The organism is Blautia hansenii, from assembly GCF_013304445.1.
In the GTDB taxonomy this organism is placed as follows: domain Bacteria; phylum Bacillota; class Clostridia; order Lachnospirales; family Lachnospiraceae; genus Blautia.
This window is the reverse complement of sequence record NZ_JAAITA010000003.1, coordinates 1-57,671: the sequence shown is the minus strand read 5'-3', so window position 1 is coordinate 57,671 and position 57,671 is coordinate 1. Positions and strand designations below refer to the sequence as shown.

General features: G+C 44.1%; 54 protein-coding genes, 5 tRNA genes, 1 other RNA gene, 3 pseudogenes and 1 other annotated feature. Of the genes and pseudogenes, 18 read left to right on the top strand and 45 right to left on the bottom strand.

From position 1 onward, the window contains the following. Positions 1 to 29: 29 nt before the first annotated feature. The 5 genes from G5A70_RS03665 to G5A70_RS03645 form a co-directional block, all read right to left on the bottom strand. Entirely contained in the window at positions 30 to 1,034 is a 1,005-nt protein-coding gene (locus G5A70_RS03665) for a siderophore ABC transporter substrate-binding protein (RefSeq protein ID WP_173748141.1), read from the bottom strand. 37 nt (positions 1,035 to 1,071) lie between these two features. Continuing rightward, complete coding sequence (locus tag G5A70_RS03660) at positions 1,072 to 1,824, bottom strand: ABC transporter ATP-binding protein (protein WP_173748139.1); 753 nt, start codon at positions 1,822 to 1,824, stop codon at positions 1,072 to 1,074. After that, complete coding sequence (locus tag G5A70_RS03655; protein ID WP_173748132.1) at positions 1,821 to 2,804, bottom strand: iron chelate uptake ABC transporter family permease subunit; 984 nt, start codon at positions 2,802 to 2,804, stop codon at positions 1,821 to 1,823. Before G5A70_RS03655 ends, G5A70_RS03660 begins: the two co-directional genes overlap by 4 nt. After that, entirely contained in the window at positions 2,785 to 3,804 is a 1,020-nt protein-coding gene (locus tag G5A70_RS03650) for an ABC transporter permease (RefSeq protein ID WP_173748130.1), read from the bottom strand. Before G5A70_RS03650 ends, G5A70_RS03655 begins: the two co-directional genes overlap by 20 nt. 91 nt (positions 3,805 to 3,895) lie before the next feature. After that, positions 3,896 to 4,288, bottom strand: a complete 393-nt coding sequence (locus G5A70_RS03645) for a winged helix-turn-helix transcriptional regulator (RefSeq protein ID WP_173748128.1) — start codon at positions 4,286 to 4,288, stop codon at positions 3,896 to 3,898. A gap of 194 nt (positions 4,289 to 4,482) precedes the next feature. Between G5A70_RS03645 and G5A70_RS03640 the strand changes: the two genes are divergently transcribed. Beyond that, entirely contained in the window at positions 4,483 to 4,854 is a 372-nt protein-coding gene (locus G5A70_RS03640; RefSeq protein ID WP_173748126.1) for a metal-dependent transcriptional regulator, read from the top strand. 119 nt (positions 4,855 to 4,973) lie between these two features. Here the strand turns inward: G5A70_RS03640 and G5A70_RS03635 are convergent, their stop codons facing one another. Continuing rightward, complete coding sequence (locus G5A70_RS03635) at positions 4,974 to 7,925, bottom strand: YhgE/Pip domain-containing protein (RefSeq protein ID WP_173748124.1); 2,952 nt, start codon at positions 7,923 to 7,925, stop codon at positions 4,974 to 4,976. A 202-nt stretch (positions 7,926 to 8,127) separates the two neighbouring features. Here G5A70_RS03635 and G5A70_RS03630 point away from each other — a divergent pair, with 202 nt between their 5' ends. Then, positions 8,128 to 8,715 carry a TetR/AcrR family transcriptional regulator gene (locus tag G5A70_RS03630; RefSeq protein ID WP_173748122.1) on the top strand — a complete coding sequence of 196 codons (588 nt, stop codon included), beginning with the start codon at positions 8,128 to 8,130 and terminating at the stop codon, positions 8,713 to 8,715. A gap of 79 nt (positions 8,716 to 8,794) precedes the next feature. On the opposite strand, the gene G5A70_RS03625 is transcribed toward G5A70_RS03630, so the two are convergent. After that, a complete protein-coding gene (locus G5A70_RS03625; protein ID WP_173748120.1) occupies positions 8,795 to 9,397 on the bottom strand; it encodes a hypothetical protein in 603 nt (200 codons plus the stop codon). A gap of 32 nt (positions 9,398 to 9,429) precedes the next feature. Beyond that, positions 9,430 to 10,134 (bottom strand): DUF975 family protein, encoded by a 705-nt coding sequence (locus tag G5A70_RS03620; protein ID WP_173748118.1) that lies wholly within the window; start codon positions 10,132 to 10,134, stop codon positions 9,430 to 9,432. A gap of 228 nt (positions 10,135 to 10,362) precedes the next feature. Between G5A70_RS03620 and G5A70_RS03615 the strand changes: the two genes are divergently transcribed. After that, positions 10,363 to 10,436: transfer RNA gene (locus G5A70_RS03615), tRNA-Arg, on the top strand. A gap of 74 nt (positions 10,437 to 10,510) precedes the next feature. Next, positions 10,511 to 12,202, top strand: coding sequence for an ABC-ATPase domain-containing protein (locus tag G5A70_RS03610; RefSeq protein WP_173748116.1), 1,692 nt, complete (start codon positions 10,511 to 10,513; stop codon positions 12,200 to 12,202). 88 nt (positions 12,203 to 12,290) lie between these two features. Here G5A70_RS03610 and G5A70_RS03605 read toward each other — a convergent pair whose 3' ends face one another. Further along, complete coding sequence (locus G5A70_RS03605) at positions 12,291 to 13,193, bottom strand: DegV family protein (protein ID WP_173748114.1); 903 nt, start codon at positions 13,191 to 13,193, stop codon at positions 12,291 to 12,293. A 133-nt stretch (positions 13,194 to 13,326) separates the two neighbouring features. Here G5A70_RS03605 and G5A70_RS03600 point away from each other — a divergent pair, with 133 nt between their 5' ends. From G5A70_RS03600 to G5A70_RS03590, 3 genes are all read left to right on the top strand, one after another. Further along, on the top strand, positions 13,327 to 13,878 hold the full coding sequence (locus tag G5A70_RS03600; protein WP_173748112.1) for a TetR/AcrR family transcriptional regulator: 552 nt from the start codon (positions 13,327 to 13,329) through the stop codon (positions 13,876 to 13,878). A 62-nt stretch (positions 13,879 to 13,940) separates the two neighbouring features. Continuing rightward, positions 13,941 to 14,022: transfer RNA gene (locus G5A70_RS03595), tRNA-Tyr, on the top strand. 24 nt (positions 14,023 to 14,046) lie between these two features. Then, positions 14,047 to 14,133 (top strand) — tRNA-Leu (locus G5A70_RS03590). Positions 14,134 to 14,191: 58 nt separating this feature from the next. On the opposite strand, the gene G5A70_RS03585 is transcribed toward G5A70_RS03590, so the two are convergent. From G5A70_RS03585 to proS, 15 genes are all read right to left on the bottom strand, one after another. Next, entirely contained in the window at positions 14,192 to 14,935 is a 744-nt protein-coding gene (locus G5A70_RS03585) for a helix-turn-helix transcriptional regulator (protein WP_173748110.1), read from the bottom strand. A 142-nt stretch (positions 14,936 to 15,077) separates the two neighbouring features. Beyond that, positions 15,078 to 17,186 (bottom strand): glycoside hydrolase family 13 protein, encoded by a 2,109-nt coding sequence (locus tag G5A70_RS03580; protein WP_173748108.1) that lies wholly within the window; start codon positions 17,184 to 17,186, stop codon positions 15,078 to 15,080. A 376-nt stretch (positions 17,187 to 17,562) separates the two neighbouring features. Then, on the bottom strand, positions 17,563 to 19,377 hold the full coding sequence (gene ftsH / locus G5A70_RS03575) for an ATP-dependent zinc metalloprotease FtsH (RefSeq protein WP_226853501.1): 1,815 nt from the start codon (positions 19,375 to 19,377) through the stop codon (positions 17,563 to 17,565). A 24-nt stretch (positions 19,378 to 19,401) separates the two neighbouring features. After that, on the bottom strand, positions 19,402 to 19,923 hold the full coding sequence (gene hpt, locus G5A70_RS03570) for a hypoxanthine phosphoribosyltransferase (protein ID WP_173748106.1): 522 nt from the start codon (positions 19,921 to 19,923) through the stop codon (positions 19,402 to 19,404). Beyond that, positions 19,916 to 21,304: a tRNA lysidine(34) synthetase TilS gene (gene tilS / locus G5A70_RS03565; RefSeq protein ID WP_173748104.1), complete on the bottom strand. Its 1,389-nt coding sequence runs from the start codon at positions 21,302 to 21,304 to the stop codon at positions 19,916 to 19,918. The genes hpt and tilS overlap by 8 nt, the downstream gene beginning before the upstream one ends. 7 nt (positions 21,305 to 21,311) lie before the next feature. Next, positions 21,312 to 22,796, bottom strand: coding sequence for a SpoIIE family protein phosphatase (locus G5A70_RS03560; RefSeq protein ID WP_173748089.1), 1,485 nt, complete (start codon positions 22,794 to 22,796; stop codon positions 21,312 to 21,314). A 124-nt stretch (positions 22,797 to 22,920) separates the two neighbouring features. Beyond that, on the bottom strand, positions 22,921 to 23,223 hold the full coding sequence (locus G5A70_RS03555) for an FtsB family cell division protein (RefSeq protein ID WP_226853503.1): 303 nt from the start codon (positions 23,221 to 23,223) through the stop codon (positions 22,921 to 22,923). Continuing rightward, a complete protein-coding gene (gene yabQ, locus G5A70_RS03550; RefSeq protein ID WP_173748087.1) occupies positions 23,174 to 23,662 on the bottom strand; it encodes a spore cortex biosynthesis protein YabQ in 489 nt (162 codons plus the stop codon). The genes G5A70_RS03555 and yabQ overlap by 50 nt, the downstream gene beginning before the upstream one ends. A gap of 3 nt (positions 23,663 to 23,665) precedes the next feature. Next, positions 23,666 to 23,950, bottom strand: a complete 285-nt coding sequence (gene yabP, locus G5A70_RS03545; RefSeq protein WP_173748085.1) for a sporulation protein YabP — start codon at positions 23,948 to 23,950, stop codon at positions 23,666 to 23,668. Positions 23,951 to 24,022: 72 nt separating this feature from the next. Continuing rightward, positions 24,023 to 24,262, bottom strand: a complete 240-nt coding sequence (locus G5A70_RS03540; protein ID WP_173748083.1) for an RNA-binding S4 domain-containing protein — start codon at positions 24,260 to 24,262, stop codon at positions 24,023 to 24,025. Between the two features lie 110 nt (positions 24,263 to 24,372). After that, positions 24,373 to 24,648: an HU family DNA-binding protein gene (locus G5A70_RS03535; RefSeq protein WP_111920462.1), complete on the bottom strand. Its 276-nt coding sequence runs from the start codon at positions 24,646 to 24,648 to the stop codon at positions 24,373 to 24,375. A gap of 176 nt (positions 24,649 to 24,824) precedes the next feature. Further along, positions 24,825 to 26,561, bottom strand: coding sequence for a phospho-sugar mutase (locus G5A70_RS03530; RefSeq protein WP_173748081.1), 1,737 nt, complete (start codon positions 26,559 to 26,561; stop codon positions 24,825 to 24,827). A 106-nt stretch (positions 26,562 to 26,667) separates the two neighbouring features. Continuing rightward, entirely contained in the window at positions 26,668 to 27,648 is a 981-nt protein-coding gene (locus G5A70_RS03525; RefSeq protein WP_173748079.1) for a CotS family spore coat protein, read from the bottom strand. A gap of 75 nt (positions 27,649 to 27,723) precedes the next feature. Next, complete coding sequence (locus tag G5A70_RS03520) at positions 27,724 to 29,052, bottom strand: CCA tRNA nucleotidyltransferase (RefSeq protein WP_173748077.1); 1,329 nt, start codon at positions 29,050 to 29,052, stop codon at positions 27,724 to 27,726. 2 nt (positions 29,053 to 29,054) lie between these two features. Further along, positions 29,055 to 30,494: a proline--tRNA ligase gene (gene proS, locus G5A70_RS03515; RefSeq protein WP_173748075.1), complete on the bottom strand. Its 1,440-nt coding sequence runs from the start codon at positions 30,492 to 30,494 to the stop codon at positions 29,055 to 29,057. Between the two features lie 101 nt (positions 30,495 to 30,595). Continuing rightward, positions 30,596 to 30,836 (bottom strand) — a binding site (T-box leader). A gap of 150 nt (positions 30,837 to 30,986) precedes the next feature. Here proS and ffs point away from each other — a divergent pair. Together ffs and G5A70_RS03505 are read left to right on the top strand one after the other, a co-directional pair. Further along, an RNA gene (ffs, locus tag G5A70_RS03510) (signal recognition particle sRNA large type) lies at positions 30,987 to 31,249 on the top strand. Between the two features lie 108 nt (positions 31,250 to 31,357). Next, on the top strand, positions 31,358 to 31,981 hold the full coding sequence (locus tag G5A70_RS03505) for a DedA family protein (protein ID WP_173748073.1): 624 nt from the start codon (positions 31,358 to 31,360) through the stop codon (positions 31,979 to 31,981). Here the strand turns inward: G5A70_RS03505 and G5A70_RS03500 are convergent. The 4 genes from G5A70_RS03500 to G5A70_RS03485 form a co-directional block, all read right to left on the bottom strand. After that, a complete protein-coding gene (locus G5A70_RS03500) occupies positions 31,978 to 32,838 on the bottom strand; it encodes a homocysteine S-methyltransferase family protein (RefSeq protein ID WP_173748071.1) in 861 nt (286 codons plus the stop codon). The two genes, G5A70_RS03505 and G5A70_RS03500, sit on opposite strands and share 4 nt — an antisense overlap. Then, a complete protein-coding gene (tadA, locus tag G5A70_RS03495) occupies positions 32,835 to 33,329 on the bottom strand; it encodes a tRNA adenosine(34) deaminase TadA (RefSeq protein ID WP_173748069.1) in 495 nt (164 codons plus the stop codon). The genes G5A70_RS03500 and tadA overlap by 4 nt, the downstream gene beginning before the upstream one ends. An 87-nt stretch (positions 33,330 to 33,416) precedes the next feature. Next, a tRNA-Ser gene (locus G5A70_RS03490) sits at positions 33,417 to 33,502 on the bottom strand. Positions 33,503 to 33,610: 108 nt separating this feature from the next. Then, a complete protein-coding gene (locus G5A70_RS03485; RefSeq protein WP_173748067.1) occupies positions 33,611 to 34,660 on the bottom strand; it encodes a DUF6128 domain-containing protein in 1,050 nt (349 codons plus the stop codon). Between the two features lie 150 nt (positions 34,661 to 34,810). Between G5A70_RS03485 and G5A70_RS03480 the strand changes: the two genes are divergently transcribed. The 3 genes from G5A70_RS03480 to G5A70_RS03470 all read left to right on the top strand — a co-directional run bounded on the left by G5A70_RS03480 (position 34,811) and on the right by G5A70_RS03470 (position 36,959). Further along, positions 34,811 to 34,884, top strand: a tRNA-Pro gene (locus tag G5A70_RS03480). A 235-nt stretch (positions 34,885 to 35,119) separates the two neighbouring features. Continuing rightward, positions 35,120 to 35,542 (top strand): hypothetical protein, encoded by a 423-nt coding sequence (locus G5A70_RS03475; RefSeq protein WP_173748065.1) that lies wholly within the window; start codon positions 35,120 to 35,122, stop codon positions 35,540 to 35,542. A 34-nt stretch (positions 35,543 to 35,576) separates the two neighbouring features. Then, positions 35,577 to 36,959, top strand: a complete 1,383-nt coding sequence (locus G5A70_RS03470; RefSeq protein WP_173748063.1) for an RsmF rRNA methyltransferase first C-terminal domain-containing protein — start codon at positions 35,577 to 35,579, stop codon at positions 36,957 to 36,959. 66 nt (positions 36,960 to 37,025) lie between these two features. Here G5A70_RS03470 and spoVG read toward each other — a convergent pair whose 3' ends face one another. From spoVG to G5A70_RS03455, 3 genes are read right to left on the bottom strand one after another with little or no spacing between them, the layout of a single operon-like run. Beyond that, positions 37,026 to 37,313 (bottom strand): septation regulator SpoVG, encoded by a 288-nt coding sequence (gene spoVG / locus G5A70_RS03465; protein WP_173748061.1) that lies wholly within the window; start codon positions 37,311 to 37,313, stop codon positions 37,026 to 37,028. Positions 37,314 to 37,363: 50 nt separating this feature from the next. Continuing rightward, complete coding sequence (glgD, locus tag G5A70_RS03460; RefSeq protein WP_173748059.1) at positions 37,364 to 38,479, bottom strand: glucose-1-phosphate adenylyltransferase subunit GlgD; 1,116 nt, start codon at positions 38,477 to 38,479, stop codon at positions 37,364 to 37,366. Further along, positions 38,476 to 39,750: a glucose-1-phosphate adenylyltransferase gene (locus G5A70_RS03455; RefSeq protein WP_173748057.1), complete on the bottom strand. Its 1,275-nt coding sequence runs from the start codon at positions 39,748 to 39,750 to the stop codon at positions 38,476 to 38,478. Before G5A70_RS03455 ends, glgD begins: the two co-directional genes overlap by 4 nt. 212 nt (positions 39,751 to 39,962) lie before the next feature. Here G5A70_RS03455 and murC point away from each other — a divergent pair, with 212 nt between their 5' ends. The 4 genes from murC (at position 39,963) to G5A70_RS03435 (ending at position 44,895) form a co-directional block, all read left to right on the top strand. Further along, positions 39,963 to 41,342: a UDP-N-acetylmuramate--L-alanine ligase gene (murC, locus tag G5A70_RS03450; RefSeq protein ID WP_173748055.1), complete on the top strand. Its 1,380-nt coding sequence runs from the start codon at positions 39,963 to 39,965 to the stop codon at positions 41,340 to 41,342. 318 nt (positions 41,343 to 41,660) lie between these two features. Next, complete coding sequence (locus G5A70_RS03445) at positions 41,661 to 42,692, top strand: DnaD domain protein (RefSeq protein WP_173748053.1); 1,032 nt, start codon at positions 41,661 to 41,663, stop codon at positions 42,690 to 42,692. A gap of 23 nt (positions 42,693 to 42,715) precedes the next feature. Beyond that, positions 42,716 to 43,705 (top strand): ATP-binding protein, encoded by a 990-nt coding sequence (locus G5A70_RS03440; protein ID WP_173748051.1) that lies wholly within the window; start codon positions 42,716 to 42,718, stop codon positions 43,703 to 43,705. Positions 43,706 to 43,707: 2 nt separating this feature from the next. Beyond that, positions 43,708 to 44,895 carry a ribose-phosphate pyrophosphokinase gene (locus G5A70_RS03435; protein WP_173748049.1) on the top strand — a complete coding sequence of 396 codons (1,188 nt, stop codon included), beginning with the start codon at positions 43,708 to 43,710 and terminating at the stop codon, positions 44,893 to 44,895. A gap of 498 nt (positions 44,896 to 45,393) precedes the next feature. On the opposite strand, the pseudogene G5A70_RS03430 reads toward G5A70_RS03435, so the two are convergent. From G5A70_RS03430 to G5A70_RS03370, 13 genes and pseudogenes are all read right to left on the bottom strand, one after another. Further along, positions 45,394 to 45,734: pseudogene (locus G5A70_RS03430) on the bottom strand (transposase); the annotation flags it as partial. Positions 45,735 to 45,761: 27 nt separating this feature from the next. Next, complete coding sequence (locus G5A70_RS03425) at positions 45,762 to 46,883, bottom strand: iron-containing alcohol dehydrogenase (protein ID WP_173748047.1); 1,122 nt, start codon at positions 46,881 to 46,883, stop codon at positions 45,762 to 45,764. Between the two features lie 6 nt (positions 46,884 to 46,889). Continuing rightward, positions 46,890 to 48,995, bottom strand: a complete 2,106-nt coding sequence (locus tag G5A70_RS03415) for an amino acid permease (RefSeq protein ID WP_180211089.1) — start codon at positions 48,993 to 48,995, stop codon at positions 46,890 to 46,892. Positions 48,996 to 49,091: 96 nt separating this feature from the next. Beyond that, the gene (locus G5A70_RS03410; protein WP_173748045.1) at positions 49,092 to 50,465 is read right to left on the bottom strand and encodes an aspartate aminotransferase family protein; all 1,374 of its coding nucleotides are present in this window, start codon (positions 50,463 to 50,465) and stop codon (positions 49,092 to 49,094) included. A 167-nt stretch (positions 50,466 to 50,632) separates the two neighbouring features. Next, positions 50,633 to 51,886 (bottom strand): PucR family transcriptional regulator, encoded by a 1,254-nt coding sequence (locus G5A70_RS03405; protein ID WP_173748043.1) that lies wholly within the window; start codon positions 51,884 to 51,886, stop codon positions 50,633 to 50,635. Positions 51,887 to 52,337: 451 nt separating this feature from the next. Then, positions 52,338 to 52,625, bottom strand: a complete 288-nt coding sequence (locus tag G5A70_RS03400) for a hypothetical protein (RefSeq protein ID WP_173748040.1) — start codon at positions 52,623 to 52,625, stop codon at positions 52,338 to 52,340. A 6-nt stretch (positions 52,626 to 52,631) separates the two neighbouring features. Further along, complete coding sequence (locus tag G5A70_RS03395; RefSeq protein ID WP_173748038.1) at positions 52,632 to 52,811, bottom strand: hypothetical protein; 180 nt, start codon at positions 52,809 to 52,811, stop codon at positions 52,632 to 52,634. A gap of 39 nt (positions 52,812 to 52,850) precedes the next feature. Then, positions 52,851 to 52,913, bottom strand: coding sequence for a hypothetical protein (locus tag G5A70_RS16200; RefSeq protein WP_244092024.1), 63 nt, complete (start codon positions 52,911 to 52,913; stop codon positions 52,851 to 52,853). Between the two features lie 34 nt (positions 52,914 to 52,947). Next, a pseudogene (locus G5A70_RS03390) lies at positions 52,948 to 53,400 on the bottom strand (DpnII family type II restriction endonuclease); the annotation flags it as partial. Then, positions 53,390 to 54,193, bottom strand: a complete 804-nt coding sequence (locus G5A70_RS03385) for a DNA-methyltransferase (RefSeq protein WP_173748036.1) — start codon at positions 54,191 to 54,193, stop codon at positions 53,390 to 53,392. The pseudogene G5A70_RS03390 and the gene G5A70_RS03385, both read right to left, overlap by 11 nt. A 13-nt stretch (positions 54,194 to 54,206) precedes the next feature. After that, on the bottom strand, positions 54,207 to 55,040 hold the full coding sequence (locus G5A70_RS03380; protein WP_173748034.1) for a DNA adenine methylase: 834 nt from the start codon (positions 55,038 to 55,040) through the stop codon (positions 54,207 to 54,209). 106 nt (positions 55,041 to 55,146) lie between these two features. Further along, a complete protein-coding gene (locus tag G5A70_RS03375) occupies positions 55,147 to 55,842 on the bottom strand; it encodes a TRM11 family SAM-dependent methyltransferase (protein WP_330489624.1) in 696 nt (231 codons plus the stop codon). A gap of 45 nt (positions 55,843 to 55,887) precedes the next feature. Further along, positions 55,888 to 56,082, bottom strand: coding sequence for a hypothetical protein (locus tag G5A70_RS03370; protein ID WP_173748032.1), 195 nt, complete (start codon positions 56,080 to 56,082; stop codon positions 55,888 to 55,890). A gap of 145 nt (positions 56,083 to 56,227) precedes the next feature. Here G5A70_RS03370 and G5A70_RS03365 point away from each other — a divergent pair, with 145 nt between their 5' ends. After that, positions 56,228 to 56,470 (top strand): helix-turn-helix domain-containing protein, encoded by a 243-nt coding sequence (locus G5A70_RS03365; protein ID WP_173748030.1) that lies wholly within the window; start codon positions 56,228 to 56,230, stop codon positions 56,468 to 56,470. Next, positions 56,467 to 57,126 (top strand): MutH/Sau3AI family endonuclease, encoded by a 660-nt coding sequence (locus tag G5A70_RS03360; protein ID WP_173748028.1) that lies wholly within the window; start codon positions 56,467 to 56,469, stop codon positions 57,124 to 57,126. The genes G5A70_RS03365 and G5A70_RS03360 overlap by 4 nt, the downstream gene beginning before the upstream one ends. Positions 57,127 to 57,149: 23 nt before the next feature. On the opposite strand, the pseudogene G5A70_RS03355 reads toward G5A70_RS03360, so the two are convergent. Then, a pseudogene (locus G5A70_RS03355) lies at positions 57,150 to 57,671 on the bottom strand (hypothetical protein); the annotation flags it as partial.

Below are 57,671 nucleotides of genomic sequence, written 5' to 3'. Positions count from 1 at the left end.
CATTTACCATAGTCCACATGAAAGCTGTCTTAAATACTGTCTTCCAAATCTGAAATCATAATATCCAGCGCTGTAATGCCGCCTTCTGCTGTATACCAGACAGCCGGATGCTCCAGATACACCAGATGTCCGTTTTTATAAGCGTCAGTTCCCATAATCAGTTCATTTTCCATGATTTCCTTTGCTGTCTGTGCCCCGTCTGCCCCAATAGCGCTGTCCCGGTCCATAACAAAAATGTAGTCCGGATTTTTCTCTACAACGGTTTCAAAGGAAGCCTCATTGCCATGGGTAGAAGTGCTTTCTGTGGCTGTGAGATTGTCAAAGCCCACTTCCACACCAATCACAGAGCATCTTCCGTCATTGCCCATCAGGTTAAAGCTGCCGCTTGTCGTCATACCCACCAAAGCTGTTTTTCCCTTTGCTTTTTCAGCCAGCGCCGCAATTCTTTCGTCAAATCCTTCTGTTTTGTTCTGCACTTCATCTTCCAGACCAAACATAGAAGCAATGGTTTCTGCATTCTTTTTCACGCTTTTTACCACACCCAGGTCACTGTCTGTAGAAAGATACACCAAAGGCGCAATTTCGCTTAAAGCATCATAGGAGGAAGCCAGGCGTCCGCCAATAAAGATAACATCCGGGTCACACTCCATGACCGCTTCCATATCCGCCTCTTTGATCGTTCCCAGATTTGTCACCTTGTCATTATCCACATAATCTGTCAGGTAGTCCAAAGACGTAGTCGCAGAGCCGACTACGCGGTCTCCCAGTTCCAGATTGTCCAGAATATCCAGTGACGCCATATCCAGCACAGCAATTCTTTCCGGGTCATACGGCACCTCTAAATCCACCTCTTCCTGATTGGCATTCAGAGATTTAATCGTAATACTTTCCGGTGTCTCTGTTTCTTTTTCCGTTACCCCTGACATTTCTGCTGCTGTTTCTTTCGTGTCCTTCTGTGTGTCCTCGCTCTGTCCGCAGGCTGTCAATCCCACAGCCATCACTCCTGCCAGTAATACACCTGCAAATTTTTTCATTCTTTGTCTCCTTTTCTCTGTCATTTCTCGTTGATAGTTAATAATAAATACACAATGGTTTCCCTTCGATTTCCATAATCTCAAAGTCCACCTGATAAATTTCCGAAAGCACCTCTTTTTGAATCACTTCTTTTACGGTTCCGTACTTTGCAATTTTTCCGTTTTTAAAAGCACAGATATAATCGGAATAGAAAGAGGCATAATTAATTTCATGAAGGACCAAAATCACGGTTTTTCCCAGTTCATCACTTAATTTTCGCACCATTTTCATCATGTTGGTAGCATGATAAATATCCAGATTGTTGGTGGGCTCATCTAAAAGCACATACTGGGTATCCTGGGCAATAACCATGGCAATATAGGCTCTCTGCCGCTGTCCGCCGGAAAGTTCGTCCAGAAAACGGTCTTCAAATTCTTTTAATTCCATATAATCGATAGCCTGGTCGATGATTTCCCTGTCCTTCGGGGTAAGTCTTCCGCCTGTATGAGGAAAGCGTCCGAAGGCAACCAGCTCTTTCACCGTCAGTTTCATCTGGATATGGTTGCTCTGTGTGAGAATCGCAAGATGTTTGGACAGTTCCCTGCTTTTCCAGTTCTCCAGACTTTTTTCCTCTAATTCTATCAGCCCTTCATCCTTTGCAATCAGCCGGGAAATCATACTCATAACCGTAGACTTTCCTGCCCCATTAGGTCCAATCAGGGCTGTCACCTTTCCCTTATGAATCTCAAAGGATACGGAATCCACCACGGTTTTCCCGTCATATTCTTTCTTCAGTTCCTGAATTTTCACTGTCTGACACCTCCTCTTCTCAGCAGAAGATACAGGAAATAAATTCCTCCTCCTACTGTAATAAATACGCTGACCGGAACTGCGTATACAAATACCTGTTCCACAATCATCTGCCCGCCTACCAGTACAATCATGCCAAAGAGGGCAGACCCCAGAATCAGCTGGGAATGTCGGTAAGTCCGCATAAGCTGCCGGGATAAATTGGCAATAATCAGTCCCAGGAAGGAAATCGGTCCTACCATAGCTGTGGCTACGGCAATACAAAGGGCTACTCCCAGCAGAAGTTTGCGGATGGCACGGTCATAGTCCACTCCCAGATTAATGGCCTGGTCCCGCCCCAGTGTCAGCACATCCAGAAGCGCCAGTTCCCTGCGAAGCCAGAATATAATCATTCCCAGAAGCACCAGAGAGAACAGAATAATCTCCGAATTTACATTACTGAAGCTGGCCACCAACGTTGCCAGAAGGCTGTCGTATTCATTGGGATCCATCACCCGGATAAGCGTGCTCTGAATACTTCCGAAAAAGGATGTCAGCACGGTTCCGATAAGCAGAACATACAGAATGTTGTTCTTGGTTTTCTTAAAAAGATAACTGTAAATCACCGTAGCCGCTATGCCCATCAGTGTCAAATCTACGGCAAAGGAAACATTGGCGTTTACCACCAGAAAGCTTCCTGAGCCTGCCACAAAGACCACAGCCGTATGAATCAGCGTATACAGGGAATTCATACCCAAAAGGCAGGGTGTTACAATGGTATTGTTGATAATGGACTGAAAGACAATAGACGCACCCCCGATTGCAAAGGCTGTAATCAGCATAACGATCAGCTTGGGAATCCGGATTTTCATGGCGTAGCGAAACAGCCTTTCATTGGAAAAAGAAACATCCACAGTCAGATAGGCTGCTGCCGCCACTGCAACCAACAGCAGCATAAGGAACAGCTTTCTTTTATTTGCTTTATGCACCGCACTGCCCATGTCCAGTCCCTCCTTTTCCCAGCCGAATGGCTTTTCTTCCGTTTTTCAGACGGTATAACAGCAGTAAAATAAACAATATGCTGCCCAGACTTCCCACAATCAGTTCTATAGGAAGTTCGTAAGGCATAATCACCACTCTTCCGATGATGTCGCACACCAGAACAAACAAAGCTCCGAAAAGTGCAGTATCGATTAAAGTCCCCCGAATCTTGTCCCCCTTAAACATGGCTACAATGTTTGGAACAATCAGACCGATATAGGAAATCGAACCTACCACAACCACCACAGACGCCGTAATCATAGCCGCAATGGTAATTCCCATAAAGAGCACAAGATTATAGGGAATTCCCAGGTTTTTAGAAAAATCTCTTCCCAGCCCCACAATGTTAAAATGATTGGCAAAGACAAAAGCCAGAATCACCAGAGGCACGGTCATGTACACAATTTCATACCGTCCTCTGAGCACCATGGAAAAATGCCCTACCAGCCAGGTAGATAACGCCTGGGTCATTTCATACTTGTATGCCAGAAAATTCGTAAGTCCTCCAATGACGTTTCCGAACATAATTCCCACAAGCGGAACCAGAACCACATCTTTAAATTGTATTCGCTGGATAAACCAGACAAAAATCCAGGTTCCCAGAATTGCTGCTGTAAAGGCAAAAAACGCTCTTCCCCACAATGTGGAATTGGGAAGAAACACCAGGGCCAGCAAAATTCCAAACTGCGCAGAGGAAATCGTAGCCCCCGTAGATGGGGATACAAATTTATTCATACACAGCTGCTGCATAATCAACCCTGCGGTGCTCATACCGATTCCGGTACACAAAATCGCCAAAAGCCGCGGTATTCTGGAAATCAGAAATACTTTCCATACTTCCGGTTCTCCTGTAAGCAGAGAGGATAAATCTGTATCAATGACACCGATGAACAAAGATACCACAGCCAGCACTGCCAGAACCGAAAATAAGAGAATCGTTGATAAATGTTTTCTTATCATGACACCTCCCGTTGTTTTCATCCGCGCTTTTGTTAGCTGAGGCTAACCCAGGCTCAAAAAAATTTTGCCCGGTTACGCGGTTCGTGGATAACTATACACAATCCGGCCCCTCCGTGCAATACCTTACTTTCTGGTAAGTACCTTCCTGTATCGGTTCTCCGTTTTTGTCGGCATGCCGTTTCGCCAGCTTACAGATGGCACATAAGATTTCTTTTATTTCCATATATTCTTCATTAAGATGATAAAACACAATGGCCGGCTTTTGCTCCTTCACCACCTCTTTATGCAAAATTCCCTCTTCCTCCAGTTCCCGGAGATTGGTATAAAGCACCTTTTCCGAAATTTCCGGTATACACTTTTTCAGAATTCCAAACCGGTTCTCTCCGTGAATAATATGCCACAGAATTCTCATTTTCCACTTCCCGCCTATGATACGGTTAGCAAAAATCAGAGGGCAGACAACTTCTGTTTTTCTATTTGACATGCATGTCTCCTTTCACATTTTTTGCAAAATCACTTCTGCATTTTATAGTATCACGGGAAATTTTGCAAGGAATTTCTCTTTCCATATATCCACCGGATTTTCCTCTGCTTTTCCCGATATCTGTTTTTTTGTTTGAACTCCCAAACAAAATATGCTATCCTGTTAATAGTATATTTTACGGAAGGAGCAACAACATGGAAATACATGAATCCGCCGAAAACTACCTGGAGACCATTCTGGTTATCGGAAAACGAAAACCTCAGGTGCGTTCCATAGATATTGCCAACGAGCTTTCTTTTTCTAAACCCAGCGTCAGCGTTGCTATGAAAAATCTCCGTGTAAACGGATACATCAACGTGGACCGGGAGGGCTTTATCACACTGACAGAAGCCGGACGCGCTATTGCGGAAAAAATATATGAGCGTCATGAGCTTTTAAGCGCCTGGCTGGTACATCTGGGCGTGGACCCCCAGGTTGCCGCCGAAGACGCCTGCCGTATTGAGCATGTTATCAGCACAGAAAGTTTTCAGGCTATTAAACGGCATACGGAATCCCAGAAAAAATAATACCTGGGAAATTTTAAACACCAAAATCCATGAAAGGCAGTCAGGTAAGGATGCGCACCTGACTGCCTTTCACAATTTTACTTTTTTCTATATCCCTTATTTTTCTGTTTTGAAACTCTTTATGCCAGGCCTTTCGCTTCCAGCCACTCATCCAGGGTATGCTTCTTCGCTCTGATTTTCTTTGTTCTTATCTGGAATTCCAAAATAGTCAGCGCTGTGAACACTACGAAAATCACTGCCAGGAACACTATGGCTCCCTGTATGCTCTCTCCGCCGGAAATCGTGCTTCGGAACGCTTCTACCGTATAGGTAAACGGTACCCAGTCATGGAGATACGGCACAAAGGAACCGGACAGTTCCAACGGATAGGTTCCCACCGAACCAGCCAGCTGAATGACCATAAATACCAACATCAGGAAGCTTCCCACCTTGCCAAAGGTGTTGGTAAAGAAATACATGACAGACATAAAGGCCAGGGATGCCACACATGCTACTGCAAGCGTTTTGCCCATTTCCACAGGCTCAAATCCATCACACACATGGAGCATAAAGACCATAACGATTGCCTGCAAAATGGCAATCAGATAAAGTACAGAGGCCTTGCTTGCCCACCAGGCAGTACCGGAGGTAAGTTTGCCTGAATATTTTGTCAGCGGATACATAAGGCTGAATGCGATGCAGCCAACCCACAAAGCCACAGACATCATATAAGGCGCCATAGCGTGACCGTTGTTTTCCACAGTGGTAATCTGTGTCTCGTGAATATCCACCGGAGCAGCAAACATGTCAACGGTGTCCTCTCCCATTTTGGTATCTTTCACTGTTTCAGCGCCATCTGCCAGGCTCTCTTCCAGAGTCTGACTGCCTTCTTCTATCTGTTTCATGCCATTTCCAAGAGTCTGACTGCCTTCATAAAGAAGATTTGCACCATCACTGATTTGCTTAGCACCGTCTCCCAACTGGCTGCTGCCGCTTAACAAAGTGCTGTTGTTCGCAGTCAGCTGGTCTGTGCCCTGTACCAGGGAAGCAGTGCCGTCCTTTAACTGAGAAGAACCGTCTGCAAGCTGGCTCACACCTCCGGTCAGTGTAGGAACGCTTCCTGCCAGGGTCTGTACGCCATAATCCAAATCCCGGCTTCCCTTCTGCAGCGCAGCCAATCCATCGTCTAAAGCTGCCGCACCGGACTTCAATGCCTCCGTTCCCTGAGTCTTCAACTGCTGTCCTCCTGCTGCCGCCGACTGAATACCTTCCGTCAGTTCACCCGAAGAAGCTGCCAGAGCAGAAGTCCCTGCCTTAACAGCCGAAGTACCCTGGTTTAAGCTTCCGGCTCCTGCTGTCAGCTTGGCAATACCCGGCTGAATCTGCTGGGTTACACCTTCTTTCAGCTGACCCAGACCATAGCTTACACCAGCATTCAACTGAGCCTCTGCTGCATTGGTGCCGTCAATAATCTGCTGCAGTCCTGCTGACATCTCCTGGAGCTGGCTCTGCAAAGCGCCTGTTCCTGCTGTATTGGTCTCCGCTGCCCTTCCCAGCGTTTCTCCTGCCTGCGTAAGCGCCGCGCTGCTGTTATTCAGCGCTTCGCCTGCTGCCGCAAGACGGTTTGACGCATCATCCGCTGCCTCTTTATTGCTCTGGGCTGCCGCGATGGCCTCGTTTGCAATAGCAGCCACCGCATCCATATCCTGGGCTTCTACCGCCTGATTCAGAGAATCATACAAATAAGAAACATCTGCAGCGCCTGCCCCGCCGGTATCTGCTGCTGCCTGAGCTGCTGCCGCCGCACCGGCATCTGCGCTGTCTTTTCCTCCTGCAATCTCATGCAGTTCATTCTGAATTCCGGACACATCCGCAGTCTGCACCGTACCTGTAGTCTGACCGCCGCCCATGGCTCCCAGAAATGCGTCCACCTTATCCTTCATGCTCTGTGCGCCTGCACGGATTTGAGCAAGCGCCTGTGTATTGCCTGCCTGAAGCTGGCTGCTGACTGTATCTGTACTCTGCGCCAGTTGTTCCACACCACTTTGCAGGTCCTGCAGTCCTGCCTGCAGGCTTTCCGTACCCGCCTGCACGCTTCCCACGCCCTCATCCAGCTGTGCTGTCTGCGCCGGCAGATTTGCAGTAGCAGCCTGGAGGGTAGAAAGTCCGGCATTTAAGGTTTGCAGATTGTCATCCACCTGCTCTGTACCGCTTTTCAAAGCAGCACTTCCCTGCTTTGCAGTTTCCGCTCCCTGGGCAAGCTGTGTCGTTCCGTCAGAAAGTGCGGCAACACCGCTTGTCAAAGTGGGAAGCTGGCCATTTAACTGGTCCAGGCCGTCTTTTAAGGAAGCGGCGCCGCTGTCCAGCTCTTTTGCCCCGCTGTTTACTATGCTCACGCCATCTACATAGGTTTTCAGCCCTTCTGTCAGGGTTTTGCTGCCGTCCCGGAACGTCAGGGAACTGTCTGCCAGGGTTTTCAGATTGTCCGTAATGGTCTGATTGCCTTCTGCCAGTTCTATGGCACCATCCTTTAATTTTCCGGAACCATCGGCCGCCTCCTGCATACCGTCTCCCGCTTCCGAAATCTGGTCAAAAACTGCCTCCGTATATGTCTTTGTCACTTCTTCCCGAATACTGCTTTCGATTTTTTCCATGGCTGTTGCACTCATCTTGGAAGCAATATAGTTTGTACCCGGATTGGTGTCATAACTCAATTCCATTTTCTGCGGTTTGTCGTCTGTCAGCGTTGCCGCATTGGCAGAAAAATTCTCTGGAATGGTAATAACCATATAATAAGTACCGTCTTCCAGCCCTTCTCTGGCCGTATCTGCATCTGTAAAATGGAAATCCAGGGAACCGTCTTCCTTTAAATTGTCCACCATCTGTTTTCCTACGTCCAGAGTTTCTCCTTCATAAGTCACCGGCTGGTCTTCATTCACCACCGCCACCGGCAGCTTATCCACGTTACCGTAGGGGTCCCACATAGAGCCCAGAAAAAGCGTTGTGTAAATAGTAGGAATTGCAATAATGGCAAGGACGACTATGAGCATCATCTTATTGCTTAAAAGCTTTTTCCATTCTCGCCTGAGCATTGTTTTATCTCCTTTCTCATTATAGACTCAACATAGTTTAATAGATATTGTGTTGATTATTTTTTCAAGTTGCATTATACTAAAGGAGATAGGAAGTGGCAACCGTTAATAGCCCTATACTTTGTCTATTACTAGACACTTAGTATCTTTGTGTCTATATTTTATATTTTTTTAAGATTCTACAGAAGAAGGGGGATTTACCATGGCAGAGAAAACTGACCGCCGTGTAAGAAAAACAAAAAATCAGCTGAAACTGGGGCTGGCAAAGCTCATGCAGCAAAAAAGCATCAAAGAGATTACTGTAAAAGAACTGGTAAACGAAGTGGATATTAACCGCTCTACCTTTTATCTGCACTATACAGACATCTACGATTTGCTCCATTCCATTGAAGACGAACTGACCATAGAAATCCGGGACTCCATTCACGCCCACCCGGTAAGCCCTTTTACTGAAGACAGCCTGCCCTTTGTAGAAGATATCTTTCGGATTCTGGCTGAAAACAAGGACATCTGCAATGCTCTTTTCGGCACAAACGGAGATATTGCCTTTATCCACAGAATGGAAAATCTGATTTCCGTACACAGCCTTGATGTGCTGAAGACAACTTTCCCGGATAATATCCAAACCCTGAAATATTCCTACGCCTTCTGCCTTACCGGCTGTGTTGGTTTAATCAAAGCCTGGCTCAATTCCGATACTGGTGAATCCCCTCAGGAAATGGCCCGGATTGCTTTCCAACTCATTATGCATACAATCGAAGCCTTCACTTCCCAGACTCCGGCTGAGTAAAGGCTGCTTCAAACATCATGAAAAAACAGAACTGCCGCATGAAGGTCGCCTTTGCCTTTCATGCCACAGTTCTGCTTTTTTATTTTGCTTCTTCTTTTTCTCCGGTCATCTTCGCCGCCAGTTTTTTCTTAATACTGTTCATCCCCTGATAAGTATCTGCCAGACTTTGCTGCGTTTTATTGATTGCATTCACATACTCTGCAATCTTATACTGCACTTCGGAAACTGCATTGTGAACCGCTTCATAATCTGCCTGAGAACCAATCTGGCGCTCTGCTTCCTTCCATTTTTCCCGCAGGGTCTGATTTTCACCCCGCAGACGGAGAATTTCTCTTGCCAGTTTATCCTTTAATAGGCATTTCTCATTATCCGTGCGGACATATTCTTCGTAAGCGCTCTTCCACTTGGCTTCCATCTTGTCCAGGTCTTCCTGCAGCCTCTGATTCTCCCCTTCCAGTCTCTGCAGCTTCCGGCTCTGTTCCTCTGCCAACTGAGAACTGTTGGTCTCCTCCTGCCGTAAAAGCGCCTCCAGTTCCTGGATTCTCGCCTGATAACCTGCGGCCTCCTCTTCCCTCTCTTTTTTCATGCGGAAAATTTCCTCATTTGTATTTTCCACATATTCAATCACATCATCTTTTTTGTAGCCTCCTACAGAGCTACGAAAATTCACTTCCTGTTCCATGTCGTTCTCCCCTTTATCCTTCATTCTCTAAATTATAAATTCTCCCCCTGCATTCCCTGTCCATCACCCGGATTCTGCCTTTGCAGCCATGCATTTCGCAATACTGCATAAAGTTCTGCTTCCGTTGCATAGTAATACGGAATAGACCAGAAAATCCCCACAATTCCGCAAGTGAAAACCGCCAGCAATTCCCATCCGATAAAAGAAAGGTGCAGCACAAAAGCATCAAATTTCTGACTCATCATCAACTGTCTGGAAATCGCAAAGGCGTCTGCCTGGTCAATATCCGGCTGCTCTGCCAGAATGTAGGGAACCATCATATATTCATAGGTCTTGATAATTCCCGGAATGATAAACAGCAGCGTCCAGAGAACAATCTTCAGACCCATGAGAAACATCACCCATACCACATTTCCGTAATGGCCTCCCTGGAAACCAAACAAAACCTTTGACACCGGAGCGTTATAATCCCTGTTTTCTACAAAGAAACGGCAGCCGCCCACCATGAAAACATTCAACACCAGAATTTCCACCAGCAGGGCAATCAAACCGATACTGATTACTACACCCCATTCGATATAATATTGGTCTGTCTGCCTCTTCTGTACTATACTTACAGCCCCTGAAAGCAGCGACAAAATCACACCTGCAAGAACACATGAGCCATAATTTCTCCGAAAGACTTCTTTTGCGCTTGTTTTCAACTGCACCCTGCTCCAATTCGGTCCATATTCCATGCTCGCTCCTCCTTCTCCCATTTTCTCACCTTAAATGCACTTACAAATTTGCCTTAATGTCAGAAAATTTCTGCTTTCTACTTTTTTATTATTATAGTACTACAGATTCTATAAAATTTCCACAATATTTGCCTCGAAAAAAAATAAATATTTTTCGAAAAAAGTGTTGACATTTCATTATTCTTCCCTTATAATAATTTTTGTTGCTGAGGAAAACAGTTAACAAATGTGCGTTTAGCTCAGCTGGATAGAGCGTTTGGCTACGGACCAAAAGGTCGGGGGTTCGAATCCTCTAACGCACGTAAAACCTTATGTCTTAGGACATAAGGTTTTTTTGTTATACAGCAGAGTATTCTACCGCGAAAGGAGTTTTTATATGTTTACTTCGTCTCAGTTAAAGCAGCAGCTTTCGTCTATCAACCGAAAAAGCTATCCTGCTTACAAAACCCTGAAGGGTGTTTATGATTTCAGAGATTATCAGCTTTCCATTGACCATGTGCAGGGCGATCCATTCGCTTCCCCTTCCCACATCAGTATCCGCATTCCCCAAAGCCGCGCCGGATTTCCGGACTTCTGCTTTGCCTCTGCAGAAACCCGCACTGCTCTCCAGGATTATCTTCTCCGCAAGTTCGAGGAGCAAATTGCCGGCTATAGCTTTAAAGCCAAAGGCTCGGGAAAAAGCGGTCTGATTTCCACCACCCACTGCGGACAGGAAATCTTAGACCGCACAGCCTGCCAGATTTCCCAAAAAGAACTGGTTGTCCGCTTTACAGTAGGTTTTCCTGCCAATGGAAGAACCATCAACGCCTTTGAACTGGAAAAAATCTTCTTTGAGTTTCTTCCGGTATGTGTACAGAAATCCCTGTATTACAAAAATCTGAACAAAAAAGCCGTAGAAGAAGTAATTTTTCTGGCAGAAGACCAGAGTTTTATCCGCAAGGAACTGACAAAACAGAATCTTGTGGCCTTTGTTGCCAACGGGGCCGTGCTCCCGAGACAAAGCGGCGTTTCTCAGAAACCCATGAAAAACAGCGTTCCCTTTGTCTCCCCCCTCTCTCTGCAGGTAGAAATGCACCTTCCCCATAAGGGAACTCTGTCAGGTATGGGGATTCCCAAAGGTATTACGCTCATTGCCGGAGGCGGATACCACGGGAAATCCACTTTGCTGGACGCCCTGGAAACAGGAGTCTACAATCACATTGCCGGAGATGGCAGAGAGTACGTTATCACTGATGACACAGCTCTGAAACTTCGTTCTGAAGACGGACGGTTTATCAAAGATGTGGACATTTCCCTTTTTATCAACGACCTGCCGAACAAAAAGGACACCCACTGCTTCTCCACCTTAGATGCCAGCGGCAGCACCTCCCAGGCGGCAGGTATTGTGGAAGGCATGGAAGCCGGTACAAAACTGCTGCTTCTGGATGAGGATACCTCTGCCACCAACTTTATGGTACGGGATACCTTTATGCAGCAGGTTATCAGCCGGGAAAAAGAGCCTATTACGCCGTTTCTGGAACGGGCCCGGGATTTATACGGAGAATGCGGTATCTCCACCATTCTGGTGGCCGGAAGTTCCGGGGCTTTCTTCCACATTGCGGATACCATTATCCAGATGGACAGCTACCAGGTTTTGGACATCACCAAAAAAGTCAAAGACCTGTGTGCAGACTATCCTCTTCCTCCTGCTTCCGTCCCGGTCTTTTCCATGCCGGATTTCAAAAGAGTAATGACTGCCCCTGCAGTCAAAAGAGATTCTTATAAAGAGTTGAAGCTGAAAACACATGGAAGGGATTCCTTTTCTATAGGAAAAGAAACGGTAGATTTGCGCTATATCGAGCAGCTTGCAGATTCTGAACAGACTGCTGCACTGGCACAACTGCTGAAATACGCCAGAGAACATCTCATTGACAACAAGAAAACCGTTTCCCAGGTTATCCGCCTTTTGGAGGACAAACTGAAGAAAGAAGGTCTGGCAGGAATTTGCAGCAGTTCCTATACCCCCTGCGGACTGGCCATGCCCAGACGGCAGGAAATCTTCTCCTGCTTTAACCGGTATCGGAGATAACCTTCCAATAGATGAAGCTCACAAAGAAAGCAGGCAAAAAGTGGTGGTTTCAGCACAACCTTTTGCCTGCTCAAAAAATATTTCTGACTCAATTTTCCCTCTTACATTTCTTTAAAATCCCCACGCCCAGCGGATACGGCCCCGTATGTACGCCAATGGTGGCTCCAATCTGTATTTCTTCCCAGGACTCCATTTTGCAGCCGTGTTCCCAAAGGGCTGATTTCAGTTCGTCCTTAAATATCTGGTATTCCTCAACAGCCAGCCCCTCCCCGGTTATCAGATTATAGTCCTCCAGGGAAATTTTGTTGCTTTCCACATAGGCAAGAAATTTTTCTATAATTTTATGCAGAGATTTTTTCCTCCCTCTGCAAAGCTCTGTAGAACCCAGTTCTGCATCACAGAAATGGAGAATAGGCTTAATATTCAGCATACTTCCCGCCAGACATGCCGCTTTTCCGATTCTGCCGCCATGCTCCAGATATTTCAGGTCTTTTGTCGTAAAAAAGATATGCCCTGTACTACGGATTTCCTTTAATTTCTCTAAGGCCTCGTCCAACTCCGCCTCTGCATTTCTAAGACCCACGGCCTCTTTTACCAAAAGTCCCTGAAGTCCAGTCACAAGCTGGGAATCCAATATCTCAATTCTGGCTTCCGGAAATTCCTCTTCCAACTCTGCTTTTGCATTGACTGCCGCCTGCATAGAACCGCTGAATGTCTGCGTCAGACAAATGCACAGCACAGGAAGTCCCTGCTCTGCAAACGGGCGGAAAACCTCCATATAATCTTGCACAGAAGGCATGGAGGTTTTAGGATAGCAGTCCGGATTATCGGCCATCTTCTGATAAAAATCTGTAATCTTTGCTTCTTTTCCTTCTTTCAAATAATGCTCCCCGTCAAAGGATACATAAAAAGGCACAATTGAGACCTTTTCTTCTTCTGTATAACGCTCCACCAAATCACAGGAGCTGTCGCTGACAATTCCAAATTTCATTTTCTCCAGCCTTTCTTGCTTTCTTCGCAAATTTTTGTTATTCTTTCTATAAGATAATGTTACGATTGTAACACTAAATCTCTTCTAAAACAACATGCAGCCTTTAAACTGTTACAAAAAGGAGTTTTTGTTCATGAAAACCACATCTGCCTCGAAGGAATTTACCAAAAACTGCATTATGGACGCACTGCTCCAGCTTATGCAGACCCAGGATTACAACTCTATCAGCATTACAGACCTGACCAGCCGCGCCGGGGTATCCCGCATGTCCTACTATCGCCATTACAAATGCAAGGACGACATCCTCATGGACTACATGTACCGTATTGTCAAAGAATATGCCGAGGAACTGCAGGGTCCTTCCTTTCTCTCTGATTTTCAAAGTTATGAACATATCCTATACAGCCTCAAATATCTGCAGAAATACAAGGACTATGTCCTCTGTCTGAAAAAAGCCAATCGAGCTGAGATTCTGCTGAAAGGACTGGATTTATACATGATTTCCGTTACCGCCGCCCAGCAAAGCACCTCTTTGGACAAATACCGGCTTTATTACTATTCCGGCGCACTCTATAACCTTTTTATGCATTGGATAGAAGACGGTATGGAAGAAAGGCCGGAAACCATTGCCTCCCTTGTTTATGACCAGGTGAAAAACCACCGCTTTCCTGACAAAAAATCTTAAAAAATACTTGCATTTTCATTGATGTGTGATATAATTTGAAATGGTCAAAGACAATATGACATGGGCGATTTCCCGAGTGGCCAAAGGGGACAGACTGTAAATCTGCTGGCAACGCCTTCGGTGGTTCGAATCCACCATCGCCCATTGTGTTTCAAAAAGACACAAAATGCCGCAGTGGCGGAACAGGCAGACGCACAGGACTTAAAATCCTGCGGGACTTATACTCCCGTACCAGTTCGATTCTGGTCTGCGGCACTTTGATGATGTGCTTCAAAATCTTGTACAAAGTTGTACATCCTGTCATGGAAACGTACTACTGCTTCCCATAAAAATCTTCGTACAATTCATTTCCTTTTTCAATGATTTCACTCATTTTTTCTTCTGAAACACCCAGTTCCTCTCCCAACTTCTTCGCATCCGCAAAATCACTTTCTGTAAATCCGGATGTGCTTCCTACTACTTTATTATCTTTTTTTGTAATGGCCGAAGCAGAAAACTCATGACTGTCTCTCCACATAATTTCCACATAAGTATCTTCAAGTTCCATATCGCAATACAAATTGCTCAGATGAAAGTTCAAAGTAAAATCCAACAGTCCTGGCATAGATTGATTGGGAACACTATACACCACTCCATCCGCATAATTCATAGAATAGTATCCGTCTCTGTTTTTATAGAAGTCATTTTCCTGTAACTGTTCCGCGAAATTCCCCTCCAATTTACTTTTTGTATGGAAATACACGCATGAATAAATCACAAAACTTCCAACCAGCAATGCAAAAGCACTCGCTATTATCGTCAGCGCCTTTGCATATTTTCTGGTACTCTTTACTTCGCTATCAAATGTTTTTACCATAACCAAATCCTCCTTCAATAAAATATCCAAGGAAATGTGAAAACTATCACTAATCTTTACTATGGTTTCCAAATCCGGATAACTTTTTGAATTCTCCCAATTCGAGATGGTCTGCCTTGAGACGTGAAGCATCTCTGCAAAACTTTCCTGGGACAGATGTGCCTCCTTTCTTATTTTTTGAATATTCTTTCCAAGTGTCATGATAGTTCGCCTCCCTTTACGGAAATTCTATTGAAGAAAATGAATCGTGTCTATCAAAGGCCTTTTACATTGCAAAAATTCCTGTGCAAATATTCTTTGCAGCCCCTGATTTCAAAGGTTTTTCGTCCTATTTTCCAATTTTCTACTCCAGCACACACTTCACCAGGATAGCCCCATGTGCCGGCACCTCGAGATGCAGCACACCGGCCCTGCACTCGTGAATTTTTTTCACCGAACTGTACCCAAAGTCTCCGGTTACCATAAGCTGTCGGAATTTCACCGTTCTGGTTCTCGGAATCCCCAACTCCCATACGGTCAGTTCCACCATTTTCGTCTCACTGGTGTTATTCAGCGTAACCACCATTTTTTCCTTTTCTGTAAATCTTCCGTAGCTTAACTGCTGATAATCATTTGCCAGAAACCGCAGGGATCCTGTAATCAATTCCCGGTTTTCCTTGTGAATCTTTATCATTTCTTTGTGATAAGCAATCAGTTCCTTATCCTCCCGGCCCCAGGGATACGTTCTCCTGTTATCCGGGTCTGTAAAGCCGCACAAGCCCGCCTCGTCGCCGTAATAAATGGTGGGTGCTCCCGGCCAGGTCATCTGGATGGCAACTGCTTCCCGGAAAACCGCTTTATTCACGCCTGTTTCCGCCGCCTCACTTCCCAGAGTTCCCACGCGTCCTACTTTAAAGTTGGTTCTGGTCAGAAATCTGGAATGGTCATGATTGGAAAGCTCATTCATAGCTGTCATGAGAGACGGCCCATAGAAGCTGGCCATATGATACTTCATTGCCCCGATAAAGCTGTCACTGTTTCCATACATGCCCTCATTGTATTCGTCGCTGTGCTTCTCCATTCCGGTGAGGAACCAGGTCACCGGCTCCATAAAGGCGTCATAATTCATGACGGTATCCCACTGGTCTCCTTCCAGCCAGGGCCTTGCATCTCCGTAATGCTCTGCCAGAATAATGGCATTGGGATTTGCTTCCTTTACATTTTTTCGGAAATCCCGCCAGAACTGATGATTGTACGCGTCACTGTGTCCCAAATCAGCCGCCACATCCAGACGCCAGCCGTCTGCATTATAAGGCGGGGAAACCCATTTTCTTCCTATATGCATAATGTAATCATACAATTCCTTTGATTCCTCATAATTCAGCTTAGGCAGGGTAGCATGTCCCCACCACCCGTCGTAATCCTGATTATAAGGCCAGCCATTGGGATTGTTGAAGCGGAAAAAGGAGCGGTACGGGCTGTCCGCGGACACATAGGCCCCCTTTTCATACCCCTGCTGGTTTTCGTAAATCCGCTCTCTGTCCAGCCACTTATTAAAGGAACCACAGTGATTGAACACACCGTCTAAAATTACCTTCATTCCTCTTTTATGAATTTCTTCCACCACTTCTGCGAAGAAGGCATTGCTGGCTTCCAGATTATCCTTTCCGGTCACACGGCAGATATAACGGGAAGCATGGGAATTGTCCTTATCCCAGTCTGCCAGCACCTCACCTCCATCATGGACAATTTTCCCATAATGAGGGTCAATGTAGTCATAATCCTGAATGTCATATTTGTGATTGGAGGGGGATACAAACAGCGGGTTGAAATAAATAACCTCCACGCCCAAATCCTGGAGATAGTCCAGTTTATCCATGACCCCCTGCAAATCCCCTCCATAAAAGTCCCTGACGTCCATAGCCTGGGGCGGACGGTTCCAGTCTTCTATCTTCTGTACTTTTTCATTAATATAACAATACTCTCCGGTTACCACATCATTGGACGGATCGCCGTTACAGAACCGGTCTGTAAAAATCTGATACATGACGGCTCCCTTGGCCCAGTCCGGCGTTTGAAATCCCGGCACAATCCCGAAGGAATAATGCTCATCTATCTCCCTGGTAATCCCTGCCTGGTTATAATAGCAGTGGATTTTTCCGGAAATAATCTCAAAAAAATAACGGATTGATTCATTCTGCAGTTCTACGTCTGTTCCGTAATAATCAAAACCGTCTTTTGTATTTATCAGCTTCATCTGCTGTTTTTTTTCTCCTGATACCAGATAAACGGCATCTACGTTCTTCTCTTTTGTCCGGATACGGATATTCACCGTATCTCCCGGTTCCGGTTCTGCCGGCGTCCGGTAATTTTCCGTTTCATCGCTGAACACGGCACGTTTATGAAAAGCCGAGCGCATATTTGCCACATATTCCTGAATCCTTTTTGTTTCTGCCAGATTATTGTAATCCATACTGAATCCTCTCTATTCTCGCGCAAAGCACAGAAATATTTCCTGATTTGCCGAATTTCTGTCATGCTTTTATTTTATCCCACCCAATCTGCATATACAACTACTTTTTCCCGAAAACATCATCTTTTCACAGCTTTTCCGGATAAAGTAAAAACGCCAATCTTTCGACTGGCGTTTTTGGAGAAGGTATTTCTTCTTATGGGGTGTAGCAAAAACTATATAATGTATTGGGGGGTTTTTACAGTTATTATAATACCATGGAGGCCTGAAAAAGTCTGCACAATCTTCTATTTTTTTGAAAGTTTTTTTTGACCAATTTCAACATAACCGGTTCTTTTCATTTTTTATTTTTCCCAGTATCCTGCACAAAACCCGTCTAAAACAAGGCTTCAAACTCTTCCCTGCCGATTTTTTCCTTCTCGATTAAAAGTTCTGCACACTTATGCAATACATCTTCATGCTCCTGCAGAATCTTCTTTGCCTTTGCATAAGATTCGTCAATAATACGTTTCACTTCACTGTCAATGAGAGAAGCTGTTTCCTCCGCATAATTTCTGGTGTGTGCCAAATCTCTTCCAATGAAAACTTCATCTTCATCACTTCCATAGTGGATCATGCCCACTTTCTCGGACATCCCGTACTGTGTCACCATGGCTCTGGCCATCTGGCTGGCCTGCTTAATGTCCTGTGAAGCCCCGGTTGTGATGTCACCGAAAATCAACTCTTCTGCAATTCGTCCGCCCAGAGATACCACAATATTCTCCAGCATTTTATTTTTGCTGTTAAACATTTCATCTTTTCCCGGCAGCGGCATGGTATAACCGGCAGCTCCCATGCCTGTAGGAATAATGGAAATGGTATGCACCGGCTCCATTTCCGGCAGCACATGGAATAAAATGGCATGACCTGCCTCATGGTAAGCAGTAATCTTCTTTTCTTTCTCGGAAATAACCCGGCTCTTTTTCTCCGCACCGATTCCGGTCTTGATAAAAGCCTGGCGAATATCGTTCTGATTAATAAAATATCTGCCGTCCTTTGCCGTGAGAATCGCTGCCTCATTCATCAGGTTCTCCAAATCCGCACCTGTATAACCGGCTGTGGTTCTCGCCACTTCTTCCAGGTCTACGTCTTCCCCTAAAGGTTTCTTGGCAGCATGCACCTTGAGAATTTCTTCTCTTCCCTTGATATCCGGTCTGCCTACCCCTACCTTACGGTCAAAACGGCCCGGACGCAGAATCGCAGGGTCTAAAATATCCACACGGTTGGTCGCTGACATGACAATAATACCTTCATTGACTCCAAATCCATCCATTTCTACCAAAAGCTGGTTTAAAGTCTGTTCTCTCTCGTCATGTCCGCCTCCCATACCTGTACCTCTTCGTCTGGCCACAGCGTCAATTTCGTCAATAAAAATAATACAGGGAGCATTTTTCTTGGCTTCTTCAAATAAGTCCCGGACTCTGGAAGCGCCCACACCAACGAACATTTCCACAAAGTCAGAACCGGAAATTGAGAAAAACGGTACCCCGGCTTCTCCTGCCACGGCTTTTGCCAGAAGGGTTTTACCGGTTCCCGGAGGGCCCACCAGAAGTACGCCTTTGGGAATTCTGGCTCCTACCTTCACATATTTCTGGGGTTCTTTTAAGAAATCTACGATTTCTTCCAGCTCCTCTTTTTCTTCCTGCAGTCCTGCCACGTCTTTAAAGGTTACCTTCTTATCCTCATCCGTAGACATTCTGGCACGGCTTTTTCCGAAATTCATCATCTTGGCATTGCTTCCGCCTCCGGACATCTGCCGGTTCATCATGCCAAAGAGGAAGAACAGCATCACGCCTGTAAGTCCAAGGGACAAAATAGACGTCAGAAGGGTATTGTCTCCAGGTACATCTCCCACCTTCACAGAAATATCCTCCCCGGACTTTTCCACCATTTCCTGTATTTCTTTTACATCCAGCGCCGTAAATTCTTTTTCCTCTCCTGTTTTCAGGCGCACCAGTATTTTACCTGTGGGCACCTCTCTGTTGGGCCGTATATAAACCTCTGTCACCTGATTCTTTTCCATCGCCTGGTTTAATTCCTCCAGAGAATAATCATTTCTCTGGGTAAACCGGCTGATAAGGCCTCCGCCGATACACAGGAGCAGGGTCAAAAACACCACAGGCATTATCCAGCTTCTTGACTGTCTCTCCACCTTGTTGTTCTCCTTTCTGAAAGCTTACAGTTCTACCACTCCGATGTAAGGCAGGTTTCTGTATTTCTGTGCATAATCCAGTCCATATCCTACCACAAATTCATCCGGGATATTGAAGCACACATAATCCACCTTCACATCTTTTACTCTGCGTTCCGGCTTATCCAGAAGGGTACACAGACGCAGGCTCTTGGGATTTCTCTGTTTGAGAATTTCTATGAGATGGCTAAGCGTACGTCCGGAGTCAATAATGTCCTCCACAATCAGCACATCTTTTCCTTCAATGGTTTCATCCAAATCCTTTACAATGCGGACCACACCGCTGGAACTGGTATCGTCTCCATAGCTGGACACAGACATAAAATCCATGCTTACCGGCACTGTAATTCTCTTGGCCAGTTCACATGTAAAGAATACGCCTCCCTTTAACACACAAATCAGATGTACGCATTTTCCTTCGTAATCTTTGCTGATTTGCTCTCCGATTTCACGGATTTTACGGTCTACTTCCTCTTCGCTTAATAACTGACGAATTTTTTCACTCATCTTCGTTTACTCCTTTTACCTGTACTTTTAATACTTGTTTTGTCTGACTGGTAACTTTATAATATTCGCTTATGCGGTATCCCACAATCCACAGAATATGGGAACCGTCTGCCAGAAGAGTGAGTTCTTCTCTCTTCTCTCTTGGAATCTTACAGTCAATAAAATAGTCCTTCAGCTTTTTTCTTCCCCCCTGCGCATTTACAGTAAGAAAATCACCGGTTTTCCGGTGTCTGATTTCCAGACTACTCCTTATTCTATCATAATCAAACCATTTCGTATATGTTTTTTCCTCAATTTGCCCCTTTTCCCAGGGCAGTATCTGAAATTCCATTTCACAGAGCGTTTTTTCCCTCTCGTTCCCATAAATGATATGAACATCTCCGTAAACCTGACGGGCCAAAAGCCCGCCGGGCAGAGACAGGGAAGTACCGGTGCGCCCCTTGGCCAAATCCAGCACCTCCTGAATATGTGTGGACGTAAGATTCTTTCTTCCCCCCGCAGCCCGGGACAATACTTCCCTCACCACATAAGACTGCATCAATTCTTTTTCCCCGAAAAGTTCTTTGCGGATACCATATCCGTTCTTTTCCGGTTCTACATGGGCTTTATACAGTATGTGCGCCTGGCTTTGCAGATATTCTTCTATCTGCAGCATAGTCCCGGCTGTATGCCCGATATGCTGCACCGCTGCCGGATTCATGCTCTCCAGCACCGGAATCACCTGATGGCGAAGTTTATTTCGGGTATATTCCGTTTCCAAATTGGTACTGTCTGTCATCCAGGTAATCTGCTGTGCTCTTAAAAATTCTTCAATTTCATTTCTGGAAACCTCCAGAAGAGGTCGGATATACCACAGGCTCCCCTGCTCTGTATCCGTGTCCCATACGGGGCGGATTCCCCCAAGCCCCGCTGCACCTGTGCCGCGTATCAGATTGTGAAGCACGGTTTCCGCATTGTCATTTTCATGGTGTGCCAGAGCAATCTGTACCTTTTTTCCTCCGCTCCCCCCTTGCGGCTTCCCGTATTCCCCTGCCAATTTCTCAAATGCTGTTCTTCTGGCCTCTCTTCCCGCTTCTTCTAAGGACAGCTTCTTTTCGGCAGCCATACGGGGTACATCTGCAGCATATACCCGGAAAGGTACCTGGAGTTCTTCGCAGATTTTTTCTGAGAAGTTCTGGTCCCGCAGGGCTTCCCCTCCCCGAATTCCATGATTGACATGCAGGGCACAAAGGGAAAATTCCCGTCTTTTCTGATACTTCTTTAATAAAAACAACAGGCATACCGAATCCGCACCACCGGAAATTCCGACTATGACCTGGCTGCCCGTTTCTATCATGTTGTATTTCTCTATATAGGAAAACACCTTTTCTTCCATGTTCATTTTATTCTTACTTCCTCCATAGTCCTGCCGTAAGAACCGTCATATCGTCTGTAGCTCTGTATTCGCTGTATGTAAGCACCCGTTCCAGAATCCCTCTGCCCAGTTCCTGCGCTGCACTTGCACGAGTCTGGAGAATAATTTCTTTCATCAGTTCCTCCGGTTCTTCCGGCGGCAGCGCATCCAGCACTCCGTCTGTCACCATAATCAGAAAATCCCCCTCATACAGCTTCTTGGCCGAGGATTCAAAGTCTGCCTGCTGCACCAGCCCCAGAGCCAGACTGGTAGAGGAAATGGCTTCTACCCAGTGGTCCCGCTTAATAAATGTGGTTGCCGCTCCTGCTTTGAGAAAATGGCACACACCGGAATACAAATCCACCATGGAAATATCCACAGTAGAAAATCTGCCGTTGCGGCTTTTCAGATTCAGTACTGAATTTACCATTTTTGCCGCCGTCTCTCCGGAAAATCCCGCTTCTACCAACTGCTCCAGAGTATCCACAATACTCTCACTCTCCCGGCACGCCTCAATCCCGGAACCCATACCGTCAGAAAGACACATGAAAAACTGCCCGTTCTCCTCCGTGGCACAGGTATAATTGTCTCCGGAAATGGTTTCTTTTTCCTTGGTTATCTTCACAGCCCCGTAGAGCATTTTGAAATTGACTTCCTCTGCAAATCCCATAATGGCAAAGTCCCTGTTAATGAGGGTTTTCCCCTCCGCCCTGGCAACCATGCGGCTGCCGCACATGCCGGAGAGAACGGCCGCCGCCTCTCCTGATGAAATGCAGCCGCCTTTTGTCTTTAATTCCGCATAGTACCGAACTTTTCCGTCCGGCAGGTCCAGGCTCCACACGTTCCGCACCAGAATATGTTTCTTCTTCAGTCTTCTGGCAAATTCTTCCCGAAACTGCACGTCCACCTCTGCCACATCAAATAAATCTCTGGAAAGGCTCTTCATCAGCTGCGCCATCTCAGAAAGCTGCTCTGCCACAGCCACACGGTTCTCCAGAAGCTTGTTATTCCAGATAAGATTCTGCCTCTCCCGTTCTACCATTCTCTGCAGTTCCTGCACCAGTTTTCCCTGGCTGATACAGACCTCCATCAAATCCGCCTTGGCCTTTCGGAACTCTTCCTCGTCATTTTCTTCCAGGACGCGAATCAGATGATAAACGCTCTGATAGGACTGGACAGAATGTTGAATCCAGCAAGTCTGGTGCAGATGACACCTGCGGCACAGCCCTTCCTGTACCTCTGTCACCATGGCGTCGACCTCTGAACTGGAGAGATAATCTTTCCGGTAAGGCAGACCATAGAAGCTGTCCGCCAGCTTTTGAAAAGAATCTGCATAGCGCTGCATTTTTTCTTTTTGCGGGTGCTGGTCATAAGCCAGAGTTGCCGCACTTTTCTTCATCTCTGAAAAAATAGTTTTTGCCATGTCCCGTAATATAAGCAGTACGCTGATTACGAGCATGGCAATTATCCATTCCTGCATCTCGTTCCCTCCCTGCATAAGCAACCGCTATCCATGGAGTATTATAGATGCTTTTGTTTTCAAACTTTGTCAAAAACCGTCTTCCCGTCCGGAAAACTTTCAGACAAAATCCGTCTTTTGTTTTCTACTTTTCCTCTTCTTTAAATACAATTTCGTTGTCTTTCACAAGACCCAGCTTTTCTCTGGCTACCTCTGCCACATACTCATCCGTGTCCATACGCTCTTTTGTCTCATCAATTTCCTTTGTACGCTCGTTTTCCTCGTCAATCTGGCTCTGCACTTCTTTCATTTCTGTCTTACAGTCCGAAATCTGCTGCTGCAGATTCAGGCTCATGGTCATCATGGCAATAAACAGGACACCGACTACAAAAGTAATACTAAGCATCGCGATTCCGTTCTGGTTCATTCTTTTTTTTCTTTTTTTCATTTTTCCATTTCCTGATTTTCTGCATAACTTTTGCTTCATATAGAGAGATTTTAACTCTATCCCATAAAAATTTCAACCTTTTTCTCCACTTTCTCAAGGGGTTTATAAGAACTCCCAGAAAATGAAAAATCTTTCGGAGCACTTTTGGCAGCCAGGTCACCAGAACGCTTCCGGGACCTGCATGGAAGACAAAGCCGCCAAGGAACACGGCCAGAAGGGCATACGTCCGAATCACACCGTCATTTTCCCTGTAAATCATACCAAAAAGATAAATCCCGGCACAGCACCAGTACAAAATGTCCTCCGCACCGGTCAAAAAGGGGCTGTGGGACACCAGCCTGCGAAAAATACGAAGGAGGTCATAGCCTGCAGCCAGGCAGGCTCCGGCCCAGAAAGCCCGGCAGAAGAAAAGCAGTTCCTCATGCATATAGGCGCTCACGGTTTATCCCAGAAGCCTTTTCAGCATACCTTCTCCGCCCTTCATCTTTGCAGTGCCCTGGCTGTACAGCAGACTGTCCACCCGGCCTGCAAGGTCTACCTCCTGTTTTTCCAAATCCAGCCTGGTCACATGGAGGTCTTCACCTTTCACAGTAAGTACTCCTGCCTCGGTTACCAGACTGATTTCCTTTTCGTCAAAAGAATTCACATCCTTCACCCCTGTGACACTCCCTGTATTTCTGTCTGTAAGCTGGATTTTATGAACTGCTTTTCGCTGTTTTTCTTCCAAAACCGACTTCCCCCATACACTTCTTCCTGAACCATTATATGGGAAAAGCAAGACAGATATACCTGCCCTCTCTTAGAGATATTGAAACAACTCTGCAGCAGCCTCTTTCTTCACTGTTTCCTGTACGTCCAGCACTTCTACCCGGACGTTTTTGCTTCCAAAGCGGATTTCCAGAATATCTCCTGCCTTTACCTGAGCCGACGCCTTGGCAGGTTTGTCGTTAATCAGTACCCTTCCCGCGTCGCAGGCCTCGTTGGCTACGGTTCTGCGCTTAATCAGACGGGATACTTTCAAATATTTGTCAAGTCTCATACTCTCACTCCTTTACCAAGAGCCTTCTTTTCATTTCCTGTACGCAAATGAAAAGAAGCTGTCACATCCTGAAATGCAACAGCTTTCCTTGCCTAAAATAAATAAGTTGCTTATGCGTTTACTAAATCTTTTAAAGCTTTTCCTGCTTTGAACTTTGGAGATTTAGATGCTGCAATTGTCATTGTTTCACCTGTCTGAGGATTTCTTCCTTCTCTTGCTGCTCTTTCAGAAACTTCAAAAGTACCGAATCCAACTAACTGGATTTTTTCACCTTTCTGCATTTCTTCTGATACAACATCAATGAAAGCCTTTAAAGCTGATTCTGCATCTTTTTTAGATAACTGTGATTTTTCTGCCATAGCAGCAACTAATTCTGTTCTGTTCATGAGTATTTCCTCCTAAATAATTTAGCCTTGCAGAAAAAGCCTGCCGTGGCGGCCTATCCTGCTTCTGATAATCTCTTATAGTTACCGCCTATTCGCGCGGTCTACAGATATTTATACCTTGTTTCTACAGGTTTGTCAAGCATATTACCGTGTTCTTCACAGGACATTTACGGTATTTACATCATTTTGTCAATCAGTTCTTTCACTTCGTTTCCAAGTGCTGCGGATTTTGCATCTGCATCCTCTAAAGAAGTGCCTTTGATACCGTAATAAATCTTAATTTTCGGTTCCGTACCGGAAGGACGAACGCAAACCCAGGCATCATCATTTAAGTCATAATACAGCACATTGGAGTTTGGAAGACCGGTTGCCTTCACTTCCTTTGTTTCCATATCCACAATAGTGTCTGCCTTGTAATCTCTTGCGGAAAGCACCTTGTAATCACCAATCTCTGCCGGCGGGTTCTTTCTCAGGTTTTCCAGGATGGTCTGAATCTTTTCCAGTCCTTCGATGCCTTTTAAGGTAATGGACTGAATGTCGTCTTTATAGTAACCGTATTTTTCATACATTTCAATCATGGCGTCCCAAAGAGTCATGTTTTTGGTTTTATAGTAAGCGGCTGCTTCGCACAAAGCCATAGTAGCCACAATAGCGTCTTTATCTCTTGCATGGGTACCGATAAGGCAGCCGTAGCTTTCCTCAAAGCCAAACAGGTAAGTCCCCTCCCCTTTGGTCTCAAAGCCCAGAATCTGCTGTCCGATGTACTTAAATCCGGTCAGTACTTCGATAAATTTCACGCCGTAATGTTTTGCAATGGCAGCGGCCATATTGGTGGTAACAATGGTGGAAATCATTGCGCCGTCAGCCGGAAGTGTGCCGTTTACCGCTTTTCTCTGTCCGATTTCATAATCGGCCAGCAGACAGCCGGACATATTTCCGGTCAGGGTGTGGTATTCCCCTGTCTTGCTGTCTTTTACACGGACACCCAGACGGTCTGCGTCAGGATCGGTTGCCAGTACCAGGTCTGCGTCCACTTCTTTGGCCAGTTTCAGACCCAGGTCAAAGGCTTCGTCTGCTTCCGGGTTGGGATAGCTGACAGTAGGGAATTCTCCGTCAGGCAGTTCCTGCTCTTTTACCACATAGACATGTTCAAATCCCAGCTCTTTTAATACACGTCTTGCAGGAATATTTCCTGTGCCGTGCAGAGGGCTGTACACAATTTTCAGTTCTTTTGCCATGGCTTTGATAGCGTCCATATGAATCACCTGGCTCTTTAACTCTTCCATGTAAGCATCGTCAATTTCCTGTCCGATGACTACGAAAAGTCCTGCTGCCTTTGCAGCTTCTTCGTCCATGGTTTTCACGGTATTATAATCTGTTACTTTCTGCACTTCTCCCATAATACCGGAGTCATGAGGCGGTGTAATCTGTGCGCCGTCTTCCCAGTATACTTTATAGCCGTTGTATTCCGGCGGGTTATGGCTTGCAGTGATGTTAATACCTGCAATACATCCTAATTTGCGCACAGCAAAAGACAGTTCCGGTGTGGGTCTTAACGAATCAAAAATATAAGCTTTCACGCCATTGGCTGCCAGGCAGAGGGCTGCTTCTTTTGCAAACTCCGGTGACATACGGCGGGAATCATGGGCAATGGCAACGCCCTTGGCCTGTCCGCCCACGGCTGCAATATAATTTGCCAGTCCCTGTGTTGTCTTTCTCACCGTGTAAATATTCATACGGTTTGTACCTGCACCAATGACACCGCGCAAACCGGCTGTACCAAACTCCAGATCTTTATAAAAACGTTCTTTAATCTCATTTTCATCCTTTTCAATGGCTTTCAGTTCTGCTTTTGTATTTTCGTCAAAATACGGATTGGCAAGCCACTCTTCATAAAGTTTTTTGTAGTCCATCTCTATTACCTCCCTGTGCAGCTTTCTTTTGCCGCGCAATTCTTTTTGTGGTTATTATACACTATCATAGGTCAAAATTCAAATACTGCACAGGCATTTGTCACATTTACATCCCTGTTTTTTCTGAAAAATTTCGCCATTTGTCGTGTTGTGACGTGATTTTCTTTAATTTTTCCACATTTTTTTCCGAAATCCACGCCTTATTGTGCGTGTAATAATAATTAGCCAATTTCCAGTATTTCTCCGGATAGGAAAAACGAATGGACAGATATTCTCTCTCCTCTTTAGAAAGCGGGCGGATTTCTTCATACGTCTCCAGAAGCTTTTCCCCCAGTTTTCTGTCCCAGTCATATTTTTCCATAATTTTCCTCATAAACTGATATAAGTCTGCTACCTGTACATCGAAGCTCCATTTATCAAAATTCGTCACTGCCGCATGTTCATGGTCTTTTAAAATCCAGACGTTATGCTGATTATATTCCCCGTGGCAGACCGTACCCTCCCCCAAAGCATGCTCACGCAGTTTCTCATATCCGGAGGACTCCAGCCTGTCAAGGGCTGTCTCTCCATGCTGCAGAAAGCACTGGATACTGTCCAGAAACTGCAGTTCAAAATCATTCTTTTTTTTCTTGGCGGACACAAATTTTCTGATTTTGCGAAGTTCCGCATTGTGCCTTCTGTATTCCTGGGACAGGGATTCCCGGACATAATGCTCCTGCACCGGCATTTTCATTACTTTATGTAAACTTGCCAGAGCAGCCGCCCCGGTACAGATGTCCTCTTCACATCTGGTATCACACTCTCTCCCCTCATACCACCGCTTCACAATATACGGCACATTCTCCTTGTCCAAAGACATATAGCCGCCTTCCAGATTGGGCAGAATTTCGTCTGTCAGCACCTGGCTTTTCCCGGAAATATCGGACAAAAGAAGAGCCTGGCATTCCAATTTTCTGGGTGTACCGCCAAACTCTTTTATCAGCACTCTTCCCTGTCCTGTTTCACAGACAAGGGCTCCTCTTGTGCGGTACACGGCATTGGACTCCAGGCCGTATTGCTCTAAGACACTTAATCCACGGTCATACACTCGCTTCTCCCCCTTTTATTCTTGCTTCGCGCTCTTTTCATTCTATGCACGAAACCTGGGGGTTAGAAGCCGTGTTCACAAGGATTCTCTTACCTTTGAGAGCAGATATTCTTTTGTATTTTTCTCCGGGTCTTCCAGAACCAGTTCCAGAAAGGCATTTAAGGTATCTCCTATTTCTTTTCCCGGCTTCATGCCTGCGGCAATCAGGTCTTTTCCGGACACTGCCAACATCTTTACGGAAATGCACTCCTGCTTTCTCTGGATTTCTTCATAGAGCCTGCGGCTCTCTTCCAGTCTTTCCAGCTTTTCCTCTCTGCGGTATTCGCTCTGAGCCAGCACATCCGCCCTGCGGATTTTCAAAAGTACGGGAAACAGCTCTGCATCCATTTTGCTCAAAGCCCGTCTAAGAGACCTTGGCGTACACTCCCATGGACATTCATGCCAGGATACCAGCTCCGTCACCTTTCGAATGGTATCATTGTCGAACCGCAGCCTGCGCAGGATTTTTCTCGCCAGTTCTGCGCTTACTTTGGGATGTCCATGGAAATGGTCAAGACCCTGCTCGTCTGTGGTCCGCATGGCCGGTTTTCCCATATCGTGAAACAGTACAGCCAGCCGCTGCACCTTGTCCGCTTCTGTGTATTCCAGCGCCTTTAAGGTATGTTCCCCTACGCTGTAACAGTGGTGCGGTGTATTCTGAGGGGTTTCCATCATGGCATCAAACTCCGGCAGCACAATTTGGGTGATTCCCAGTTCCCACGCAGTTTTCAGATACTGGGGATGAGCGGAGACCAAAAGCTTCACCAGTTCTGTCTGTATCCGTTCCGCACTGATTTTCTCCAGGGTAGGTGCAAGCGCCTTTGCCCAATATGCAGTATCTTTTTCTATGGCAAATCCAAGCTGTGCAGAAAACCGTACGGCTCTTAAAATCCGCAGGGCGTCTTCTGTAAATCTCTCCCGTGGATTTCCCACACACCGGACAATTTGGCTCTCCAGATCCCGGATTCCGCCAAACACATCCACCAGACCCGTTTCATCATTGTACGCCATAGCGTTGATGGTAAAATCTCTGCGTTTTAAATCCTCTTCCAGATTTCCCGTGAAAATCACTTCCTTGGGGTGGCGGCTGTCTTCATACTCCCCGTCAATCCGGTAAGTGGTAACCTCAAAGCCTTCCTTTTCCATAAGCACGGTTACAGTTCCATGCTGCAGGCCCGTGTCCACGGTTCTTTTGAAAATTTCCTTTACTTCCATAGGCTTTGCAGAAGTGGTAATATCCCAATCTGCGGGAGAACGGTCAAGGAGGCTGTCACGAACACAGCCTCCTACCGCATAAGCATCATATCCCTGTTCCTGCAAAGTCCTGATAATCCTCTGTACCTTTTTCGGAACTTCAAGCTTCATAATTAATATGCACGCCCCCAGTAAACCATTTTTTTGGCCGGTTTTCCGCAGACAACACACTTATCAGACAGATTTTCCTGCTCAAAAGGAATACATCTGGAGGTTGCCTGTACGTCTTCTTTAATCTTATCCTCACATTCTCTGCAGCCGCACCACATCGCTTTCACAAAGCCCGGTTTTTCTTCCACGGTCTTCTGAAAGCTTTCGTAATCTGTCGCTTCATAAGTGTGCGCTTCTCTGTGTGTTCTGGCTCTCTCCAGCATGTCCTTCTGCATGGTATCCAGAATCTGCTGTACGCTTTCTGCCAGATTATCAAGAGAAACCGTAATCTTTTCTCTGGTATCTCTTCTTACTACAACGGCCTGATTGGCTTCCATATCTTTAGGACCACATTCGATACGAACCGGAATACCTCTCATTTCCTGCTCTGCGAACTTGAATCCCGGACTCTTGTCTGTCACGTCTGTCTTCACGCGGATACCTGCTGCCTTTAACTGTGTCTCCAGCTTCCGGGCATTTTCCAGCACGCCTTCTTTTCTCTGCTGAATCGGAATGATAACTGCCTGCACGGGAGCAATTCTCGGCGGCAGTACCAGACCGCTGTTGTCCCCGTGTACCATGATAATTGCGCCAATCATACGGGTTGTCATACCCCAGGAAGTCTGGTGTACATACTGCAGTTTATTTTCCTTATCTGTATACTGAATACCGAAAGCCTTTGCAAAGCCGTCGCCGAAATTGTGGCTGGTACCGGACTGCAGCGCCTTTCCGTCATGCATAAGGGATTCAATGGTATAAGTAGCCTCTGCACCTGCAAATTTCTCTTTGTCTGTTTTCTTTCCCTTGATAACCGGAATCGCCAGCACTTCTTCGCAGAAATCTGCATAAATGTTCAGCATCTGTATCGTTCTTGCCTCTGCCTCTTCTGCAGTTGCATGTGCGGTATGTCCTTCCTGCCACAGAAATTCTCTGGAACGAAGGAACGGTCTTGTGGTTTTTTCCCAGCGCACAACCGAACACCACTGGTTATACACCTTTGGCAAATCTCTGTGGGATTGAATTTCTTTTGCATAGAAATCGCAGAACAGAGTTTCTGAAGTAGGACGCACACAAAGTCTTTCCTGCAATGGTTCCAGACCTCCGTGTGTTACCCATGCCACTTCCGGCGCAAAACCTTCTACATGGTCTTTTTCCTTCTGTAAGAGACTTTCCGGAATAAACATAGGCAGATATACGTTCTCCACCCCTGTTTCCTTAAATCTTCTGTCCAGTTCGTGCTGAATGTTTTCCCAGATTGCGTAGCCTGCCGGTTTGATAACCATACAGCCTTTTACACTGGTGTAATCAATCAAGTCCGCTTTCTTTACTACGTCTGTGTACCATTGCGCAAAATCTTCTTCCATAGAGGTAATGGCCTCTACCAGCTTTTTGTTGTTTGCCATAACATTTCTCCTTTTTTCTTATTTGCTTCTTTGTAAGTGTGTCTCCGGCGCAGCGTGTGCTTTCTTAAATAAAAATAAAAAAAGACACGCTCAGCCCTGTTATCAGGGACCGATATGTCTTCGTCTCGGCGGTACCACCCTTCTTAGCCGTCCTGTCTTTCTCTTCTATATCTAAAATCCGGACTGCTCACTTCCTTTGCTCTTTTAACGCCAAAGCCCGCGTTCTGCTTTTCGCAGACAGCTCCAAGGCAGGTTCTGTATACTTCCCACAAAAGCCTTTCACCGGACGGCTTTCTCTCTTTGGAGTTCCGTGTACATACTATTCCTCTTCTTCGCCTCTTTGATATTTTATCCAATTCAAGGGCAGAGGTGTTTCTGAATCTATATGAAAAACCTTCTGCTATTTTGAATTTTATTGGAATTTGAAGCGTTTGTCAAGAGGCGGCACATATTTGTTGACAAATCTTTGAAAACCCGTTATACTGTAAACTACCGTGCAGCCGGGGAGATAGCGGTGCCCTGTACCTGCAATCCGCTACAGCAGGGGTGTTGCCAAACCGAGGGATTTCTTCTTGTGAAGCTGCCCTCTATAAGTGGCGTTGACGTTTGGGTCTTACGCAACAGGAATCTGTGAACCGTGTCAGGGCAGGAATGCAGCAGCACTAAGCAGAAGCTCTTGTGTGCCGTGAGGGTGCCTGGGCCGAGTTAACTGTAGAGGTAACGTTCATGAGAGAATTTCGAAGGGCGGCGCACGGTGAAAAAATTTGAATTACGTTCTGATAACACATTTCCAGTGGCAGATAATCCTGCTTATATTTCCACTTTCTATTGCATAAACTGAAAAAAAGAGGTTCTTTTGGTCTATGAATCACTGGATACTCCAACTCATGGGTACATATGGCTATGTGGGAATTGCGTTTCTGATTATGATAGAAAATATCTTTCCCCCCATTCCATCTGAAGCCATCCTCACCTTCGCCGGATTTCTCACCACTTACACCACTCTGCACATACCGGGCGCTATACTTTCCGCGACTTTTGGCAGTCTGCTGGGAGCTATTTTTCTGTACGCGCTTGGAAAACTGCTTTCCCCTTCCAAAATGGATTCCCTGATTTCCGGACCCGTGGGAAAAGCTCTTCGTTTGAAAAAAGAAGACATTCAAAAAGCCATGGCCTGGTTCGACAGCAAAGGAAACTATACGGTCTTCCTCTGCCGCTTCATTCCCATTGTCAGAAGCCTGATTTCCATTCCCGCAGGTATGGCAAATATGAATTTTCCACGTTTTCTGTGGCTCACTGTCTGGGGCAGTCTGCTGTGGAATACCATTCTCATTTCCCTGGGAGCCTGGGCCGGCGCTTCCTGGCAAAAAGCAGCCCGGTATTTTGGAAATTATACCAGGGCTGCCAAAATCGTTCTCCTTATTTTCCTGTTTACAGGTCTGTTGCTCTTTCTCCGAAGACAATGGGCAAAAAAACCTTCCGACTAACGCTGTCTTCCCAAGGCTTCCTTCACCTGTCGGATATATTCCGGAGTTGTTCCACAGCACCCGCCTACAATATTCGCACCGATTTCTGTCATGCGCTTCATATGTCCGGCAAACTCCTCTGCTCCCATGGAGTATACCGGACAGCCGTTTTCATCTATCACCGGCATACCGGCATTGGGTTTCACAATCAATGGAATCTGCACTCTTTTTCTCATATTTTCTACCACGGAAAACAACTGATCCGGTCCGGTAGAACAGTTGATTCCCACAGCAGCGGCTCCCATTTCCTCCAAGGTCTCCACTGCTTCATAAATATTTCCGCCGAAAAACAGACTGCCGTCCGATTCCACGGTCAGCGTGCACATAACCGGAAGTTCCCCTGCCGCTGCATCCAGCACAGCCATAGGCTCTGTCACTCCCAGCATGGTTTCTGCCACCAGCAGGTCTGCTCCTGCTTCCATCAGCGCCTCGATCTGCTCCCTGTATGCGCCCAGGAGTTCTTCATAAGTCAGTTCCTGTTTTCCCGTGGTAGTCAGGTCTCCGGCAATGAGGCAGGAATCCCCCACAGCCTGTCTGGAAATGTCCACCAGACGCAAATTCAAGTCCCGGACATGTTTTTCCAGACCGTGATTTTGCAGGCTTATGGCATTGGCCGAAAAGGTAGGGGCATAAACAATCTGAGACCCTGCCTCTTGATAGGCCTTCTGCAGCCTGGTAATAGCCTCCGGGTTATCGCAAATCCACTGTTCTGTGCAGACGCCTCTCGGCATACCGGCTTTCATCAGATTGGAACCTGTAGCCCCATCTAAAATTACAATGTCCTGTTTCACCAGATTTTGAAATTCCTGTTTTGTCATAATCCCAGCTCCTTTTCTTCCTGTTTTTTCTTTGCCTTTTCCTCTCTCAATTCTTTAAAGAATCCAGTCAACATACTGCTGCACTCCTCTTCCAGAACCCCTTTTGTCACTTGTGCCTTATGATTAAAGCCATCCATTTCCAGCAGATTCAGCACCGAACCCGCACATCCTGCTTTGGGATTCATGCTGCCTATGACCACCCGGTCGATTCTGGCCTGGATAATGGCTCCTGCACACATCTGACAGGGTTCCAGAGTCACATAAAGGGTACAGCCCTCCAGTCTCCAGTCCCCCAGTTTCTTGCTGGCCTTCCGGATTGCGTTGATTTCCGCATGGGACACAGTATTTTTATCTGTATTTCTCCGGTTATATCCTCTGGCAATGATCTTCCCTTCATATGCAATGACACAGCCAATGGGAACTTCTTTCAATGCATACGCTTTCATAGCCTGCTTCTTTGCTTCTTTCATAAACTTTTCATCTTCTGTCATACTCTGTCCCCTTTCACGGAACTATCCTGTTATACAAAAGGAGCATCGCTTGACATGCGTGAAAAGCGACACTCCCCATTTTCCAAGCGGAGACAGTGGGATTCGAACCCACGTGCCCTTGCGGACAACCGCATTTCGAGTGCGGCTCGTTATGACCACTTCGATATGTCTCCGAACAGCTTTTATTATATATCGCACTCCCTGGCGGGTCAAGTAGAAATATTGCTGTTTTGCCCGGCGGCTGCCAGAACCATGTTGTTTGCTGCAGCCACCGGCCCTCTTTATTCCATCCCCTGGGGTCTGTCTATCATGCGGTACCAGTATCCGAAATACCGGGAATGTCCGTTGGCTCCTCCTGTTTCCTTGAAATAAGGAAACCCGAACATTCCCGCCATCAAAGCTTCCTGGCTCTCGTAAACCCCCGGAACACCCAGAATGTACCTGCCGTCTTCTTCCCGTTTTCCTATAAGCAGGTGTCCGTACCTGGAAAATCCATGCCTGAGAAAACGATTCGTCAGCAATCCTCTGTCTCTTCTGTTTAAAATTCCCAAATCCCCGGGAGTAATTTTCCGGCACTGGGTAATTCCATTATCACAGAAAGAAGGCAGTTCCGTCTCTCGTTTCAATATTTCATCTGCACGTTCAACTTCTTCCGGTTCTGCGTCAAAATCTTCCTCCTCCATCTCTTCTCTATACTCTGCTGTCCCATTCTCTTCTGCATTTTCAGGTTCTCTTTCCATATCTTTTCCCGGATTCTGCATCGGCTCTTTTACCGGCTCTCTTACAAGCGTTTCTTCCTCCGCCTCTTCCTGCAGATTTTCCTCCCTGTCCTCCTTTTCCGAAAAACGGCTATCGTTCTCCTCTTCTCCCTCTATGTATTCCTCCGTCTGCGCAGCCTGCACTTCTCTGCTCTCCTTCTCTATTTCCCGCTGCTGTGCCTTTGGAATCTTTATTTCCTGCAGGTTTACCGGCAGTTCATCCCAACCGCTTCCATACAGTTCTCCGGAATCCGCCAGCAATATCAGGCCGCATAAATCCCCAAGCCCATATCGGCTCTCTCCCATATGTTCTTCGGGTGTCTCCAGTTCAAATTCTACCCGTTCTCCTGCCAGATTGCAGTCTCCCAGAAAAATGCCCGTACACCCGCCTTCCTCCCGCACATATCCATATACTTTCGCCGGTGCTGTTTCCTTTTCATAAATTCCTGTGAGTTTACAGCGCATACGGCAGGTGCCATTACGGGCTTCCACTTTGATAAAACCTCTGCCCTCCCCCTTTCTTCCTTCTCGGTATTCATACACATATGCTATAAATCTGCGATAACCGGACATATATCCTCTCTTCTGAAACTTTATCCTTAAAATATATGTATTCCCATCCTGCCTTAGAACCCGAAGGATTTTCTCAAATTTTTTTCATATTTTTGTTGACATTTCCAATTTTCTTATATATAATATCATTTGTTGAACACACATTGACATCGAAGCGTGGCTCAGTTTGGTAGAGCGCTGCGTTCGGGACGCAGAGGTCGCGTGTTCGAATCACGTCGCTTCGATTCGTTATGAAAGGTGCCGGGAAGTCTTGTTTTATAGACTTTCCGGCGTTTTTTCTTTTTCACAGCTCCACTTGAACCCCCTCTTTTTAAGGAGTTACACAGAATCCTCTCAAAAAACGCATTGTGCAAACTATTACTTTGCACTTCTTTCACTTTTTTCTGGATTTCCTGCTCAAGTAGTTTTATAATAGTAACCAATAGTAACTCTGGGGTTACAGTAAGGAGCGTATATGAAATGTCAAAAGCAGATGAATTCAAAAAAAAATTAATGTTAGATGAAATTGTATTTTACAGCATTTGCGGAGAAGATGACCGCAAGAAAATATTAAATGAAATGAATATGTCCTTTGATGATTTTCGCCGTCTGTCTCTTCTGACAGATTATCTGGAATTAAATGCCCTGCATAAATTTATTCAGGACATGTATGAGTACAAATTCCTGGACGAAATCGAAGAACTGTGGCAGAAATGCCAGAACAATCCTGAGCTCTTATCTTCTATGATTCTGGATACAGGCACATGGCTGGACAATTTCTGGAAACAGGCCCCTAACGACACTGTGTCCTATCTTCTGCATGAAATTTTTGAAGCCGGGCTTTCCAAAGAGAAAGATACCACGTTCGATGATTTGAATTTGAATGAATATAGCTGGACATAAAACGATTTATATTTATTTAAGAAAGGAATCTGTAATGGAACAACTGCCATCCTCATTTTTATCCCGCATGGAACAAATGCTGCAGGAGGAATACCCTGCTTTTTATAAAAGTTATGAAGCACCGCGTAAATTCGGTCTGCGCGTAAACACCAACAAGATTTCCGTGGAGAAATTTCTGGAAATCTCTCCCTTTTCTCTGACCCCCATTCCCTGGGTGTCCAATGGTTTCTTTTACGGCGAAGAGGAACGGCCTTCCAGACACCCCTACTATGCCGCCGGGCTGTACTATCTTCAGGAACCAAGTGCCATGACCCCTGCAGAACGGCTGGAAATCACACCGGGGGAATATGTGCTGGACCTATGCGCCGCACCGGGGGGAAAAGCCACGGCCCTGGGCGCCAAACTGCAGGGAAAAGGCTTTCTCGTGGCTAATGATATCAGTAATTCCCGTGCAAAGGCCCTGCTGAGAAACCTGGAGCTTTTCGGCATCCGCAACTCCATGGTCACCAACGAAACACCCGGACGTCTCGCCGGATATTTCCCGGAATTTTTTGATAAAATTCTGGTAGATGCTCCTTGTTCCGGGGAAGGTATGTTCCGCAAAGACCCCGATGTTGCCAAGACCTGGGACGAAACCCGTCCGGAATTTTTCGGAAAAATCCAGAAAGACATTATTGCCAACGCCATTTCCATGCTGAAACCCGGCGGCAGGCTGCTGTACTCCACCTGTACCTTTTCCCCCGTGGAAAATGAAGGTCTGATTTCCTATGTTCTGGAACACTTTCCTGAGATGAAACTGTTGGATATTGCCCCTTATGAAGGCTTTGCCCCCGGCTATCCTTCTCTTGGAAACAACGATGAACGACTGGCAAAATGTGTCCGCATTTTCCCTCACCGCATGGATGGAGAAGGCCATTTTCTGGCTCTTATGGAAAAAGAAGGAACCCTGACTCCCTCTTCTGACAGACCAAGAACCAAACTGGACAAGATTTCCCAAAAACTTCTGGAAGATTTTTTCCAAAATGTATCCGCGCCCTATGATTTTCAGAAAATGGAAGTCCGGGGCAGCAATGTATATTATCTGCCGGATAAAGACACCTGCAGCTTAAAAGGTATTAAATTCCTGCGGAACGGACTGTTTTTAGGCGAATTAAAGAAAAATCGCTTTGAACCTTCCCAGCCCTTCGCCATGGCTCTTTCGGGAGAGGACTATGCGCACGTGATAAACCTATCTTCCTCTGATGAAAGAATCGCCCGCTATTTAAAAGGAGAAACTCTGCTTCTTTCCGAAGCAGAAACCCCGGCCCAAAACGGTTGGCAGCTGGTATGTACTGACGGTTTCCCTCTTGGATGGGGAAAGGCTGTGGGCAGCACTCTGAAAAACAAATATCCATCCGGCTGGCGTCAGATGGGATAATTCCTCTTTTCGCACGTAAAAAAAGCCCCAGACCATTTCCGGTCCCAGGGCTTTTTTGCGTTTTCCTTATTCTTCTGCTGCTTCCTCTAAAGGTTCTTCTGCAAGTACCTGTTCATATTTTTCCAGAATAATATTCTGTATTCTTTCACGTGTTGCTGAATTAATCGGATGTGCAATATCCCGATATTCTCCATCTGTGGCTTTACGGCTTGGCATAGCAATAAACAGGCCCTTCTCTCCCTCAATGACTTTAATGTCATGTACTACAAATTCCTCGTCAATGGTAATGGATACCACCGCCTTCATTTTGCCTTCCTTTGCTACGCGTCTTACTCTTACGTCTGTGATATTCATACAACCTTCCCCTTTCCTAGCCGCCTTATGCAGTCGTGCTTTTTGTCTTTTTAAAGAACATATCGTTCGTTCTTTTCTATCACTACCTTGATGCCTTCTTCCGCACTGTAATAAGAATTGGCCCGAATCGTGCCCCTGCTTTCCACAATGCAGTTTTCAATGTGTGTGTTATCGCCCAGATATACATCGTTTAAAATAATAGAGTTTTTAATCACACAGTTATTTCCTACAAAAACCTTTTTAAAGAGTACCGAATTCTCCACCTGTCCGTTGATAATACATCCGCTGGATATCAGACTATTTTTCACAGAAGCTCCCGGATTGTATTTTGCAGGAGGCAAATCGTCAATCTTGGACTGTACTCCCGGATACTGACGGAAAAAATACTCCCGGATTTCCGGCTTCAGGAAATCCATATTGGTGCGGTAATAAGATTCTACTGTAGAAATATTACTCCAGTAATTGTGAATCTTATATCCGTAAATCCTCTTAAGATTTTTATAGCGAATCAAAATATCGTTTACAAAATCGTGGCGGTCTTCCTGTCCGCATTTTTCAATCAGTTCAATGAGCTGTCTTCTGCGAATAACGTAAATACCGGTAGAAATAGTATTGGACTGTGCCACCATCGGTTTTTCGTCAAATTCTTCAATTCTGCAGTCCTCATTCATCTTCACACAGCCAAATCTTGTGGCATCATCTCCGTGCACATCGGTGCATACCACAGTAATGTCTGCTCTCTTGGCAATGTGATATTCCAGAACTTTGTTGTAATCCAGCTTGTACACGCAATCTCCGGATGCGATGACAACATAAGGTTCATGACTGTTTTTCAGAAAATCCAGATTCTGATAAATAGCATCTGCAGTCCCCTGATACCAGAAGCTATTGTCCGGTGTAATAGTCGGAGTAAAGGTGTAAAGTCCCCCCTGCTTTCTTCCAAAGTCCCACCATTTGGAAGAACTTAAATGTTCATTCAAAGACCTTGCATTGTACTGTGTCAGCACAGCTACTTTCTGAATATGGGAATTGGACATATTGCTGAGAGCAAAGTCAATGCTGCGGTAGCTGCCCGCGATAGGCATAGCCGCAATGGCTCTCTTCTGTGATAATTCTTTCATTCTGTGATTATTGCCGCCGGCAAGAATAATACCTATCGCTCTCATTCTGTCTCACCTTCCTTATTCAATGTTTCACCGCTTTCCAGAATACCTTCCGGATAATCTTCAGCAGAAGTCTTTCCTACAATCGCTGTATTTTTTCCAATTTTCACGTTGGAAGGAATGATTGTATTTTCTCCTACCGTTACCAAACCAAAAGAATACACGTTAGGTTTCAGCTTATTGGGCACTTCTTCTCCCACGCCCATAACCACATGGTCCCCTACTGTAACATTTTCGGCAATAATGGCTTTATCAATCACATTGTTTTCGCCGATAGTGGTCTGCTTCATAATAATGGAGTCCCGAATAACAGCCCCTTTCTTAATGGTGACGCCGGCGCCGATAACCGAATTATGTACCTCCCCGTAAATTTCTGTCCCCTCTCCGATGATGCTTCTTTCTACAACAGCATCTGCGGCAATATACTGTGGAGGAATAATATCACCTTTCGTATAAATTTTCCAGAACTCTTCGTACAGATTAAATTCCGGGATAATATCAATGAGTTCCATATTGGCTTCCCAGTAAGAACCGAGAGTTCCTACGTCCTTCCAATATCCATTGTATTCGTAAGCGAAAAGCCTCTGTCCTTTTTCCTTGCAGTACGGAAGAATGTGTTTTCCGAAATCGCAGCCGGACTGGTCTTTTAAAGCAATCAGCGCCTCTTTCAGCACCGGCCAGCTAAAGATGTAAATCCCCATAGAAGCCAGGTTGCTCTTGGGCTCTGCAGGTTTTTCCTCAAACTCTGTAATTCTTCCGGTTTCATCAGTAATAGCCAGTCCAAAGCGAGATGCTTCTTCCCATGGCACCGGCATACAGGCTACGGTAACATCTGCTTTATTTGCCTTGTGGAAATCCAGCATCACCTCGTAGTCCATCTTATAAATATGGTCGCCGCCCAGAATCAGCACATAATCCGGATTAAAATTTTCCATGTATGCCAGGTTCTGGTAAATAGCATTGGCCGTACCGGTATACCACTCGGTATTTGTTTTCTTCTCATATGGGGGCAGAATGGAAACCCCTCCCACATTTCTGTCCAAATCCCAGGGAATTCCAATTCCGATATGGGTATTCAGACGCAGCGGCTGATACTGTGTCAGCACACCTACGGTATCCACTCCTGAATTAATGCAATTACTGAGTGGAAAATCTATAATCCTATACTTTCCACCAAATGTCACGGCCGGTTTGGCAACTTTTGCAGTCAAAACGCCTAATCTGCTGCCTTGTCCGCCTGCCAGCAACATTGCAATCATCTCTTTCTTTATCATGCAATCACCTCTTGTATATTCTATGGTTCTTTCATTATAACATACCCCCTGGCAAAAGTGAACAATTTTAACAATTTTTTTTCGACATTTTACTTCTTTTTGTAACATTTTACCTGCTTTTAACCATACAAAAGAAAGGGGTTTCCAACTTGGGGAAAAGTGGGTATAATTTACTATAACTATAATAATAGAAAAAGAAGGGATTCTGTATTATGTATCAGATTGATTTTCATAAACCCATTCATATTCACTTTATCGGTATCGGCGGTATCAGTATGAGCGGACTGGCGGAAATACTTCTGGGTGAAGATTTCCCAATTTCCGGTTCCGATTCCAAAGAATCCGATTTGACAAAACACCTGGAAGCCAAAGGCGCCAGAGTTTATATTGGGCAGAGAGCTTCTAATATTAAGGAAGATGTGGACCTGGTGGTTTACACTGCGGCCATTCACCCGGACAATCCGGAATTTGCCTGCGCAAAAGAAAAAAACATTCCCATGCTCACCCGTGCAGACCTGCTTGGACAGATTATGAAAAACTATGAACTCCCCATTGCGGTTTCCGGAACCCATGGCAAAACCACCACAACTTCCATGATTTCCCACGTTCTTCTGGAAGCGGACGCTGACCCTACCATTTCCGTAGGCGGTATTTTACCTGCTATCCACGGCAACATCCGGGTAGGCGAATCCGAAACCTTTATTACGGAAGCCTGTGAGTATACCAACAGCTTTTTAAGCTTTTTCCCAAAAATCAGCATCATTCTGAATATTGATGCGGATCATCTGGACTTTTTCAAGGATTTAGATGACATCCGCCATTCTTTCCGTCTCTTTGCAGAAAAACTCCCTGCAGACGGAACACTGATTATCAACGGCGATATTCCGGATTTTGAAGAAATCACCAGAGGGCTTCCCTGCGAAATCATTACTTATGGACTAAATGCTCCCGCAGAATACAAAGCAGAGAATATCGTCTTTGACGAGTTTGCCCATCCGTCCTTTGACTGCACCAGAAACGGACAGTTCATCGGACATTTCACCCTGGCTGTGCCGGGTATTCACAATGTATCCAACGCACTCTCTGCCATTGCGCTTGGTATCAAGACCGGCATGGATACTGAAACCATTCAGAAAGGTCTGCTGCACTTTACGGGCACAGACCGCCGTTTCCAGTACAAGGGAAAAGTAGGCGGTGTCACTGTAATCGATGACTATGCCCACCACCCCACGGAGATTGCCGCCACACTGAAAACTGCCGCAAAATATCCGCACAAAACTACCTGGTGCGTATTTCAGCCTCATACCTACACCCGTACCAAAGCCCTGCTGCCGGAATTTGCCGAAGCTCTGGCTCTGGCAGATAAAGTTGTCCTGGCAGACATCTATGCGGCGAGAGAAACGGATACCCTGGGAATTTCCTCCAGGGATTTGCGGGATTTGATTGCCGAAAAAGGAGTGGATGCTTATTATTTTTCCACTTTTGATGAAATCGAAGAATTTTTATTAAAAAATTGTATCCACGGCGATGTGTTGATAACTATGGGGGCCGGAGATGTGTATAAAATAGGCGAAAACCTCCTTGGTATGTAAACTTATCCACATTATCCACCAATTCATCCACATGTTCTTATCCACGAACATGTGGATTTTTTTGTGCATTCTATAGTTGACATAATCCGACGACATTTGTGTTAAAAATATGTTAAAATCCCTATAATTTCGACAATTTCAGGTTTCCCATAAAAAACCATCCACTTTTTTATCCACATTATCCACATTTCCCACATACTTCTCCAAAATACGTGGTTTTTCGATGTCGCAAAAAAACCTTGTTCTCTTTTTAAAAATTGTGTGCTATACTGAAACTGATTCATTATGAACAAAATTCTGATGTAAAGGAAGTTCGACATGGGACAGTTTGAAGTTTACACCCCCTTTCCCGGGGACTATACGTTTATATCCAACGTTTTTCTGGATTTCTACATGCCTTCAGCCAACGGCGAATTTGTAAAAATCTACCTTTATCTGCTGAGACACGCATCCCAGACCAAAACACTTCTGGATTTTACGTCTGTTGCAGACGCTTTAAACTGTACAGAAGCTGACATTCAAAGAGCGCTGCGGTACTGGGAAAAAGCCGGGGTTCTGGACCTTGCCAAAGACAGCCGGGGAAATCTGACGGGTATTGTCTTTGTTCCTCTTAAAGCCGCTGCCCCGCAGATGCAGGAAGCCGCAGTTTCTGCCGCTTCATCTGATTCGGGAAATCTTTCTCTGGACAAAATACAGGAATTAAAAAACAAAGATGAAGTACGGCAAATCCTGTTCATTGCAGAACAGTATCTTGGGAAAACGCTTTCCCCCACAGATATGGAAACCCTTTTATATCTTTATGACGAAGTACATCTTTGTGCCGACCTGATGGAATACCTTCTGGAATACTGTGTATCCAAGGGCAGCACCAGCATGGCGTACATAAAGAAGGTGGGACTGGCCTGGGCGGAACAGGGCATCACTACGGTAAATCAGGCCAAAGAAGAAACGAACCTTTACAATCGAAATTATTTTACTATATTGAGAGCTTTCGGCATTAAAAACCGCAATCCCCTGGATAAGGAAATTCAGTACATGAATCTGTGGCTGAACCAGTACGGTTTTACCCTGGAAATTATTTCCGAAGCCTGCAGCCGCACGGTTCTGGCTACGGGAAAAGCCAGCTTCTCCTACGCAGACAGCATTCTGGAAAGCTGGTTTAAGCAGGGCGTACATCATTTATCAGACATTGATTCCCTGGATTTGAATTTTCAGCAGAAAAAATCCGCCAAAGCAAAAGCGGCTGCACCAAAGCCCAAAGCTCCCGCTTCCAAAAACAGATTCAACAATTTCCAGCAGAGAAATTACAACAACATGGCAGAACTGGAAACACAGCTTCTGGGCAAATAAGCACCAGGTAAGGAGATTTTACTGTGTCACTGAAAAATTTTCAATACGACGCGCTCATGCGTAATTACAACCAAAAACAGCTTCTGCAGAAACACCAACAGGATGAGAGAATCCGCCGGGCAGAAGAACAGCTTCCCCGCCTTAGGGAAATCCGCAGGGAAATTGCCGGACTTGGACTTTTAAAGGCACGTCTTCTTCTGGGTGCCCAAAAAGGGGACGACTTTGACCTGGCAGAAAAAATACAGGCTCTTTCTCTGGAAAAAGCAGAAATTCTCCGGGCAAATGGATATCCTGCCGATTATCTGGATTTGCATTATGACTGTCCTCTGTGTAAAGATACCGGCTATATCGGGAACGAAAAGTGTACCTGTTTCCGGAAAGCCGCTGTGGATTTGCTGTATACCCAGTCCAATATCCGGGACATACTGGATACTGAGAACTTTGCCCATTTTTCTTTTGATTACTACTCTTCCGAAATCACAGACCCTGCAACCGGCATTACCTCACTGGAATCTGCCCGGAATGCCTATGACAAAGCCTGGGACTTGATTGAAAAGTTCCGGGAAGAGGCAGGAAACCTGTTTATATATGGAGAAACCGGGGTAGGAAAAACTTATCTCACACACTGTATTGCCAAAGAATTGCTGGACAGGTCTTTCTTTGTGCTGTACTTTACTTCTTTTGATTTATTTGATTTACTGTCCAAAAATGCCTTTGAAAAGGATTCTGAATCCGCAGATATGGCAGCCTTTGTCTACGACTGTGATTTGCTCATCATTGATGATCTGGGTACAGAACTCACAAACAGCTTTGTTTCTTCCCAATTGTTCTGCTGCATCAATGAGCGAATTATGAATAAAAAATCAACTATCATCTCCACCAACCTGACTCTGGCCGATTTTATGGAAGCCTATTCCGAAAGAACCTTTTCCAGAGTTACCAGCAATTACACCATGCTGAAATTAGTTGGAAATGATATACGAATCCAAAAAAAACTTTTAGGAGGAAAATGAACATGTCACCAAAAACTGCAACACCTTTAGATTCCCTTCCCGTAGGACGCCTGGGTATTATCCCTTTAAAAAGCTGTGAAAAGCTGGGGAACAAAGTCAATGACTACATCGTAAAATGGCGAAAAGACCGGGACCATCAGGAAAAAAATAACCTGACTTTTGAAGGTTATGAGAGGGATTCCTACCTCATCAGCGCCAAGGCTCCCCGCTTCGGCTCCGGCGAGGCAAAAGGAGTTCTGCAGGAATCTGTCCGCGGTGATGACCTGTATCTCATGGTGGATGTGTGCAACTACTCTCTCACTTATTCTCTGTGCGGAGAAGTTAACCATATGTCCCCGGATGACCATTTCCAGGATTTAAAGAGAATCATCGCTGCTGTAGGAGGCAAGGCCCGCAGAGTGAACGTAATTATGCCGTTTCTCTATGAAAGCCGCCAGCACAAGAGAACAGGAAGAGAATCCCTGGACTGTGCCCTGGCTCTGCAGGAACTGACGGACATGGGTGTGGACAACATCATTACATTTGACGCTCACGACCCCCGTGTACAGAATGCCATTCCGCTTCAAGGATTTGAAACTGTTCAGCCGGCTTATCAATTTGTCAAAGGACTGTTCCGTGCAGAACCGGATTTGCAGGTAGACAGCGACCATTTAATGATTATCAGCCCGGACGCAGGAGGTACCGGACGCGCCATTTATCTGGCCAATGTACTTGGTGTGGATATGGGTATGTTCTACAAACGCCGTGACTATTCCACCATTATTGACGGAAGAAACCCCATTGTAGCTCACGAATTTCTGGGAGCCGATGTTTCCGGCAAAGATATGATTATCATTGACGACATGATTTCTTCCGGTGACAGTATGCTGGAGGTTGCCGCCCTTTTAAAGGAAAAAGGTGCAGGCAAAATCTTCATGTGTTCCACCTTTGGCTTATTCACTAACGGTCTCGAGCGTTTTGACAAAGCATATGAAAATGGTGTATTTGACCGCCTGCTCACTACCAACCTGGTATATCAGACAGAGGAACTGCTGCAGAAACCATATTATGTAAACTGCGATATGAGTAAATACATTGCTCTCATCATTGATACCCTGAACCATGACGGTTCCATCAGCAAACTTTTAAATCCTGTAGAACGTATCAATAAACTGCTTCAGAAGCACAACCGTGCACAGGGAAAAGAATAATTTACCAGTTTTTTCTTCGTTTTTTTTGATTCTCTATGCAGCATTTGTTTACCAAACCACTTTCGACATCACGCTGGTAACCATTATAGTGCTGATTGCATGTTTGGTGCCATTCCTGCCTGTCCTGTGGAATTATATCAAAATTAAACTTGAGGAATACGAAGAGCAGCATTCCCATCCTTATCACAGAGGTTAAGCATAATCAATGGATACACAATCACGACCACCGGCTTAGCCGGTGGTTTGCACTGCCCCTATAAGGGGCTATTACCCGCTTGCGCCCGGAAGACGCACCGAAAGCCTGCCAGCCGCACCACATTCACAGCTGGTGCTGTCTCTTTAACGATTAGTAAATCGTGAAGCGGAAACTTCCTTTTTCTTGATTTTTTCTATATAGTTGCTCTGTTTCTACTGAAATGGCAGCTTTTTCGTAAAAAATCCATACTTTATTAATACAGTCCAAAAGCGGAGTTTTAAAAAATTTTGGATTTTCTAAATTTATGCACTCTTCAAAGGAAATAAATGTGTTCCTGTTTTCCCTTTTTGTATCTTGTTATGAAGTTTGTTTACATTTTTTGCCATTTCAAGCAAAACACTTTTGGAAAGAACATTCGATGTGCCACGACTCAAATATCTGCGAAACTGCATATCCTGTTTCATCTCACCAAAAGCTTCCTCTTCCTGGATGCTTCTGTTGATTCTGAGAAGACTTTGTTTCGTTCTTCTATTGGTATTTTACAGTTGTTCCCTTTGATACATTCTTTCTTGTAAGGGCAATCTTTACATTCCTCACATTGATAAATATTTTTTTCACTGACATATCCGGTTTTAGATTTAGAATGAATTGGAAGAACCTTAACAAAACCTTAAAATACTGCCTTATATATATCAAGTACCTGTTCCTCTGTGAGAGGAATATAGTTATTCTTCAGAAGACGCTGCTGGGTTTTGATTACGCCGCTGGCGAATCCCGGAAGGTCACTTTCTTTGACACCGAAGTTTTTAAGGGGTTCACTCTTTAAGACTTCGTCCATAAGTTCATATAATACCTCAAGAGCCTCATCTGCATTACAGCCGAGGGTTTCGGCTATTATTGCTTCAAGATCATTAATTCTGCCTACTGGCTGGAGTTCTTTGTATTTCTTCATTACAGGTGCAAACATTAACTGGTTTGACTGTCCATGTGGAATATGGTATACGGAGCCTAATGGGTATGCACATGCATGGACTGCTGCACAGCCTGCATAACCGAAACCAAGTCCCGCCCAGTTAGAGGCTTTAAGGAAATCCGCCGCAAACTCTTTCCATGCTTCACCTCCGCCATTATCTACAGCCTTTTTCCAGCATGAAATAATAGTCTTTAATGCCTCTGTTGAAAATATTCTTGATATACTGCATCCGTTAGGACTTAAAAATGATTCAACACTGTGTACCATTGCATCAATTGATGATGTCGCAAATATCTTATATGGCAATGAATCAAGCATATTCGTTATCATAACTGCTTTATCTGGAAGCATTGCATCAATGGCCAGTCCCATCTTGACACCTTTACTTACACGGTTAACAACGGAAATATTCGTTACTTCACTGCCAGTACCACATGTTGTAGGTATTGCCACAAGCTGATGATGCTTTTTAAGCTCTGCCGCATTATCATACAGATCATCCACATTATATTCAGGTTTAGCCACAGCAATTAATTTCGCAATATCAATAACAGTTCCGCCACCTATAGCAATAATTCTTCCAAATTTCTTATTCCTGCACACATCAAGAATAGCATCAACTTCACTGTCAACAGGTTCACCCTTGCTGTATCTGTCCCTGAACAGTGTCTGCACCTCAACTCCTAATGGCTTCACATAATCATTATATGTATGCTCACCACAAAACACTAAATCATCCGATCCTAACCCGGCCTCTTTCACGAACTGTTCAAATGTATCAAATTCCTCAACTTCTGTTTTAATAAAAAAGCCTTTCATCGTATATTAAGCCTCCTTCCTGACTTCATCATCACTAATAGCATATTTGCGCTCTACAAGGTCTATAATGAAATCTGCTGTCTGTCTCCATCCAAGAAGGCTGCTGTTAAGAAGGATATCCCTTGTATGCCTGTCGCCACGCTTCTTGCCTGTAATATATTCGTGCCTTGCGTGCTGTGCCTTTTCAACAGACTCCCATTCTTCTCTTGCCTTACGTTCATTAATACCTTTCTCTTTCATAACTGCAGCTATCTCATCTTCTTCTGGTGCATATAGGAATACATTTAATACATCATTTCTGTCTCTGAGAATGTAGTCACTGCTTCGGCCGACAATAACACATGATGACTTCTCGGCAAAATCATGAATTGTCTGGAACTGTGCATCAATTACACGGTTTGAAAGGTTGGCATAACGTACACCATAAGATGTATCAAATCCATATCTGACACCAATCTTTGTATCAGCTTCCTCAACAAGTCCCTTGTCAACGCCAATCTGCTCTACGACCTTATCTACAAGGTCCCTGTTATAATACTCTATTCCAAAATAATCTGCAACCATCTTGGCAATCTCCGGTCCACCACTTCCGTACTCACAACCAACTGTGACAACAAAATGCTTTCCTTCGTATTTCTTATTAATCGCAGCTATATGAGAAGCTTCATTCTCTGTCACATCGCTCTTATCTTCATCAACTATGAAGATGTCACGTCCAAATTCTGCGCCATATTTTCTCTTAGAATAGAAGTAGAAGAACACTCCTAACACAAGCCATGTTCCTACAACTACCCATTCCTGCCATATAAGTGCTGCTGAAAATGATGCCGGAATAATGTATAAGAGTGTCATAAATCCAGCCATGGCAACCGCCATAACACCTACAAATTTACCAGCCTTTACCTTGTATGGACGCTCCATATCCGGTTTTCTCTTTCTCAATATACAGAATGATATTGAGACAAACATATATGCAATAACACATCCAAATGAAGCTGCATCAACAAGCCATACAAGAACACCTCTTCCGAAGAATGGAGCTATACAGCATGCAATACCGCAAAGGATAATGGCTGCTTCTGGTGTCTTATTCTTTCCAAGTTTACCAAATACCTTAGGTATCATCAGAGATTCACCCATTGAATATAAAGCCCTGCTTCCACCCATAAGGAACGAATTCCATGATGTTATAATTCCGCATAAACCGCCAATGATAAGCACCTTACCCATTAACGGAGAATGGAAAGCTATCTCAATGGCCTGAACTGATACAAGCCCATTCTGTGATGACATTTCCTGTACAATTGCACTCTGTGGCATAATGTAGCAGACTGCAAATATTATGAGAAGATACCATGCAACAGCAAGGAATATGGATAACAGCATGATTTTGCCAATTTTTTTATAAGGTACAGTAATCTCTTCTGCTGCCTGTGGTATAACATCAAATCCTATGAATAAGAATGGTGTCATGCAGGCAACCTTGAACACGCTTCCAAGTGTGCTTCCAGTTGAAGACTCCCACATCTGTCCTGTTATATTAGAGCCGTCACCATTAACAGCAGAACCAACTACAAGAAGTATTCCTGCAATTGCAATAATTGCTGTAAGTATTGTCTGCAGCATGGCTGCTGTCTTAGCACCTTTGATATTGATAATTGTGATAAGAATGGCAACACCAACACCTAATATAATAGTTGTGAGATATATGTCTTTGCCTGCTATTGAATACAGGTAAACCTGATTAAAATCAGGAAACAGATATGTGATTACTGTAGGAAGTGCTGTTGCTTCAAATGCTGATGTAGCAACATATCCTAATATAATCATCCATGTACATATAAATGAGCCTGTAGGTCCCATTGCCCTGTAGCTGAACACATGCTCACCGCCACACTGAGGCATTGCAGACGTAAGCTCTGCATATGTAAGACCTACGAAGAACACCATTACTCCACCTATAAGCATCGCAATAATCGAACCCATAAAACCGGCTGTTGTAATCCAGTCTCCTGAGTTAATGACCCAGCCCCAGCCAATCATTGCGCCAAATGCGATAACGAGTATGTCCCACGCACCCATTACCTTATCAAACTTTGATTTCTGTTCCATAGATATCTCCTCCAATTATAGTTATTTTAAAGAATGTCAGGATAGACGGATATTGGTTATCCATCTGCCCTGACACCTTTGTCTTTATATATTCATCTAAGCTTCAAGTGCTTCTTTAACAGCCTCCTCGAATATCTCAAGGCCTCTCTCCATCTGCTCATCTGTCATTGTAAGCGGAGCTAAGAAGCGGATTGTGTTGCTTGCTGTACCGCAGCTCTCAAGGAGAAGACCTTTCTGCATAGCAGTTTTAACAATACTGGCAACAAGCTTAGTTGCTGGCTCTTTAGTCTCTGGATCTGTTACGAACTCTATACCAATCATGGCACCAAGACCTCTTATATCGCCAATAACCGGATACTTCTTCTGGAGTTCCTTATATCTTGCTGTGACAACCTCGCCGATATGTCTCGCCTTAGCTGCATAATCATCTCTTTGCATTACATCCATAATTGCTAACGCAGAAGCACAAGCAAGTGGGTTACCACAGAATGTACCACCGATTGTTCCGGCTGGAGCTGCATCCATAACCTCTGCTCTTGCTGTGATTGCTGATATTGGAAGACCACCGCCAAGAGACTTTGCTGTTGTGATGATATCAGGAGCTGCACCTGCTTCTTTCCAGTACTCAGAAGCATAATACTTACCAGTTCTGCAGTTACCACACTGAACCTCATCTGCTATCATAAGAATGCCATTGTCATCACAGATTTTACGAACTGCCTTAACCCATTCAATTGGTGCTGGAATAAATCCGCCCTCGCCCTGAAGTGGCTCTAAAATCATGCAGGCAATCTCACTTGCCGGAGCACCCTCATCAAATACTCTGTTCAACTCATCAATATAGTACTGAATTGCCTCAGTTTCTGTATATCCCTTAGGCGCTCTGTAAAGGTATGGATAAGGAGCACGATAAATTCCTGCTGGAAATGGTCCCATGCCTACTGCATATATCTTCTTGGCTGTAAGTGCCATTGTAAGATTAGTTCTTCCGTGGAATGCACCTGTGAAGCAGATAACACCATTTCTCTTAGTGTAAGCCTTTGCAATCTTGATTGCGTTCTCATCACACTCAGCACCTGAGTTAGCGAAATATGTTTTCTTAACATCACCTTTACATGGAATAATCTTATTTAATCTCTCTGCAAGTGTTACATAGCCATCATGTACATATACATTGAAGATTGTGTGGAAATATTTCTCAGCCTGTTCCTTAACTGCCTCTATAACCTCTGGATTAGAATAACCTATGTTAAGAACACCTACGCCGCCGACCCAGTCAAGAATCTTGTTGCCATCAAGATCCTCAAACATTGCGCCTACGCCCTGCTTAATACATATTGGATATGTCTTGCCACATAATGCCTGTGGAATTGCTGCATCTCTTCTGTCAAGAAGTGCTTTTGACTTTGGTCCTGGAACCTGCTTAGTTATAATCTCTGGTAATGCATTTGCTAAATCCTTTGTTGTCATAAATTTGTCCTCCTTAAATTACAAAAAGGCGCCGGATTTAAGTATTTCAAAATACTTAATTCGACGCCTTTGTCTTTGCTTTATTTGATTGTGTCTAAATTATAACAGTCCAGTTTTATATTGCAATGTCCACGGTGTACTAAATCTTTCGTGCGCCATGCACAAATCTATATTTCACGGCGCATTTTACGGTAATTTCTTATCATAAATGCAAGTTTTAAAGTCAGACAGCTTTCTATATCATCAAATTCCCTGCCTAAGATTTCCTGAATCTTGTTCAGGCGGTAATTCAAGGTGTTGCGGTGAATATACATTGATTCTGCTGTATATTTCACATTGCAGTTGTGGTTGAGATAATTTTCAAGTGTATCGCACAGATTGCCATCATTGACCTCATCTGCGTGAATAAGCTTTCCTATATTTTTCTCAACGAATTCATCTAAGAATTTATCATCTGCAATCTTTGATATTAATGTATACAAGCCCTGGTCTTTGTAAAAATATATGTGTTCATCCGCTTTAGAAATATTCGCGACTTTAATTGCAGCAGATGCTTCATTACGGCTGAGCTTCACATCCTCAAGATAGCCTGTGCTGTTACCAACTCCTACATAGAGGTTAGTGTGATACTCACGGCCCGCAATATCTACTATATTGCCAAGAATTTCTCTTAACTGTTCATCGCTTATCCTGCCAGATGGAACTAATGCAAGAACTGTACCAGTCTGTAACCGTACAAGAATATTCTTAGACAGATGATATGAAAATTCTGTGCTGATAATCCTGCTTATTGACTGACCGACTGTAAGTGAATCATCACGATGCATTCCCCCATCGGGTCTGCCAGTCTCATATCCGCCTTCATCATAATTATTCTTATCTTTATAGTAAGCAAATTCTATAACACGGAATTCTCCTGACAAATCAACATTTAAAAATCTTGCCTGTGCAAATACATTTTCTCTGTTAAGATGCTCAGCATCCAGAATAGATGTAAATAACTGCTCGGCTGAATTCTTATTATTCTGCTCAAGGACAAGCCGCTGGCACATTATCTGGCTCAAATCCACAAGCGGGAATTTCTCTGTCAGCTCAAACAATGGAAGACTGTGTTCATTACAATAGTCTGTAAGTTCGTCCGATATCTGCCCTTCATTGATTCCCAGTGCAGCTATGTCATATTCCTGCATTTTGCTGATTAATTCTCTTAGTCTTGTGCTGTCATCTGTGAGGCTCCTGTTAGTAAGCACCACGAATTCACTGCCATGTATATAATCCTCAACACGATACTCATTCTTAACGCACTGAAGGCAGTCAGCAAAATATATCCATCTTATCGGATGAAGCATCCCCTCTGCCCCGGCTTTCAAGTTCAATACGCCTTTTAATTCAGGTATCTTAACCATATCTTCGCAATTCATCTGTTCCTCACCTTTGCATCTATATCGCAACCGATATATCACAATAATCCTTTCAGTATTTTTCGTTATTTTATAATAGCATATTGGTCAAGACCTTGCCGCATCTGCGGTGCGCAGTAGTCTTTACCAATGTCCCAGAGGAAATTATAATTCGGTATGCACAAAAGCGGATCTAAAAAGTGATTTTCATATCACCGGGCAGCTGATGGAAAACCATCCGGAATAATCATTCAAAAATATCAAGGTACTCGCTATTTTGCGTTTACGGCAAAATGCACAAAAAGGCCTATAATTTTGGAATGTGGTACACTTCTGGTACACTTAGGCAAAACAAAAGCCCGGATTCCCTTTATTTACAAGGGTTTCCAGGCTTTTGTTTATTATTCAATGTGGATAACTTTTGGAAATTTGAAATAAAAGTGTAAACAGGCAAATCTGTTAGATTGGCAGGCTATAAAATTAATTTACCTTTCAAAAGTGTATTTTTTATGAAAAGTTGTAAAGTGGTGATGTTATTATATAATTTGGCATATTGTTTTTGTGTTCCGCTAAAGCTGATTTTATTATTCCGTTTAGCATAATTAAGAAGGTTTTCCTCCTGAAAAATATACTCTACTATTCCCTCTATAAAAGAATCTGTATCCTTAAAATCAGCATACACAAACGAATGCCCCGCTGCCATGAAATATACATCAAAGCAATCAAATTCTTTCTTTTGAATAACCATCTCTTCTCTCATACAATATCACCTACAACTTTTACACCATGATTGATTTCTTACATTTCCATCTCCCATATTTCTGCATCCAAATTCACTAAGTGGATTTTCCTTTCTGCAATTCGGGCATATACATATGGGTTCACTTCCATTATAGCCACTCGCTTGAATAATGGGTTTTTTATCATTTTTATTGTTTCCAAACATAATCGTCTCTCCTTCCATACACTTGTCGTCAAATATTCTTTATACAAATACCTTTTCCATTACCCTATTCTCCATATCATCAATACTATAAATCGTATCCATGACTTCGAATGTCTCTCTCAGATTACCTCTTGCACTCTTCCATCTGATGACCACCACGATTCTTGCGACCATTAGAATCCAATCCAGTTTCAATACCGAGAGCGTAATCAACAAGATTATTTACCAGATGATTAGCAATCATATCAAACAATCCGGTCTTACGCATGAATACTTTGTACTGCTCCACGCTATAATTCATCTTCTTGAAATTATACAAGAATGCACCATCTTCATCCTGCGCATATATTTCATAACCTCTTACCGCAAGAAGTGACGGAACACATCGCAATGTTTCCGGATACTTTGTCGCTATTCTCTCAAAGTCTTCCTCTATGTTTTTTGAACCTATCAAGGAGTTCAAAATATTCAATTCCACCTTGATTTCTTCTACATTTCTTACAACTTTTTCAAAGTCGATATAGTAATCATAACTTGATATACTCGGTCTAAACTTGCTCAACCATTCATCAAAATCTCTATTTATCATTTGCTGCCTTCTCCAATCTTTTCCTTGATATTTCCAAGTATTCTTCACTTATATCTATTCCAATAAACTTCCGCCCAAATCGCACAGCCTCTACTCCGGTAGTTCCGGAACCACAAAAAGGATCCAGTATCACTTGTCCTTCCTCCGTAGATGACAATACAATTTTTTCAAGCAGATATTCCGGCTTTTGTGTAGGGTGCTTTCCCTCTGTTTTCTCTGAAGGTTTGGTTAACGTACCAGTCCACACATCCTTCATCTGCTTACCATCATTCATTTCTTTCATTTTTTGATAATTAAAAAAATGCCGAGACTTCTTTTCATTCTTCTTTGCCCATAAAATGGTTTCCGTAGAATGTGTGAAGCATCGACATGCTAAGTTTGGTGGTGGATTTGTTTTCTGCCATGTTATGTTGTTGATTATCTTGAAGCCTTCCTGCTCCAATGCCATACCAATCGAATATATATTGTGTAATGTTCCCGATATCCAAATCGTGCCGTTCGGCTTTAGTACTTTCTTACATAACTTAATCCACTTTCTGTTAAACTTGTGTTTCTCTTCGACACTGGTTCCACTTTCTGAAAGCTTATCCCATGAGCCTTTATTTACTGAAACCATTTTCCCGCCCTGACAGGTGATGCCATCATTACTTAAAAAGTATGGTGGGTCCGCAAATATCATATCCACAGATTCCGGTTCCATTTTTGTTAGAATTTTAAAGGAATCACCTAATATCAATTGTGATTCTTCTGTCTCGAAGTATAATAGCACTTTTTTTGTAAACAAGTTTTCCATTATCCCGACCCCTTTAATAATTGCATATAATTACTTCTTCACCAACTCTGTTGGATGCATCCGAATTAATCATACGCTTAACACTTACAACATCTATTCTGTAGCCTTTGTTACCATACAGTTCATTTATCAAGTCTGTATTATGGTTTGTGAGCATACAGTAGCAACCTCTGGCTGTTAATTCATCAAATAACTTCGCAAGTCGTTTATGACTTTCTATATCAAATCCCTCTTTCGTATATGATTCAAACGAAGTTGGGTTCAACGGTGCATACGGACTGTCTATAAATACAAAATCGCCCTTCTTGGCATCCTTACAGGCAACTTCAAAATCTCCATCAATAATATTTACCCCCTGAAGATATTTTGAAATCTCCATGATGGCATTTTCATCCACGGAAGCTCTACGACTATTGTTGTACGGAACATTGAAAAGTCCCTTGCCATTTACACGATACAAGCCATTAAAACAGTGCTTATTGATAAATACAAACAATGCAGCCAACTCAACATCAAACTCCGCTTTCATTAGCTTATCATTGTAATGCTCCCTAAGAGAATAGTAATACTCTTTTCCATCTTCACACATTTCCTCATCCAGCTTCTTTACAGCCTTTAGAAATGCCTCCGGTGCATTACATATCTGCTTATAGGCATTTATCAATGCTTTGTTGATATCGTTTATCAGAGCATTTGCAGGTAGCAATTCGAATATCACCGCGCCACCACCTACAAACGGCTCAAAATAATTATTATATTTTTCAGGCATTCTCTCCTTTATCTGTGGAAGCAACTGACGCTTTCCGCCAGCCCATTTCACAAATGGAGCGACTCTCGAATTACTCATTCTGATTCCTCTTCTCTATGTCCGCAAAAGGACAATCTTCTACATATCTATTATACTTGCAAACATACAAAATAACAACCAGAACTTTCACTCTTTGTGAATTAATTTACTTTTGAAACACAAATATGTACTCATGTGCCAGTAGGAGAAAACTATTGTTCTGTTTCTCCCAATAATCTGTAGAGCGGCAATTATGTTGCTCCTTAATAATAATCTCTTTATTCGTAAATCCTGCCCGTAAAAAACATTCCATCATACGAAATCCTAACGGAATAATCTTCCCATATTTTCTTACATCCCCTATCATCACAGCACACATTTTACCCTTTTTCAGTACGCGATAAGATTCTTCAGCCACCTTACACATTTCAGCCAAAAACTCATCTACACCCAGCAAAGAAATATCCCCTTCTATTCCTTTACTATACTTGATGATATTGGCATAAGGCGGATGCGTACAGATAAAATCGATATGACTATCTTTGATAAAATGTAACTCAGTAGCATTACCATTTCGTGTAAAAATTTTTGAATTTGTTTCACATTGGAATTGTAAATTTGTTTCAGAGATTGAAACAGATTGCGGATTGATGTCAACACCTACCGCATTGCGATTAAGTAGTTTTGCCTCAACTAAGGTTGTTCCACTACCCATAAACTGATCTAAGACCCACTCACCAGGATTAGAATAGCGAAGTATCAAATTTCTTGGCACATATGGTGACCAATTCCCTCGATACTTTCCTGAATGCGTTGCCCAACTGCCTCTGTCCGGAAACGACCAGACCGTCGTTGGTTCTATCTTAAAATTATTTGGTTGTAAACTAATAAGACATTCCTCCTCTTCTTATTTCATTCTATTAATATGTTCCATAACACCAGCCAATCCACGTGCAGCAAGTACCTTTTCCAATTCATTTATTACTCTTGCCTTATTTGCTTCTGATAACTTATCAAAATCCTTTTGCGTCTCCTGAGCCTTATGAGCTAATTCAACCATAAATTTCTCATATTCAAATTTTTCCTCTTGAATTGCCTTCATTACTTGCACCTCTTTTTCTGATGATAGAAATAAGTTTACACCAACTTTTCTATAAAATCTACCTCTATTTCGTTTCACAATAAGTGAATTTATATAAAACCGCTCTCATGAGATAATATTCACAAATAGTGAAAGAGGTGTTTGTATGCATTTCAACAACGATACTGACCTATACCGTGTTATAGGTGCGAATATAAAGTATTACAGAGAACAAAGAAAATTAACACAGGTACAACTCGCAGAGCAAGCTCAAATCAGCATCAGCTATCTTTCCAAAATCGAAGCTGCCGGATGCAATAAAAGCTTGTCCATATCTGTTTTAAATCAGATTGCTAATGTACTTAATGTTGAGATTAGCGAATTTTTCAAGGAGGTGTCTGAATCATGAAACTTATTGAAGCGCAAACAAGAATAGAGAAACTTGCTTATATTCCGTTCAAAGAATATTTGTCACCCGACCAAGTCCAAGATGCTATGATGAAAATCAATAAAGGGAAAACTGGGCAACTTTTAGAACTGACCATTGGATTAAACCTTTCTAATACAACCCTTGATTTTGAGGACGGAGAACTAAAAACCAACAAATGCGACCGAACCGGCAAACCTTTAGAGACAATGTTTATCACGCAAACCGCCTCTATTATCGACGAGTTATTATCCAAGCGCAGATTTCAAGAAACAAAATTATATAAGAAATTCCAGCGTTTATTATATGTGCCCATCAACAAGGACGGAAATCCAGCAGATTGGATGTACCTAGCTCCAATTCAGATAGACCTATCTCTACCTAAATATCAAGCTCTTGCCCAGCAACTTGAAGCAGACTATTACAACATCTGCGACCAGTTAAATCAACAATTATCTGAATCCAGCAGAGCAACTTTACATACCGCAAGCGGTGAATTTATCCAAATTCGTACAAAGGATTCAAAGCCATATCATCCTATATATTCCAATATTTATGGCCGGGAAATATCTGATAAAAACAGGGCATTTTACTTTAAAAAGGAATTTATGAAATATATTACATCCCTTGAAGATTAATAAGGTGGAGCCACGGCTCCACCTTATCTTCCTCTCCCCACATCTCTAACCTTCTCGCCAATCCATTCCTTAAACTTCTCCAACAAATTCATCCCACCAATCACAAACTGTTTCATAAACTCATACGCCTTTTCCAGCTTATCCTTAAGCGTCTTATTTTCCTCTTCCAACACATGATTCTGATACCGCAATTCTATTACCTGCTCCTTTCGGTACGAATCGCCATCCACAACTCCCAGCAACTCCTTTTTAAGCCGTTCTGCCTCTGCCAGTTCAAACTGCGCGTATTCCATTTCCGCCTTGGCAACACTAGCCACCTCACGCCACTTATCAGCCTCTTTTGCAGCAATCTCAATTTCATTCTTTTTATCCGTCAGCTTATCTATCGCCTCATCATACGAACTCGGGTGCGGATAGGATAATCCGGTTAATTTCCGGTACACATTTGTGTTGTTTTCTATTCTTATTCTCTGAATTTTATCTAGTACAGCGAATACTAAGTTTCTGCTATATTGACGTAGAATAATTGTTCCATATGCAAGGCG

What these genes read in the sequence shown, in the direction of transcription:
- G5A70_RS03665 (WP_173748141.1), bottom strand. Translation starts at nt 1,034, where the DNA reads ATGAAAAAATTTGCAGGTGTATTACTGGCAGGAGTGATGGCTGTGGGA.
- G5A70_RS03655 (WP_173748132.1), bottom strand. Translation starts at nt 2,804, where the DNA reads ATGGGCAGTGCGGTGCATAAAGCAAATAAAAGAAAGCTGTTCCTTATG.
- G5A70_RS03650 (WP_173748130.1), bottom strand. Translation starts at nt 3,804, where the DNA reads ATGATAAGAAAACATTTATCAACGATTCTCTTATTTTCGGTTCTGGCA.
- G5A70_RS03645 (WP_173748128.1), bottom strand. Translation starts at nt 4,288, where the DNA reads ATGTCAAATAGAAAAACAGAAGTTGTCTGCCCTCTGATTTTTGCTAAC.
- G5A70_RS03640 (WP_173748126.1), top strand. Translation starts at nt 4,483, where the DNA reads ATGGAAATACATGAATCCGCCGAAAACTACCTGGAGACCATTCTGGTT.
- G5A70_RS03635 (WP_173748124.1), bottom strand. Translation starts at nt 7,925, where the DNA reads ATGCTCAGGCGAGAATGGAAAAAGCTTTTAAGCAATAAGATGATGCTC.
- G5A70_RS03630 (WP_173748122.1), top strand. Translation starts at nt 8,128, where the DNA reads ATGGCAGAGAAAACTGACCGCCGTGTAAGAAAAACAAAAAATCAGCTG.
- G5A70_RS03625 (WP_173748120.1), bottom strand. Translation starts at nt 9,397, where the DNA reads ATGGAACAGGAAGTGAATTTTCGTAGCTCTGTAGGAGGCTACAAAAAA.
- G5A70_RS03620 (WP_173748118.1), bottom strand. Translation starts at nt 10,134, where the DNA reads ATGGAATATGGACCGAATTGGAGCAGGGTGCAGTTGAAAACAAGCGCA.
- G5A70_RS03610 (WP_173748116.1), top strand. Translation starts at nt 10,511, where the DNA reads ATGTTTACTTCGTCTCAGTTAAAGCAGCAGCTTTCGTCTATCAACCGA.
- G5A70_RS03605 (WP_173748114.1), bottom strand. Translation starts at nt 13,193, where the DNA reads ATGAAATTTGGAATTGTCAGCGACAGCTCCTGTGATTTGGTGGAGCGT.
- G5A70_RS03600 (WP_173748112.1), top strand. Translation starts at nt 13,327, where the DNA reads ATGAAAACCACATCTGCCTCGAAGGAATTTACCAAAAACTGCATTATG.
- G5A70_RS03585 (WP_173748110.1), bottom strand. Translation starts at nt 14,935, where the DNA reads ATGACACTTGGAAAGAATATTCAAAAAATAAGAAAGGAGGCACATCTG.
- G5A70_RS03580 (WP_173748108.1), bottom strand. Translation starts at nt 17,186, where the DNA reads ATGGATTACAATAATCTGGCAGAAACAAAAAGGATTCAGGAATATGTG.
- hpt (WP_173748106.1), bottom strand. Translation starts at nt 19,923, where the DNA reads ATGAGTGAAAAAATTCGTCAGTTATTAAGCGAAGAGGAAGTAGACCGT.
- tilS (WP_173748104.1), bottom strand. Translation starts at nt 21,304, where the DNA reads ATGAACATGGAAGAAAAGGTGTTTTCCTATATAGAGAAATACAACATG.
- G5A70_RS03560 (WP_173748089.1), bottom strand. Translation starts at nt 22,796, where the DNA reads ATGCAGGAATGGATAATTGCCATGCTCGTAATCAGCGTACTGCTTATA.
- G5A70_RS03555 (WP_226853503.1), bottom strand. Translation starts at nt 23,223, where the DNA reads ATGAAAAAAAGAAAAAAAAGAATGAACCAGAACGGAATCGCGATGCTT.
- G5A70_RS03540 (WP_173748083.1), bottom strand. Translation starts at nt 24,262, where the DNA reads ATGAGACTTGACAAATATTTGAAAGTATCCCGTCTGATTAAGCGCAGA.
- G5A70_RS03535 (WP_111920462.1), bottom strand. Translation starts at nt 24,648, where the DNA reads ATGAACAGAACAGAATTAGTTGCTGCTATGGCAGAAAAATCACAGTTA.
- G5A70_RS03530 (WP_173748081.1), bottom strand. Translation starts at nt 26,561, where the DNA reads ATGGACTACAAAAAACTTTATGAAGAGTGGCTTGCCAATCCGTATTTT.
- G5A70_RS03520 (WP_173748077.1), bottom strand. Translation starts at nt 29,052, where the DNA reads ATGAAGCTTGAAGTTCCGAAAAAGGTACAGAGGATTATCAGGACTTTG.
- proS (WP_173748075.1), bottom strand. Translation starts at nt 30,494, where the DNA reads ATGGCAAACAACAAAAAGCTGGTAGAGGCCATTACCTCTATGGAAGAA.
- G5A70_RS03505 (WP_173748073.1), top strand. Translation starts at nt 31,358, where the DNA reads ATGAATCACTGGATACTCCAACTCATGGGTACATATGGCTATGTGGGA.
- G5A70_RS03500 (WP_173748071.1), bottom strand. Translation starts at nt 32,838, where the DNA reads ATGACAAAACAGGAATTTCAAAATCTGGTGAAACAGGACATTGTAATT.
- tadA (WP_173748069.1), bottom strand. Translation starts at nt 33,329, where the DNA reads ATGACAGAAGATGAAAAGTTTATGAAAGAAGCAAAGAAGCAGGCTATG.
- G5A70_RS03485 (WP_173748067.1), bottom strand. Translation starts at nt 34,660, where the DNA reads ATGTCCGGTTATCGCAGATTTATAGCATATGTGTATGAATACCGAGAA.
- G5A70_RS03475 (WP_173748065.1), top strand. Translation starts at nt 35,120, where the DNA reads ATGTCAAAAGCAGATGAATTCAAAAAAAAATTAATGTTAGATGAAATT.
- G5A70_RS03470 (WP_173748063.1), top strand. Translation starts at nt 35,577, where the DNA reads ATGGAACAACTGCCATCCTCATTTTTATCCCGCATGGAACAAATGCTG.
- spoVG (WP_173748061.1), bottom strand. Translation starts at nt 37,313, where the DNA reads ATGAATATCACAGACGTAAGAGTAAGACGCGTAGCAAAGGAAGGCAAA.
- glgD (WP_173748059.1), bottom strand. Translation starts at nt 38,479, where the DNA reads ATGAGAGCGATAGGTATTATTCTTGCCGGCGGCAATAATCACAGAATG.
- G5A70_RS03455 (WP_173748057.1), bottom strand. Translation starts at nt 39,750, where the DNA reads ATGATAAAGAAAGAGATGATTGCAATGTTGCTGGCAGGCGGACAAGGC.
- murC (WP_173748055.1), top strand. Translation starts at nt 39,963, where the DNA reads ATGTATCAGATTGATTTTCATAAACCCATTCATATTCACTTTATCGGT.
- G5A70_RS03445 (WP_173748053.1), top strand. Translation starts at nt 41,661, where the DNA reads ATGGGACAGTTTGAAGTTTACACCCCCTTTCCCGGGGACTATACGTTT.
- G5A70_RS03435 (WP_173748049.1), top strand. Translation starts at nt 43,708, where the DNA reads ATGTCACCAAAAACTGCAACACCTTTAGATTCCCTTCCCGTAGGACGC.
- G5A70_RS03425 (WP_173748047.1), bottom strand. Translation starts at nt 46,883, where the DNA reads ATGAAAGGCTTTTTTATTAAAACAGAAGTTGAGGAATTTGATACATTT.
- G5A70_RS03415 (WP_180211089.1), bottom strand. Translation starts at nt 48,995, where the DNA reads ATGGAACAGAAATCAAAGTTTGATAAGGTAATGGGTGCGTGGGACATA.
- G5A70_RS03410 (WP_173748045.1), bottom strand. Translation starts at nt 50,465, where the DNA reads ATGACAACAAAGGATTTAGCAAATGCATTACCAGAGATTATAACTAAG.
- G5A70_RS03405 (WP_173748043.1), bottom strand. Translation starts at nt 51,886, where the DNA reads ATGAATTGCGAAGATATGGTTAAGATACCTGAATTAAAAGGCGTATTG.
- G5A70_RS03400 (WP_173748040.1), bottom strand. Translation starts at nt 52,625, where the DNA reads ATGAGAGAAGAGATGGTTATTCAAAAGAAAGAATTTGATTGCTTTGAT.
- G5A70_RS03395 (WP_173748038.1), bottom strand. Translation starts at nt 52,811, where the DNA reads ATGTTTGGAAACAATAAAAATGATAAAAAACCCATTATTCAAGCGAGT.
- G5A70_RS03385 (WP_173748036.1), bottom strand. Translation starts at nt 54,193, where the DNA reads ATGGAAAACTTGTTTACAAAAAAAGTGCTATTATACTTCGAGACAGAA.
- G5A70_RS03380 (WP_173748034.1), bottom strand. Translation starts at nt 55,040, where the DNA reads ATGAGTAATTCGAGAGTCGCTCCATTTGTGAAATGGGCTGGCGGAAAG.
- G5A70_RS03370 (WP_173748032.1), bottom strand. Translation starts at nt 56,082, where the DNA reads ATGAAGGCAATTCAAGAGGAAAAATTTGAATATGAGAAATTTATGGTT.
- G5A70_RS03365 (WP_173748030.1), top strand. Translation starts at nt 56,228, where the DNA reads ATGCATTTCAACAACGATACTGACCTATACCGTGTTATAGGTGCGAAT.
- G5A70_RS03360 (WP_173748028.1), top strand. Translation starts at nt 56,467, where the DNA reads ATGAAACTTATTGAAGCGCAAACAAGAATAGAGAAACTTGCTTATATT.